Origin of the sequence: Paracoccus alcaliphilus, from assembly GCF_028553725.1 — a bacterium.
Lineage (GTDB): Bacteria > Pseudomonadota > Alphaproteobacteria > Rhodobacterales > Rhodobacteraceae > Paracoccus > Paracoccus alcaliphilus.
On record NZ_CP067124.1, the window covers coordinates 1,136,579 to 1,191,561 of the forward strand.

The following is a 54,983-nucleotide window of genomic DNA, read 5'->3' on the forward strand; positions in this document are numbered from 1 at the left end:
ACCTGTGCCGGATGCTGACCGATGCCAAGGTGCTGAAGCTGTTCCATTTCGGGCGCTTCGACGTGGCGGCGCTGGAAAATGCCTTCGGCGTCGTGACCTCGCCCGTTTGGTGCACCAAGATCGCCTCGAAGCTGGTCAGGACCTATACCGACCGGCATGGGCTTAAATATCTGCTGAGCGAGTTGGTCGGTGTCGATATCAGCAAGCAGCAGCAGACCAGCGACTGGGGCGCGGCGGATCTGTCGGATGCGCAACTGGAATATGCGGCATCCGACGTGCTGTATCTGCACAAGCTGAAGGATGTGCTGGAAGAGCGGCTGCGGCGCGAGAACCGCATGGGGCTGGCGCAGGCCTGTTTCGACTTTCTGCCGGCGCGGGCGCATCTGGACCTGCTGGGCTGGGGGGATGAAAAGGACATCTTCCACCACTAGATTGGGCGGCAGGGCCGGGGGCGCTTCGCCCCCCGGACCCCCCGAGGATATTTTCGCACCAAAGATGGGGCCGGGTGGTTTGACGCAGGACTATATCGAGACGGCGCGGCGGGTGATTCTGACCGAGGCGGATGCGCTGGGGTTGCTGGCGGATGGTCTGGGGCCGGAATTCACCGAGGCCGTGGACCGGATTCTGGCGGTCAAAGGTCGGGTGATCGTGTCGGGAATGGGCAAATCGGGCCATGTCGCTAGGAAGATCGCGGCGACGCTGGCCTCGACCGGGACACCGGCGCAGTTCGTGCATCCTGCCGAGGCGAGCCATGGCGATCTGGGGATGGTCACCGAGGCCGATCTGGCGCTGGTGCTGTCCAACAGCGGCGAGACGCCGGAACTGGCCGATCTGATCGCGCATACGCGGCGGTTCCGGATTCCGCTGATCGGGGTTGCGTCGCGCGCCGGATCGACGTTGCTGCGGCAGGCCGATGTGGCGCTGGTGCTGCCGGCGGCCGAGGAGGCCTGCGGCAATGGCATCGTGCCGACGACCTCGACCACGATGACGCTGGCTTTGGGGGACGCGATCGCCATCGCGCTGATGGAGCACCGCAAGTTCACCGCCGAGCATTTCCGCACCTTCCATCCCGGTGGCAAGCTGGGTGCGCTGCTGTCGAAGGTCGGCGATCTGATGCATCGCGACATGCCGCTGGTGCGGGACGATGCGCCGATGTCCGAGGCGCTGCTGGTGATCAGCCAGAAGGGCTATGGCGTGACCGGCGTGACCGATGCCGATGGCAGGCTGGCGGGTATCATCACCGACGGCGACCTGCGTCGTCACATGCAGGGTCTGCTGGACCGCAGCGCCGCCGAGGTGATGACCCGCAATCCGCGCATCATCGCGCCCGACGCGCTGGCCGAGGCGGCGCTGGCCGAGATGCAGTCGCGCAAGATCACCTGTCTGTTCGTATCCGAGGGCGGGCGCCCCTGCGGCATCCTGCATATCCATGACTGTCTGCGCGCAGGGCTGGTCTGAGATGTCGCGGCGCACCCGTATCGTTCGCGGGTTGCGGGTGTTGCTGCCGCTGCTGGCGCTGGTGATCCTGTCCACGATGTTCCTGTTCTCGCGTCAGTCGGGGACCGAGCCGCAGATCCCCTATGCCGATGTCGATGCCGAAGAGATGGCCCGCGAACCGCGGATGATCGCCCCCGAATATGTGGCCGTCACCGAGGACGGGGCCGAACTGACCCTGCATGCCGCTGAGGCGGCGCCTTCGGGGGCGGGCGGCTCTGCCAGCCGGCTGGCGCTGAACTGGCGGGCGCGTGACGGGCTGGTTGCCGATCTGACCGCGCCGCAATTCGGCATGGCCGAGGGGGTGATCTCGCTGAGCGGGGGGGTGCATATGGCGACCTCGTCGGGCTGGGTGGTCGATGCGCCGCGGATCGACGCGGCCACCGACCGTTCGCGGATCGTGGCAGATGAGGGGGTGACCGCCACCGCCCCCTTCGGAGAATTGAGCGCCGGGGCGATGGAGCTGGCGCCGATAGCCGACGGTCAGGACGGCGCGACCGGGGGGGAAGCCGCCGCCGGGTCGATCTTGAACTTCACTGGCGGCGTTCGTCTGATATACCGTCCCTGAAACGCCGATACCCCGAGACCACCACAACCCGAAACAACAACGCCAAGGCCCCAACACCAAGGAAGGATCCGGTCATGCTGCGCGCCGTGATGATTGCCCTGCTTCTGTCGGCCGGTCCCGCCGCCGCGCAGAGCGTCGCCTTCGGTGGCATGCAGCAGGACCGTTCTGCCCCGGTCGAGGTTTCGGCCGACAATCTGGCGGTCAATCAGGCCGATGGCAGCGCCGTCTTTACCGGCAATGTGGTGATCGGGCAGGGCGCCATGCGGCTGGCGGCCGAGCGTGTGACGGTCATCTATGGCGAGGGCGGGCAGGACCGGATCAAGGCGTTGCAGGCCGAAGGTTCGGTCACGCTGGTCAGCGGCGATGATGCCGCCGAGGCCGGGGCCGCCGATTACGATGTCGAAACCGGGGTGGTCGTGCTGACCGGCGATGTGGTGCTGACACAGGGCCGCAACGTGCTGACCGGCGACCGGGTCCGGGTCGATATCGGCGCGGGCACGGCGCAGGTCGATGGCCGCGTCCGTTCGGTCCTGCAACCCGAGGGGAACTGATGGACGAATCGTCTCGCATGGGGGAACGGGCGGGGCCGACCGGGCTGGCGGTGCGCGGGTTGCGCAAGTCCTATCGCAACCGGCCGGTGATTCGGGACGTCTCGGTCGATCTGATGCGGGGCGAGGTCGTCGCGCTGCTGGGGCCGAACGGTTCGGGCAAGACCACCTGTTTTTACTGCATCGCCGGGCTGGTGCCGCTTGATGCCGGGCAGGTGATGATCGACGGGCAGGATGCGACCCGGCTGCCGATGTTTCGCCGGGCGCGGATGGGAATCGGCTATCTGCCGCAGGAAATGTCGATCTTTCGTGGGTTGACGGTCGAGCAGAACATCATGGCCGTGCTGGAGGTGGCGCAGACCGATCCGCATCACCGCCGCGACCGGCTGGAGGAGTTGCTGGGCGATTTCTCGATCACCCATCTGCGCGGCGCCCCGGCGCTGGCGTTGTCGGGGGGCGAGCGTCGCCGGGTCGAGATCGCGCGCTGTCTGGCCTCGAATCCCGGCTATCTGCTGCTGGACGAACCCTTTGCGGGCGTCGATCCGATAGCCGTGGGCGAGATCCGCGAGCTGGTCCATGATCTGAAATCGCGCGGAATCGGGGTGCTGATCACCGATCACAATGTGCGCGAGACACTGGGAATCGTCGATCGGGCCTATATCCTGCATGATGGCCATGTGCTGATGTCGGGCACCACCGCGCAGATCGTCGAGGATCCGCGCGTCAGGCAGGTTTATCTGGGCGAAAGCTTCTCGATGGGCTGAAACCCGGACGTTAGCGGGCATTTTACATTTCTGACACAGCGGACCGTTGACAGAACCGATTTGCTGTCACCAAATTGGATGTATGCGGGTGGGGATCTGCCTTGCCCGCTCAACCCCGTTTTTCCGCCGCTGCCGGCCTGGGACTGAACGGGTCGGCGCATACGGGAAGAACGGGCAACCGGAAAGGAAAAACGATGCGCTATACCATCAGCGGAAAACACATCGATGTCGGCGACGCGCTTACCACGCATGTCGAGACCGAACTGGGCGAGACGATCATCAAGTACTCGCAGCGCCCGACCGACGCCACGGTCACCTTTTCCCGTGATGCGCATCAGTATCTGTGCGACGCCGTCGTACATCTGTCCACCGGGCTGACGGTTCAGGCCCGCGCCGCCGCGACCGAGGTCTATGCCGCGTTCGAGGCCTGCCGCGAGAAGATGGACAAGCAGCTGCGCCGTTACAAGCGCCGCCTGAAGGACCACCACAAGGATCGCTCGGGGCCTGTTGAATTCGGTGCGGCGGGCATGTATGTGCTGGCCGCTGATGAGGATGAATGGGAATCGCATGACGCAGGTCTGCAACCAATCATCATCGCGGAAATGGAAGCGCGTGTGCCGACCCTGTCGGTCGGTGACGCGGTCATGCAGATGGAGCTTGCCGGAACGCCGCTGCTGGTGTTCCGCAACGAGAAACATGGCGGCGTCAACGTCGTCCACCGCCGGGAGGACGGCAATGTCGGGTGGATCGATCCGCGTGGCAATGGATAGCCCCGCAAGACGCTGATTGAACCGACCGCCCTTGCATCGTGCAGGGGCGGCAGGCGCAGGAAAGTACGACTGGATGCAACTCAGCGATATCATCAGGCCAGGTGCCGTCCGTTCCTTTGGTCAGGTTACTTCGAAGAAACGGCTGTTTCAGGAACTGGCAGAACTGGCGCAAAGCGAATACGGGCTGAACGCGCCCGAGGTTCTGGACGCGCTTCAGGAACGCGAAAGCCTGGGCCCCACGGGCGTCGGGCATGGCGTGGCCCTGCCACATGCGCGGCTGCACGGGCTGGACAAGGTCGTCGGCCTGTTCATCCGGCTGGAAAAGCCGCTGGATTTCGATGCCGTTGACCGCCAGCCGGTCGACCTGGTTTTTGGCCTGCTGGCCCCGGAAACCGGCGGCGTCGATCATCTGAAGGCTTTGGCACTGGTTTCTCGTACCTTGCGGGACGCCGATCTGCGCAGCAAGCTGCGCGCGAACGAGGACCCCACCGCGCTTCATGCGGTTCTGGCGGCGGCACAGGGGATCAAGGCCGCCTGACGGTTTGAAAAGAATCGATTCGGCCCTATAGTGGCCCCGCATGATCATGGGGAGGGCCATTATGGACGAACAGATCAGCGATCAGGCACAACAAGGCGATGGTGGCACCCGGCTGCGTGAATATACGCGGCAGGAACGCGAAGCCGGCATGCATCCGGCCATTGCGACGCTGCGCAGCCGCCCGCAGACGCGGGGCGAGGAAAACCGCAAGACTGCCGAATTCCTTCGCATCGCGCGCGGGCGCACCACCTGACCTGAAAACCCGCTGCCACAACGGAAAAGGGCCGCCCTGTCGGGGCGGCCCATTCGGTCTGGTCCGATCCGGCGCTCAGGCCCGGACCAGTTTCTCATAGGCTTCGGCGATGTCGCGGGTGGTGCGGCCCACCTGGAAACGCCAGTCGCCGATCTCTCCGACCGGGGTCACTTCGGCGGCGGTGCCGGTCAGGAAACACTCCTGGAACCCTTCCAGCTCTTCGGGCTTGATGTGACGTTCGTGAACGGGCGTGCCCTTGTCCTTCAGCATCTGGATGATGGTCTGGCGGGTGATGCCGTTCAGGATCGCGTCGGCCAGCGGCGTATGCACCTCGCCATCCTTGACGAAAAAGATGTTGGCGCCCGTCGCCTCGGCCACATAGCCGCGCCAGTCCATGAACAGCGCGTCCGAACAGCCCTTGGCCTCGGCCGCGTGCTTGGACATGGTGCAGATCATGTAAAGACCGGCGGCCTTGGCAGCGGTGGGGATGGTTTCCGGGCTGGGACGCTTCCATTTCGCCACGTCCAGCTTCGCGCCCTGCCATTTCGCATCGCCGTAATAACTGCCCCATTCCCATGCCGAGATCGCCATGCGCACCGGGTTGCGCGCCGCCGAGACGCCCATATCCAGCCCCGATCCGCGCCACATCACCGCGCGCACATAGGCATTGGTAAAGCCGTTGGCCTCCAGCACCTCTTTCTTCGCCTGGTCGATCTGTTCGGCGGTATAGGGGGACTGCATGTCCAGCAGCCGGGCCGATTCGATCAGCCGCAGCGAATGTTCATGCCCCTTGAAGATCTTGCCGTCATAGCAGCGTTCGCCCTCGAATACCGAACTGGCATAGTGCAGCGCATGGGTCAGAATATGCACCTTCGCGTCGCGCCAGTCGATCAGTTCGCCATCCATCCAGATCTTGCCGTCGCGATCGTCATATGCCGCAGTCATTTTTTTCTCCATCAGTCCAATTTGTCGATTCTTGCGCGGACCGGTCCGGAATCAGACTTTTCTTGCGTAAGATGCTTGACGGCTAGCAATCGAATCTTGGAAAGTCAACAAGTCTGCCCTATCAGGTAGCAAATTGGTGACAGGAGTGACCGATGCAGGAGAATGTGCGAATTACGCCTCTGGGCAGCGAAGACCTGCTGTTTCTGACCGATGACCAGCTGCGACGGGGCATCGAGGCCATGTATTTTGCCTATCGTGCCTTCACCGCCGATCCCGACATGATCCTGACCGATCTGGATTATGGCCGGGCGCATCACCGGGCGCTGCATTTCATCAATCGCGATCAGGGGCTGACGGTGACGTCGCTGCTGATGGTTCTGGGCGTCACCAAGCAATCGCTGAACCGGGTGCTGCGGACGCTGATCGATGACGGGCTGGTCGAAAGCCGCGTCGGCAGGCGTGACCGGCGCGAACGGCTGCTGCATCTGACGCCCAAGGGCGTGGCGCTGGAACGCCGCCTGTCCGAGGCGCAGCGGGCGCGGATGCGTGCCGCCTATCGCAAGGCCGGGCCGCAGGCGGTCGCGGGCTTTCGCATGGTGCTGGAGGCGATGATGGACCCCGAGATGCGTTCACAGTATCAGTCGATGAAGGACCAGCCCGAATAGGCCGCCCCGAACCGGATTGCCCGACCAGACCTTGCCCGAACAGACGGAGCCTTAGGCATGACCAGCCCCGACGCCCATCTTCTGATCGTCGATGACGATGAACGGATCCGTTCACTGCTGGGGCGTTTCCTGCGGCGCAACGGCTATATGGTGACCACCGCCAGCGATGCGGCACAGGCGCGGCGATTGCTCAAGGGTCTGGAATTCGATCTGATCGTGCTGGACGTGATGATGCCGGGCGAGGATGGCATTTCGCTGACCCGCGACCTGCGCAAGGTGCTGGACACGCCGATCCTGCTGCTGACCGCGAAGGGAGAGATCGAGGACCGTATCGCCGGGCTGGAAGGCGGCGCCGATGATTACCTGTCCAAACCGTTCGAGCCGCGGGAGCTGTTGCTGCGAATCGCCGCGATCCTGCGCCGGATTCCCGCCGCCGATCATTCGCAGCCGAAATTCCTGACCCTTGGCGCGCTGCGCTATGACACGGAAAAGGGTGAGTTGTGGCAGAACGACACCCATATCCGGCTGACCGGCACCGAACAGGCGCTGTTGCGGCGTCTGGCCGCCAGCCGCGGCCAATCGGTCAGCCGCGCCGAACTGATCGAGGATATGGGCCGCGGCCCCTCGGCCGAGGAAGGCGAGAATTCCGAACGCGCCATTGACGTGCAGATCACCCGCCTGCGCCGCAAGCTGGAGCCCGACCCGAAAGAGCCGCGCTTTCTGCAAACCGTGCGCGGCACCGGCTATATGCTGGTCACCGACTGACTTGCCCATCGCGCTCGCCCGGCCTAGCTTGCGCCGGTAATGGATGCCAAGCCGACATATCAGGGAATCGATCTGGACGCCGAGACCGCGCTGGCCCTGCTGGCGTGGCAGGCCGAACTTGGCGTGGATGAACCCATATTGGACAGCCCGCTGGACCGGTTCGAACTGGCCCCCCGCGCGCGTGCCCTGACCCCGCCGCCTTCGCCCGCCGCGCCGCCGCCGCGCCGCCCGGCCCCGCAGGACGATCTGGCCGCCCGCGTGGCCGAAGCCGAAGCCCTTGCCGCCGCCGCCGATACGCTGGAGGCACTGGCCACGGCGCAGCAGGGTTTCGACGGAATCGAGCTTAAGAAGGGCGCGCGGAACTTCTGCTTCTCGGACGGCAATCCGAAGGCGCGGGTGATGATCCTGGGCGAGGCTCCGGGCGATGAAGAGGACCGTCAGGGCCGCCCCTTCGTCGGTCGCGCCGGGCAGTTTCTGGACCGGATGTTCGCCGCCATCGGTCTGGCCCGTGACGCGGTGGATGCGGAAAAGGCGCTCTATATCACCAATGTCCTGACATGGCGTCCGCCGGGCAACCGCGATCCTGAACAGGCCGAAATCGCCTTGGCGCTGCCCTTCGTCCGCCGCCATGTGGAACTGGCCGCGCCGGATCTGATCGTGCTGATGGGCAATATCTCCTGTCAGGCGGCGCTGGGGCGACGCGGTATCCTGCGGCTGCGCGGGACATGGGTGCAGGCCTTCGACCGCCCGGCGCTGCCGATGACCCATCCGGCCTATCTGCTGCGCACCCCCGCCGCCAAGCGCGAGGCATGGGCCGATCTGCTTTCCATCGCCGCCCGGCTGGAGGGCGACGCCACCTGACGCTTCAGTTCGCCCTGTTGCAACCGATCATCTCGACCGCGCCCTTCGGCCCGATCAGCGTCAGGCGCAGCTTGTCGGCGTCCACCTCGAAGGGCTTGCCATCGGGCGGGACCAGATCGGCGGTCAGCACCACCTCGTCGGTCATCTGCACGATCTGGACCGAGGACACCCAGATCCCCGGATCCTGCGCCAGCTCGATGGCGGCTGCGGTAATCGGGCTTGGCGTGACCGGGGCCGGGGGCGTGTGAAGGTTGACCTGCATGCCATCCTCGATTTCACGCAATTCGCAGGCGGGACGCAATGGCGAACGCACCGGTCCCCGCGCCAGCGCCTGGGTGATTTCCGGGTCGGGATGGGCGTCAGGACCATCGGCACGCAGCGACAGATGGGCAGGCACGCAGATGCGCTCGCACAGGCCCAGACTGATCTCGGCCACCAGCTCGACCGGCTGGCCGGCCTGCGCGGGACGGGCGGTAAAGGGCAGAACCAGCCGGTCGTGAAACCCAAGGCTGACATCATCGCCCGAGGCGATGGCCTCGGGCTGGGGCCAGTGAAACTCGACCCCCACCAGATTGACTGATCCGCTCCAGTCGAATTCGGGCGGCAGGCCGCTGTCGCCGGGACTGCGCCAATAGGTCTTCCAGCCCGGCTCCAGCACCAGTTCCAGCGCCGCCATGCGGCTGCCATCGGTGGCGATCCAGCCCGGCAACAGCCGCGCCGCCTGCAAGCCGGGGGGCAGGGGCTCGGCCAGAACGGGCAGGGGAAGGATGGAAAGAAACGCGATCAGGCAAATCCGGGTCATGTCACGGTCATAGCGGCACAATCTCAACGACAGAAGTCACAAATGCGCGCAACCCTTGCAGTTCCGGCGCCAAGCCACGATCTTGAAGGGAAAGGAGGCCAGATGAACGACAGCCCCCAGAACCTGACAGGCAAGATCCTGATCGCCATGCCTGGCATGGCCGACCCGCGTTTCGCGCGCGCGGTGGTGCTGATCTGCGCCCATTCCGACGATGGCGCGATGGGTCTGGTCCTGAACCGCCCCCTGCCCGAGATCGATTTCGGCGATCTGCTGGAACAGCTGGGGATCGAGGCCGACGACACCGCCCGCCCGATAGAGGTCCGTTTCGGCGGCCCGGTCGAACCCGGCCGCGGCTTCGTGCTGCACAGCGTGCCCGAACATGGCGACGATCCCGAAGGCAGGCTGCGGATCGGCCGCGCGCTGGCCATGACCACGACCCGCGACATTCTCGAAGACCTGGCGCATGGCGACGGGCCCGAATCGGCGGTGCTGGCGCTCGGCTATGCCGGATGGGGCCCCGGCCAGCTGGAACAGGAAATGCTGGACAATGGCTGGCTGACGGGCGAGGGCGCGGAAGACCTGATCTTCGGTGCCGCGCACGAGGAAAAATGGCCGCTCGCGCTTCGCGCCCAGGGCATCGACCCCTCACTCCTCTCCGCCGCCGCAGGCCGCGCCTGACGCCAGCCCATCTTTGGTGCTCAAATATCCATCTGGGGCTTGCCGGCGGTGCGCACCGGTTCGAGCACTGTCCGGGCGCCGGGGGCGAAGTGCCCCCGGCCATCGCGGGACGCAAGCCCCCTCGGCTCATCCGGGAAAGAACAGATCCGATGGCGTGAAGATCTCGCAGCCATCCGCCGTCACGCCGATGGAATGCTCGAACTGCGCTGACAGCGATTTGTCGCGGGTCACGGCGGTCCAGTCATCGGCCAGCACCTTGGTGTCGGGCCGCCCCAGATTGACCATCGGCTCGATGGTGAAGAACATGCCTTCCTCGATCACCGGACCTTTGCCGGAACGGCCGAAATGCAACACATTGGGCGGCGCGTGAAAGGTCCGGCCCAGCCCGTGACCGCAGAAATCGCGCACCACCGACATGCGCTTGCCCTCGACATAGGTCTGGATCGCGGCGCCGATATCGCCGAAAGTGGCGCCGGGGCGCACCGCCTCGATCCCCTTCATCAGTGCGTCATGGGTCACCTGAATCAGCCGCTGCGCCTTGATCGGGGCCTTGCCCGCGACATACATCCGGCTGGTATCGCCATACCAGCCATCGACGATCACCGTGACGTCGATATTCAGGATATCGCCATCCTGCAGCAGCTTCTCGCCGGGAATGCCGTGACAGACAACATGGTTCACGCTGATGCAGCTGGCATGCTGATAGCCGCGATAACCGATGGTGGCCGAGGTGGCCTGCAATTCCCCGACTCGCCTGCGGATGAAATCATCCAGCGCCCCGGTGCTGACGCCCGGCTCGACCAGAGGGCCGACCTCGTCAAGGATTTGCGCCGCGACCCGGCCGGCCTTGTGCATGCCGGCGAAATCCTCGCGCGCGTGAATGCGGATCCCTTCGCGGGTAATGCGGCTTTCGTCCATCGCTGATCCTTTCGCTTGGCCCCATAGATAGACCTCACTGTCCACTTGTTCCAGCCCCGCGATCGGGCATAGAACGGGGCAACAGACGCGAGGGGCCAGGGCCATGCAATCAGACAATCCGACAGCCGCCATCCTTGTGATCGGGGACGAGATCCTTTCGGGCCGCACCCGCGAAGGCAACGCCCATCATCTGGCGCAGGTGCTGAACGCCACCGGCTTCGACCTGCGCGAAATCCGCGTCGTTCCCGATGATCACGACCAGATCGTGGCCGCGATCCGCGCCTTCGACGGCAGTCTGGGCGGGGCTTATGACCTGTTGTTCACCTCGGGCGGGATCGGGCCGACCCATGATGATATCACCGCCGATGCCGTCGCCGCCGCCCACGGCACCACGGTCGAGATCCATGACGCTGCCCGCGCCCTGCTGCAGGCCCGCTGCGACCGGATGGGCACGGAACTGACGCCCAACCGGCTGCGCATGGCGCGGATCCCGGTGGGGGCGGCGCTGATCGACAATGCGGTGTCCGGCGCGCCCGGCTTCTCGATCGGCAACACCCATGTCATGGCCGGTGTCCCCGAGGTGTTTCGCGGCATGGTGGACTGGCTGGTCCCGCGTCTGGGCGGTGGCCGCCCGGTGCAGTCCCGCACCATCGAGGTCCGCCGCGGCGAAAGCGACGTGGCCGACGAACTGGGCGTGATCGCGGCGGAATTTCCTGACCTGTCGCTGGGGTCCTATCCTTATCACGACGAACGCGGCTGGGGCACAAATCTGGTCGTGCGCGGGCTGGATGCGGCGCGGGTCGAACAGGCGATGGATCAGCTGAAGCAAAGGCTGTCGCTGTGAACGACACCGGGCTGCGCGCCGCCTTTCAGGCGACATGGCCCGCGGCGGAATATGCCGATGCGGGCGGCTTCCGCGTGGGCTGCGGGCTGGGCGGCGGTGGCCGGGTCAGTTGCGCGATGGCCACCGGGCCGTGGACCGAAGCCGATCTGCACGAGGCCGTCGGGCTTCATCAGCGCTGGGGTCAGCGCCCGATGTTTCTGGTCTTCGACGACGACGCCCTGCTGATCGCGGCGCTGAAGGCGCGGGCCTTCGTGCGCGAATCGCCCACCGTGGTCATGGAGATCCCCGTCGCCGTCCTGACCGACAGCCCCGTCCCAATGCTGTCGGCCTTCACCATCTGGCCGCCTCTGGCGATCCAGCGCGAGATCTGGAGCGCGGGCGGCATCGGCCCCGCCCGTCAGGCGGTAATGGAACGTGTCAGCGATCCGCATATTTCGATCATGGGCCGGGTCGAGGACCGGGTGGCCGGCACCGCCTTTGCCGCCGTCCACGGCCCGGTGGCGATGGTCCACGCCATCGAGACCGATCCGACCCTGCGCCGCCGTGGCGTGGCGGGCCGGATGATGCGTCAGGCGGCTTTCTGGGCGGCCGACCGCGGTGCCGAACGCCTCGCCCTCGCCGTCACCCGCGCCAATGTGAATGCGCTGGCACTCTATGAGCGGATGGGGTTCCAGGAGGTCGCGGGCTATACCTACTACGCCCGCCCCGAGGGCTGGGCCTAGACCCCCATGATCGCTGTGTGATCTGACTGTGTCAGCAGCCTCATCCGCGACATTCCGCGTTCGAGGATTGCGCGAGATTGACTGGTGCCGCGCCTCAGGAATGGGAGCGGGGCCGAATTCGGCATAGCATGTTCATCGGGACGGATGTCTACGATGCGACGATATCCGTCGCGGTCGCACAGGGAGGAACATGGCAGCGAGGTGCGGCACTGGGGGACAATTCCACACCGCCCGGACCACCTTCGGAAGCTGGGAGCTGATGGGCGTCATTTGCATTTCTGCTATAAAGCCGGACCATGCGGCTCTGGCTTGCACCGCCAGTTTGTCGAAGCGGGTCGTGACAGCATCTGCAGGGCTTTCTGCGGCGCCACGACCGGCATCTTTCCCGGCAAGAAAGGTTGTTCCGTGGCCAGCCGCCGCTGGCTGACGACGGAGCGCTTCACGCATCCGGCGCAGCAGATCGTCCTCCAGGGCTACATTGATGCCGTCGCCGATGCCGAAGCGCGGATCGAGCGGCTGACCGGACAGATTGCGGGTCTGCTGCCGCAGTGGAGCCTCGCGCCGGTGGTCGCGGCGGTTCAGGCAATGCGCGGGGTCGGATTCAAAGTCGCGGTGACGGTAGTGGCCGAGGTCGGGGGCTTCCACCGCTTCGACAGTCCGCGCCAGCTGATGGCCTATCTTGTGCTGACACCGTCGGAGCATTCCAGCGGGGCCAGTGTGCGCCGGGGCGGGATCACAAAGGCGGGCAGTGGCCTGGCCAGGCGCGCGCTGATCGAGGGAGCCTGGAGTTATCGGATGCAGCCGCGGGTCAGCGTGAAGCTTCTGGCCCGGCTCGAGGCGCTGCCCCAGATGGTGCGCGATATCGCCTGGAAGGGGCAACTCAGGATGTGCCAGCGATACCGCCATCTGGTTGCAGCGGGAAAGGCGAAGGTCGTCGTCGCGACGGCGATTGCGCGCGAAATGCTGGGCTTTGTCTGGGCAATCGCCAGAGCGGTGACAACGCCCACCGCTGCACCCGTCGCTAAGGCCCTCTGAGAAAGAAGGTTCGCCCCGATCAGGCCGATGCGCAGGGTTGGGGGCGGAACGCGGTGGGGAACCCTCGTGCCCTGTTATTGGCCGACACTGTCGATGCCCGATCCCTGGACCGAGGCAGCCCCAAGACGAAACCACGGGCATGCGGTAGCCAACCCGCGCATGAGAGCTTGCTCAACCGTCGTCTCAGTTCTGCCTCCTGCCATGCGCATCTACACCATGCCACGTCCGGTCGAGCCGGATTAAGTGCCATGGAATAAAGGATTGACTGCGATCAGGAGAGCAAGCCGCTGAAATAGTCATTTTTCGACTTGATTTTGGGAACATGTTTCACCCTCGGGGTGGTGACGACGGGAGTGATGATGCGCGGGATGGACGAGGGGAGCGGGTCGCTGTTCAGCTATGTCGATCTGGAGGCGCGCATCCCCGCACGGCATCCGCTGCGCAAGTTCCGGCAGGTGCTGAACGAGGCGCTGGCCAGCCTCTATAGCGAGTTTGAAACGCTCTACTCCGACTTCGGCCGCCCGTCGATCGCACCGGAATGGCTGATCCTGGCCAGCCTGCTCCAGATCCTGTTCTCGGTCCGGTCGGAGCGGCAGTTGATGGAACAAATGCAGTATAACCTGCTGGTTCGTGGGGCTTGGGGTAGATGATCCGGTCGGATTGGCGTTGTTGCGCAACTATCGCTTGAGGCGTGACTGCCCCTTCCCCCACTCAACTCAGGCTAGGCGGACGATGTCGGCTTTGCCGAGGGCGTTGAAGCGGTTCATGAGTGCGACGCGGATGTGGACTTCGGCGGTCTGGCGATCCGGGTCTCTCGCCATGATGCGTTCGCCGAAGGATTTCAGGCAGCGCATCCTCGCCTCGATCCGGCTGCGGGCGTGGTATCCAGTCCAACGTTTCCAGAAAGCCCGACCGTAATGTCGGGTGGCGCGCAGGGTGTCGTTTCGGGCGCGTGCCGCCGGGCAATCTTCCTTCCACAGCCGCCCGTTCTTGCGGATCGGAATGATCGGGGTGGCCTCACGCGCGAGGATAGCGGTGTGGCAGCGGCGCGTGTCATAGGCGTCGTCGGCGGTGACCGTGCCGATCTTCTCGTCCGCCGGGATCTGGTCGAGTAGGTCGGGCAGAACGGGGCTGTCGCCGTCACGGCTAGGGGTGAATTCCACCGCGCGGATGTCGGACGTGGCCGGGTCCATCGCCAGATGCACCTTGCGCCATTGGCGCCGCCCCTGCACCCCGTGCTTGCGCGCCTGCCATTCGCCGTCGCCGAGGAACTTGATGCCCGTGCTGTCGACCAGCAGGTTGAGCGGCCCGTCGGCGCGGCGATAGGGGATCTGCACGGCCAGGGTCTTCTGTCGGCGGCACAGCGTGAAAAAGTCAGGCACCGGCCAGTCCAGCCCCGCCAGCTTCAGCAGGCTCGCCACCATCCCGCCTCGCCAAGGTTCCTCGAACCAGTGGCGGAACCTGGCTCGATCTGGCGAAGCGGCAGCTTGAACAGGACCTTGATCGACAGGCAGAACTGTATCGCCGCATCGGAAAACACCGCTGGCCTCCCAGGCCTCCCATCACGCGGCGCAAGCCAGGTCATGTCCGTGTCCACCCAGATCAGCAGCGACCCCCGCTTGCGCAGCGATGCGTTGTAGCTGGACCAGTTCGTCGTGCGATAGCGGGCGGGTGATGGCTTGCTCATGCAGCGCGTCTAACGGCATGGATTCGCAAAGTGAATCACTTGCCGTCAGGCTTGTGCAACAACGCCGTCTGACAACACATCCGTTCACGAAAACGCGCCCTATATGCGAATGATTTGCACTTGCAACTTGATTTGCAGATGCTATCTTCCTGCGAAGGAATTGCAACTGGGAAGGCGCATGATGAACAGGCGAACGCTTTTGGCCGGGGTGGGGACGGTACTTCTGGCGGCATTGGCGTTGAATCCCGCCCAGGCGGCAGGGGGCAGGCTGAACGTCGTTGCCACCACCGGCATGATCGCCGATGCCATCACCCAGGTCGGCGGAGAGCGGGTCGAGGTTCGCGCGCTGATGGGGCCCGGTGTCGATCCGCATGGCTATCGCCAGACGCGGTCGGACATCATGGCGATGACCTCGGCCGATGCGGTGTTCTGGCATGGTCTGTCCCTCGAGGCGCAGCTGGAGCAGTTCTTCCACGAACTGGGCGATATCAAGCCGGTCGTGGCACTGGCCGAGCTGTTGCCACGGGACAGCCTGCTGGGGTCCGAGGAATATGAGGGCCGCCATGATCCGCATGTCTGGATGGACCCCACTCTTTGGGCCGATGTGGTCGAGGCGGCGCGCGATTCGCTGACCGATCTTGATCCCGAAGGCGCCGAGACATTTGCCGCCAATGCCGAGACCCATTTGCAGGAACTGTCGGAATTGCAGGATTATGCCGCAGGCGTGCTGGCCACCGTGCCGCCAGAGGCGCGGGTGCTGGTCACGGCCCATGACGCCTTCAACTATTTCGGGCGGGCCTATGATTACGAGGTGATGGGGATTCAGGGGATCTCGACCGAATCCGAGGCCGGGCTGGCGCAGATCGAATCTCTGGTCAGGCTGCTGGTGGATCGGCGGATCGGCGGGATCTTTGTCGAAAGCTCGGTTTCCGACCGCAATGTCATGGCGCTGATCGAAGGTGCGCGCGCGCAGGGGCACGATCTGACCATCGGCGGAGAGCTGTTTTCCGACGCGATGGGCAGTCCCGGCAGCTATGAGGGCAGCTATATCGGCATGATCGACCATAACGTCACCACCATCACCCGCGCACTTGGCGGCGAGGCGCCGGAAAAGGGCATGAAGGGCCTGTTGGGGGACGTGAAATGAACGCCAGTCCGGAACTTGTGGCGCATGGCGGGCGCAGGCTGGCCCGCGACCATCCCGAAAGCCCGCTGGCGATCGGCGGGCTGACGGTGTCCTATGGCGACAAGCCGGTGCTGTTCTCGGTGGATTTCGTGACGCCGCCGGGGGCGATGCTGGCGGTGATCGGGCCGAATGGTGCGGGTAAATCGACGCTGATCAAGGCGGCGCTGGGGATCGTCCCGCGGGTCTCGGGCGAGGTGACGTCCTTCGGACGGCCGCTGAAGCAGGCCCGGCACCGCATCGCCTATGTGCCGCAGCGGGCCAGCGTGGATTGGGATTTTCCGGCCACCGTGCTGGATGTGGTGCTGATGGGGCTGTATCGCGATATCGGCTTTCTGCGTTTCGCGGGCGCGCGCCACCGAAGGCGGGCGATGGATTGTCTGGATCGCGTGGGCATGCAGGCCTTCGCGCATCGCCAGATCGGGCAATTGTCGGGCGGCCAGCAGCAGCGGGTGTTTCTGGCCCGCGCACTGGCGCAGGACGCCGAACTCTATGTCATGGACGAGCCCTTTGCCGGGGTCGATGCGGCGACCGAACGCGCCATCATCGCCGTGCTGAAGGACCTGAACCAGCGCGGCAAGACCATCATCTGCGTGCATCACGATCTGGCCACGGTGCGCGATTATTTCAGCCATGTGCTGATCCTGAATGTGCGCCGGGTCGCGGATGGGCCGGTGGCAGCGGCCTTTACCCCCGAGAATTTGCAGATCGCCTATGGCGGGCGGCTGGCCACGGCGCAAATCGACCGGATCGCCACCGGCATCGCGGGTCAGGCGGGATGAACGGCTTTTTCGCGGCACTGTTCCTGCAGGCGGGCTATAACACCGCGCTGGTGACGGTGGGGGCGGCGGTGCTGGGGGCCTGCGCGGGGGCCATCGGCAGCTTTGTGCTGCTGCGCAAACGTTCGCTGGTATCGGATGCGATCAGCCATGCGACCCTGCCGGGGCTGGCGCTGGCCTTCATCGCAATGGCGCTGCTGACCGGCGATGGCCGCTGGATGCCGGGGCTGATGATCGGGGCGGCGATATCCGCCGGGCTGGGGCTGCTGATCGTGGACTGGCTGCAACGCCGCACCCGGCTGGCCGAGGATGCCGCGATCGGCGCTGTCCTGTCGGTGTTCTTCGGCGCCGGGGTGGTGCTGATGACCGTGGTGCAGGTGATGCCGGTCGGGCGGCAGGCGGGGCTGTCCAGCTATCTTCTGGGTTCGACGGCGGGGATGCTGCGATCCGAGGCGCAGATCATCGCCATTGCCGCCGCGCTGACCGGCATCGCGATCTTTCTGCTGCGCCGCCCTTTTACGCTGGTCTGTTTCGACCCCGAATATGCGCAGGTCAGGGGGATCAATGTCCGGCTGACCGATCTGGCGATGATGGGGCTGCTGATGGCGGTGACGGTGATCGGGCTGAAGGTGGCCGGGCTGGTGCTGATCGTGGCGCTGACCATCACCCCCCCGGTCGCCGCACGGTTCTGGACGGACCGCCCCGGCCGCATGGTGGTGATCGCAGCCGTGCTGGGGGCGATGGCGGCATGGCTGGGGGCGGTGGTGTCCTCGCTGGATCGCGGTCTGCCCACCGGGTCGCTGATCGTGCTGTTCGCCTTTGCGCTGTTCGTGCTGTCGCTGGTCTTTTCGCCGCGCCGGGGGCTGCTGGCGGGGGTCATCCACCGGCTGCGGTTTCATGGCCTTGTGCACGAGCGTCAGGGCCTGCTGGCGCTGGCCCGCAACCAGCCGATCTATGACCGCGACAGCCTGCGCCGCCTGCGGTCGCGGGGCTTTGTCCGCGCCGACGGGGTCGCCACCCTGGAAGGCCGCGCCGCCGCCGCCGATGCCTGCCGGGACGAGGCGCGCTGGACCCTCTATCGCAGCCTTTACCCCGAAGAGGCCGCCGCCTCGATGTCGCAGGGCATCCGCCCGCTGGCCGAGGTGCTGTCGCCCGATATCATCGAGGATCTGGACCGCAGGCTGGGCACGGCCGCTGGTCCGCGAGAGGTCGCCCCATGATCAACGGTTTCGTGCAACTCAGCCTGACGCCGATCCTGATCGGCACGCTGGCCGCCTGCGCCTGCGCCTTGCCGGGCAATTTCCTTGTGCTGCGCCGCCAAAGCCTGATCGGCGACGCCATCAGCCATGTCGCGCTGCCCGGTATCGTTGTGGCCTTCCTGCTGACCGGCACACTGGCCGCCTGGCCGATGCTGCTGGGCGCCGCCGCCTCGGCGATCATCGCCGTCGGCCTGATCGAGCTGATCCGCAGGTTGGGTCGGATCGAACCGGGGGCGGCGATGGGTGTCGTCTTTACCACGCTGTTCGCGCTTGGCGTGTTGTTGATCGAGCAGAGCGATACCAGCAATGTCCATCTGGATGTCGAGCATGTCCTCTATGGCAATCTGGAAAGCCTGATCTGGCTGCGCGGCACGTCATGGGCCTCATTGGCCGATCCGGTGGCGCTGGCCAGCCTGCCGCCGCAGCTTGGGCGGCTGGCGCTGGTGCTGCTGGCGATGGTCGTCTTTACCGTGGTGCTGTGGAAGGAACTGGTGATCGGCACCTTTGATGCGGCCTTTGCCGCCAGCATCGGCGCACGTCCGGCGCTGAGCGGGTTCGGGCTGGTGGTGATGGTCGCGGTGGCGGCGGTGGCGGCTTTTGATGCGGTGGGCTCGATCATCGTGATCGCGATGTTCATCTGCCCGCCCGCCGCCGCGCGAATGATGACCGACCGCATCGGCCCGCAGGTCGGATGGAGCCTTGTCTTCGCCACCATCTCGGCCATCCTCGGTTATGTGCTGGCGGGATACGGACCGCTGTGGCTGGGCGGGCAGCATTCGGTTTCGGCCGCCGGGATGATCGCGCTGGTGTCCGGGGTGATCCTTGGGCTGGCGGCGCTGTTCGGGCCAAGGCGGCGCGGTACGCGGCAGCAGGCCTGAACCTGCCATTTGCCCCGGCCGGACACTGGCATTATCCTGCCTTTGGGATCAGAGGAGGATCGGCACCGGGATGAAATCGTTGGGGCGCTATGGCGTGATCGGTGCCGTGTTGATCGTCGCCGCGCTGGCGGTGGCGGTTCCCGCCGCGCGCTATATGACGCGGCTGCAATTCGATCAGCTGTCCGAACGCGGCCAGAACACGCTTGGCCTTGCCGCCACCGCCCTGCGCGGGGAACTGGCGCGCTATCGCAACCTGCCGCAACTGATCGCGCAGCATGACGATATCCAGGCGCTGGTGACGGACCCGCAGAACCAGGTGCTGATCGACCGGGTGAACCACTATCTGCGCGACGTGAATGCGCTGCTGGGATCGTCGGACATCTATGTCATGCTGACCGATGGCAACACCGTCGCGGCCTCGAATTTCGAGGGTCCGGTCAGTTTCGTGGGCGAGAATTTCGCCTATCGCCCCTATTTTTATGACGCGCTGACCAGCGACGAGGGGCGGTTCTTCGCGCTGGGGACGACCTCGTTGAAGCGGGGCTATTACTTCGGGGCGCCGGTGCGCACGCCGGACGGGCCGCAGGGCGTCGTGGTGTTCAAGATGGACATGGACATGATCGAGACCAGCTGGCACGGCACCGATTTCCGCATCATCGTGATCGACCCCGAAGGCATCATCTTCATGTCCGACCGGCCGGAATGGCGTTTCGCCGCCATCGACCAGCTGACCCCCGACCGGCTGGAGCGCACGGCGGCGACCCGCCGCTATGCCGAGACCGATCTGCGCGAATTGCCGGTGACGCGCAGCGTTGATCCGGCGGGGCATCTGCTGCTGACGGTGCAGGAAGGCGGCGACCGCACCGAGTATCTGGCCGTCACCGAATCCATGCCCGAGGCCGAATGGACCATCAAGGTGCTGATGCAGACCCGCCCCGCGCGCAATCAGGCGCTGGTATCGGTCGCCGCGCTGCTGCTGATGCTGGGGGTGGCGGCGCTTGGCTGGCTCAGCCTGCAACAGCGGCGCCGGCGGCTGGAGGAACGCTTTTCGGTTCAGCGCGAGGCGCAGGAGATGCTGGAACGGCGGGTCAGCGAACGCACCGCCGATCTGGCCGAGGTCAATCACCGGCTGGAGGAAGAGGTGATCGAGCGTCGCGCGACCGAACGCGAATTGCGCAAGACCCAGGCCGATCTGGTGCAGGCGGGCAAGATGGCCGCGCTGGGGCAGATGTCGGCGGCGCTGAGCCATGAATTCAACCAGCCGCTGGGGGCGGTCAAGGCCTATGCCGAAAATGCCGCCGTGCTGCTGAAACGCGGACGGATCGACGACGCGCGGCAGAACATCACCGATATTTCCTCGCTGACCGACCGGATGGCGGTTCTGGGCCGCCACCTGCGCAATTTCGCCCGCAAGCCCAATGAACGGCTGCAACCCGTCGCGCTGGATCAGGTATTGCGCGAGACGCTGCCGATCATCGAGCCGCGTCTGCGCGGGGTCGGGGTGACGCTGGATGTGGATCTGGGGCCGGTGCCGCTGATGGTGCAGGCGGGCAATGTCCGGCTGCAACAGGTGCTGGTCAACATCCTGTCCAACGCCGCCGACGCGGTCGAGGACCGCCCCTATCCCGAAATCCGCCTGACCGCGTGGCGCGAGGGCGGGCGGGTGTTCGTGCAGGTGCGCGACAATGGCCCCGGCGTGCCTGCGGGGATTCTGGCGCGCATCTTCGATCCGTTCTTCACCACCAAGGGCGTGGGCAAGGGGCTGGGACTGGGGCTGTCGATCTCTTACAACATCATCAAGGATTTCGGCGGCAATCTGACGGTGGCGAACCTGCCCGGCGAAGGGGCCGGTTTCATCATCGAGTTGCCCGCCGCCGAAGCCGCGCATCTGCCGGAGGCCGCCGAGTGACACTGACGCAGGTTCTGCTTGTCGATGACGAAGACCAAATGCGGCGCGCGACCTCTCAGGCGCTGGATCTGGCGGGGTTCGGCGTGAGCGAGTTCAACGCGGCGGAACGGGCGCTGGATTATGTCAGCTTTGGCTTTGCGGGCGTGGTCATCACCGATATCCGCATGCCGGGGATGGACGGCATGACGCTAATGACCCGCATCCACGAGATCGACCCCGAAATCCCGGTGATCCTGATTACCGGCCATGGAGAGGTGCAGCTGGCCGTGCGGGCAATGCGCGAAGGCGCTTATGATTTCGTCGAAAAGCCCTTCGCCACCGGCAGGCTGACCGAGATCGTCCGCCGCGCCGCCGAACGCCGCCAGCTGGTGCTGGAAAACCGGCTGCTGCGGGCGGCGGCGGGCCAGCGCGACGATCTGGAACAGCGGCTGGTCGGGCGATCCGCCGCGATGATCGAGCTGCGCTCTCGTCTGCGAACGGTGGGGCCGACCAATGCTGATGTGCTGCTGATGGGCGCAACCGGCGTCGGCAAGGAGGTCACGGCCCGGGCGCTGCATGATTTCAGCCCCCGCGCCTCGCGCCCCTTCATCGCCATCAACTGCGCCGCCCTGCCGCTGACCCTGATCGAGAGCGAGCTTTTCGGTCACGAACTGGGCGCCTTTCCCGGCGCGATGCGGGCGCGTTTCGGCAGGTTCGAGCTGGCGCAGGGCGGCACGATCCTGCTGGACGAGATCGGGGCGATGCCGCTGGACGTGCAGGCCAAGCTGTTGCGGGTGATTGAGGAACGCAAGGTTTCCCGGCTGGGATCGAACGAGGAATACCAGCTGGACGTGCGGTTCATCGCCACAAGCAAGACCGATCTGGCCGAACGGGTGGCCGAGGGCGCCTTCCGCGAGGATCTGTTCTATCGCCTGAATGTCGTGACGCTGCATGTGCCGCCGCTGTCGGAACGACGCGAGGATGTGCCGCTGCTGTTTCTGAAACTGGTGCAGGAGGCCGCCGTCCGCCATCAGCGCGACCCCCGGCCCGTGCCCGAACAGGTGATTGCGGCCGTGGCGGCGCGCGACTGGCCGGGCAATGTCCGCGAATTGCGCAATGCGGCGGATCGCTATGGTCTGGGCCTGGGCCTGCAATTCGAGGATGGCGCGGCCGATGCCGCCCCGCCGCAGCGGCTGTCGGCCCGCGTCGCGGCCTATGAAAAGCAGGTGATTGCGGACGCCTTGGCGGCTCATGGCGGCAGCCTGAAGCCGGTTTACGAAAGCCTCGGCCTGTCGCGCAAATCCCTGTATGAAAAGATGCAGAAACACGGGCTGGATCGTCGCGGCTTTCTGTCCGATGCCGGGGGTCCGGGCTGATCCGGGGCGGGGCTTGGGTAAGAATCCACCCATGCCGCAAGCACGATGTTACCGAATCCACACATCCGCATGTGAAATCTGTCGATTTACCGCCTGACAGGGCGATGCCCGGTTGCGCGACGAGGATTTGATCCCCCTGATGGCAGGAGCAACGCGCCTGGGGAGGAGGCGCGGCGGTCGCTGCTGGCCAGAAGGTCCGGCGCCGCCGCCCGTTCCCCTGACATCAACGGCGCCCGATAATGCAGGAGGAGAGTTTCATGAAGAAGATCACGCTGTTTACCGCCGCTGCGGCGTTGGCTGCCGGTGCCGCTTGGGCGCAGGATTATCCGACGCAGCCGATCAATGTCGTCGTGCCCTTTGCGGCGGGTGGCCCGACCGACACCGTTACCCGTCTGGTCGCGCAGGCCATGAGCCGGGAACTGGGCCAGCAGATCGTGGTCGAGAATGTCGGCGGCGCCGGTGGCACGCTGGGGGCGGCGCGTGTCGCACAGGCGAATGCGGATGGCTATACGCTGCTGCTGCATCACATCGGCATGTCCACCGCGCCGTCGCTCTATCGCGAACTGCCCTTCGATCCGCTGACCGATTTCGAATATATCGGGTTGGTGACCGAGGTGCCGATGGTCTTTGTCGGCCGCAACGATCTGGAGGTCGATACGCTGGAGGACGCCATCGCCTGGATCCGCGAGGAAGGCGAGAACGTGATGTATGCCAATGCCGGAATCGGTGCGGCGTCGCATCTGTGCGGTCTGCTGTTCATGAACTCGATCGACACGCAGATGACGACGATCCCCTATCAGGGCACGGCACCCGCGGTGACCGATCTGATGGGCGGTCAGGTGGATTTCCTGTGCGACCAGACCACCAACACCACCCAGCAGATCCGCGACGGCTCGATCAAGCCCTTCGCCGTGACGGTGCCGGAACGTCTGGACAGCCTGCCCGACTTGCCGACCACTGCCGAGGCCGGGCTGGGTGATTTCGAGATCACCATCTGGCACGGGCTTTACGCCCCCGCAGGCACCCCCGACGAGGTCGTCAGCAGCCTGACCGCCGCGTTGCAGACCGCGCTTCAGGATGAAACCGTGATCGAGCGCTTTGCCGATCTGGGCACCGCGCCCTCGCCGCAGGAAGATGCGACCCCCGAGGCACTGAAGGCCAAGGTCGAATCCGAAATCGAGCTGTGGCGTCCGCTGATCGACGCGGCTGGCGTTTACGCCAACTGATGACAGCGCGGCCAGCCGGACCCGTTTGCGGCTGACCGCCCAAGACCGACGGCCCGAGGGTCGCGTTCCATCTGGTCCTGCGGCACGCGGCAGGGCCCCGGATCAGGAAAAAAATCATGCTTTCTCGTGATTACAGAGACATCGCAGGCGGGGTGCTGCTGATTGTCTTCGGTGGTTGGGTGGTCTGGTATTCCACCTCCCATTACGAACTTGGCACCTTTCGCCGCATGGCGCCGGGTATGTTCCCGATGATGCTGGGCATCATTCTGGCGCTGTTCGGCGCGGCCATCGCCATTCCGGCCTTCTTTCGCGCCGGACCCAAGCCCGAGATCCGCATCTGGACGCCGCTGTTCGTGCTGGCCGGGGTCGGTGCCTTCGCCATTCTGGTGCGCCCCTTCGGGCTGATCCCGGCGATCCTTGGGGTCACCATCATCTCGTCGCTGGCCGAACTGAAGGTGCGCCCCATCAGCCTGTTCCTGCTGTGCCTGTCGCTGTGCCTGATCGCCTGGCTGACCTTCCGCGTCGGACTGGGTCTGCCCATGCCGATGTATCGCTGGCCGTATTGAGGAACCGGGGATGGACATCTTCAACAATATCGCGCTGGGTCTCAACACCGCCTTGTCGGTGTCGAACCTGTTCTATTGCTTTCTTGGCGTGTTTCTGGGCACGCTGGTCGGCGTCATTCCGGGGATCGGGGTGCTGTCGGCGATCTCGATGCTGTTTCCCCTGACCTTCTATCTGGAGCCCACGACCGCGCTGATCATGCTGGCGGGGATCTGGTACGGGACCAGCTATGGCGGCAACACGGCCTCGATCCTGCTGAACATTCCCGGCACGCCCGCCAATGCGGTGACCTGTCTGGACGGCTACCCGATGGCGCGGCAGGGGCGCGGGGGCGTCGCGCTGCTGATGACGACGGTGGCGTCCTTCGTCGGCGGTTCCATCGGCATCGTGCTGCTGATGCTGTTCGGGCCGGTGATCGCGCGCTATGCGCTCAGCTTCGGTTCGGCAGAATATTTCGCGCTGATGGTGATGGGGCTGGTCGCGGCCTCGACCATTTCCGAGGGCTCGGCGATCAAGGCGCTGGCGATGGTGGTGCTGGGCATCATGTTCGGCTGCGTCGGCGCCGACATCTATACCGGCACGCCGCGCTTCAACTTCGGCACGCTGGAACTGACCGACCAGATCAGCCTGATCGCGCTGGCCATGGGCATCTTCGGCGTGTCCGAGGTGATCGCCTCGGTCCGCAACGTCCATGTCGGCGATATCGACCCGGAATCGGTCAAGTTCAAGGCGATGAAGCCGACGAAGGACGACGTGCGACGGTCGATCTTTCCGATGCTGCGCGGATCGTCCATCGGGTCTTTCTTCGGCACGCTGCCCGGCACCGGCCCATCGGTCGCGGCCTTCATGGCCTATGCGATGGAAAAGCGCGTGGCCAAGGACCCCAAGCGCTTCGGCAAGGGCGCGATCGAGGGCATCATGGCCCCCGAATCCGCCAACAATTCGGCCGACCAGACCAGCTTCATCCCGACGCTTTCGTTGGGCATCCCGGGCAGTCCGACGATGGCGCTGATGCTGGGTGCGCTGATGATCCACGGCATCGCGCCCGGCCCCAGCCTTGTGAACGACCAGCCGGCGCTGTTCTGGGGCCTGATCATGTCCTTCTGGATCGGCAACCTGCTGCTGGTGCTGCTGAACGTGCCGCTGATCGGGGTCTGGGTGCGGCTGCTGATGATCCCCTATCACCTGCTGTTCCCGGCGGTGCTGATGTTCATCTGCATCGGGACCTATTCGGTCAACATGTCCAGTTTCGAGGTCTGGCTGGTCGTTTTCTTCGGCTTTCTGGGCTATCTGATGCGGATCCTCGACTGGCCTGCGGCCCCCTTGCTGCTTGGCTTCGTGCTTGGCCCGCTGATGGAGGAACATTTCCGCCGCGCATTGCTGCTGTCGCGGGGCGATTTCATGACCTTCATCGACAGACCCATCAGCGCCACCGTCATGGGCATCACGGCGCTGCTGCTGATCTGGGGCATCTGGTCCGCCCTGAAAGAGCGTAAACGCTCGCGCCTGATGGAGATGCTGGAATCCGATCAGCCCTGATCCCACACCCGCCCCGCCGGTAAAGGCGGGGTGGGCTGTATCCGCCGGATTTCTGTGCCATGAACGCCCCAGACGACGGAAATGGGGCGGAAATGACAAAGGCAACGCTGGAGCGGTATCAGGTCTGGCTCTATCTGCCCGCCATTCTGACCGGTCTGGCGCTGGGTGCGGTCCGGCCCGAGATCGCGCCCGTGCTGGAAAGCCTGCTGTGGCCCGCGCTGGCGCTGCTGCTCTATGCCACTTTCGCGCAGATCCGGCTGGCGCATCTGCCCGCCGCCTTCCGGGATCTGCGTTTCGTACTGGCGGCGCTGGTGGGCAATTTCGCGCTGCTGCCGCTGCTGGTCTGGCTGATCGTCAGCCTTGTTCCTGCCGATCCGGCAGTGCGGCTGGGTCTGCTTCTGGTGCTGCTGGTGCCCTGCACCGACTGGTTTCTGACCTTCACCCATCAGGGCGGCGGCGATCTGCGCAGGGCCATCGCGATCACGCCCGCGCTGCTGGTGGCGCAGATGCTGCTGCTGCCACTCTATCTGCGGCTGTTCATGGGGCCCGAATTCGTCACCCTGATCTCGGCGCAGCGGATGCTGGTGGTGTTTGGCATCGTCATCATTCTGCCCCTGATCGCCGCCTTCGCAACCGAGAGATGGGCAGGCGGAAACCCCACCCGCATCGCCGCGGTCGAGAGGCTTGGCTGGACACCCGTGCCCCTGCTGGCGGCGGTGTTGTTCATGATCGCGGCGTCGCAGGCAGAGGCCGTACGGGGCGCGATGCCGCTTCTGTCGCCGGTTCTGCTGGCCTGCATCGCCTTTCTGATCGGTGCGGTTTTGTGCGGGCTGGCGATCAGCCGGGTGCTGAACCTGCCGGCAGGACAGGCCCGGGTACTGGTCTTTACCCTGACCACCCGCAATTCCTTCGTCGTGCTGCCTTTCGCGTTGGCACTGCCCGCAGGATGGGAGATGACCCCGATCGTCATCGTGTTCCAGTCGCTGGTCGAGTTATTCGCGATGCTGGTCCTGCTGTGGCTGGTGCCCCGCCACCTGCTGCCCGCGCGGTAACCCGTTCACGCGCCCCGAGTTCCTCCCTCCCGACCCCGACCGCTTCTGCGGCGGAGGTCGCGCATGCGAACAACGGCGGCGCGATAAAGTGCGGCATTGGCCTGTCGGTTCCTGCCGCGCTTCAGCCGCACGCGGATTGTCTTGCCACCCGAGACCGGGTGCGAGCAGACGCCGCACAATTTGGCAAGCACCGCTTCGTATCGGATCCGCTCGGAATTGCCGCAGACGAGGATCGGCATCTCCGCCACGGTCAAGGTAGAGATACCGTGCGAATGCATCCGTCCGGATCCTGGCCTCTGACCAGCGTTCCAATTCCTGCCCTTGGGTTTCCCTTGCAGGGCGGGCCAACGGCACGCAACCTGGCCTTCTGCGAGTTTCTCTGACACCCAGATAGGATAGTCACCAAAGACCTTCAGATTGCAGATGACGAGGCGGAAGTTAAACCGCGAGTTCACAATCCAAGCTGTCAGGCGGACGACCAAGCGGAGCGTCGCGGTGGCACAAGTTGCCCGGGACCCGGATGATGCCGAGAGCGTATTGCGCCGCTGGATGCGCGTATTGACGGCAGCCCCAGCGGCGATTCCCGGCATTGGGCAGATGCGGGTCGGCTTGGCCGAAATTGCATTCCTGAAGAAAGACCGGGCGCAGTGAGGCGATATGTGGTTCGCCTTAACGCTACGCTGGACTTTGATACGCTGATGATGGCCGTCGGGCGTCGCAAGGCTGATGCCCTGCTGTATCATTTGGAGCAGGGTGTGCCGTACAACACTGAGCAGTCTCAGCGCCTTCTGATCGGCAACGGCATCGCCTGCTCCATGAGCCGGGCCGACAATGACTGTGACAATTCCACAATGGAGAGCTTTTTACTGACGCTGAAGACCGAACGGACCGTCTGGACGAACGGACAGGTGGAGCGGATGAACCGGACCATCAAAGAGACCACCGTCAAACGCTTCCACTACGACGATCGCGACCAGTTGCGTCGGCACCTTCAGGACTTCATAGAAACGTACAACCTTGGACGAAGACTGAAGACCCTCAAGGGCCTGACACCATGCGAGTTCATCTGTAAACAGCGGACTTCAGAGCCGGATCGATTCATCATCGATCCAATCCATCAAAGGCCGGGACGGAACATCTGGATGATGCCCGCCTCAAGATCGCGCTCTGGCGCCACGACTGCAACCCCGTTTGACCTCACTCCACGCTTGCCAACCTCGCGCCGTTCGAACCGCGTTGGCCCGTTGCGCTGTCTGAAGGTGCCACTTCCGGCGTGTTCGACCAAAACCGGACCGCAGATTACCAATCTCATGCCCGCAGACTCTTGTTATGACCGATGGACACACGGGAAAGGGCCAGTCATGGAGGCATGGCCTTAGAAAAGTCTTAGCTGCGTTTCGTTTTCGTCCGGGCTGTGATCGAAGCCGGAAAGAGTGATCCCCAGCAGGCGCGCGCCTCGCGGGTCGGGCAGAACGCTGGCCGCGAGGTCCTGGGCAAGCGCCAGCATTTCGGTCTCGTTTTCGACGGCGTGAGGTAACGTGCGCGCGCGGGTGATCTGCTTGAAATCCGAAAATTTTACCTTGACGGTCACCGTCCGGCCCTGAAGCTTGTGCCGGCTGACATGCCGCCAGACCTTATCAGCCAGCGGAACAAGGGCGTCACAGGCCTCTGCCAGCGTTTTCAGGTCGGTGGAATAGGTGTTCTCGGCCCCGACCGATTTGCGGATCCGGTCCGGCCGCACCTGCCGGTGGTCGATCCCGCGCGAGATGTTCCAGTAATACTGCCCCGATTTGCCGAAACGGCGGATCAGGAAATCCAGAGCCTGCGCGCGCAGATCGGCGCCGGTCATGATGCCCATCGCGTTCATCTTGCGCGCCGTGGCCGGGCCGATGCCGTGGAATTTGCCCACCGGCAGGTCCAGCACGAAATCGGGGCCGCGTTCGGGGGTGATGACGCACAGCCCGTCCGGCTTGTTCTGGTCCGAGGCCAGCTTGGCCAGAAACTTGTTGTAACTGACGCCGGCGCTGGCCGTCAGGCGGGTGGTCTGATGGATACGGGCGCGGATCTCGCGGGCGACCTGTGTCGCGGTCTGGCCGGGCCAAAGGTGGTCGGTCACGTCCAGATAGGCCTCATCCAGCGACAGCGGCTCGACCAGCGGGGTGTAATCGGTGAAGATGTCGCGGATCTGGGTGCTGACGGCGCGATAAACGTCAAAGCGGTGATGCACGAAGATCAGGTCAGGACACAGCCGCGACGCCGTGACCGAGGGCATGGCCGAGCGGACCCCGAAGGCCCGCGCCTCATAGCTGGCCGCCGCCACTACGCCACGCAGCGACGACCCGCCCACCGCCACCGGCTTGCCGCGCAGTTCGGGATTGTCGCGCTGCTCGACCGAGGCATAGAACGCGTCCATATCGACATGGATTATCTTGCGGATCTGGGGGTCGGACGGCGTTGCCCCTGCGTCATGGACGCTGTCGCCTTCGGTTGCCGGATCGCCGCCTTGATAGTTGTGTCCCATGTCTCGATTCGCCCCCGGTGGAACAAATGGTAAACGAGCATCCTCCGCGACGCCAACCCTAAGGCAGTTCCATTTCGCATTGAAGCCGGGCGGCAGATGGAGAGGTCAGCGAGTGATGCGCCGTCGCTTTCGGGATATTTGTACACCAGAGATGGGATCAGGCGCGGGAGATCATTCGCGCGGCGCGGCGGCGCGGCGCAGGCGGTCGTTGATGGCGGCGCCCAAGCCGTGGTCGGGGATCGGGGCGACGGCGATCGGGCGGTTTTCAGAATCGGCGCGGTGCAGGATGTCGAAGAGGCGGGCGGCGGCTTCGGTCAGGTCGCCTGTCGGGGACAGGCTGAAGGGGCCGTCATTGCCGAAGGTGATATGGGTTTCATCCGGTCCGGGGTCGGTGGCGTTCATCCGCAGGCGGGCCCGGGGGGCGTAATGGCTGAGAAGCTGGCCGGGCGCGCTGGGTTGATCGGGCCGGTGATCCGGGGTTGCAAGGGCGCGCGACAGGGCCGTCTGGATATCCTCGGCCGGGATGCCGCCGGGGCGCAGCAGGCAGGGGGTGCTGTCCTGCCAGCCGATGATGGTCGATTCGACGCCGACCGGGCAGGGGCCGGCATCCAGCACCGCAGCGATCCGGCCATCCAGACCGCCATCGGGGTTCAGGACATGGTCGGCGCTGGTCGGGCTGATCCGGCCCGAGCGGTTGGCCGAGGGTGCCGCCAGCGGTCCGCCGAAGATGCGCAAAAGCGCGCGGGCCACCGGATGGGCGGGCACCCGGACCGCGATGCTGTCCAGCCCCGCCGTGACCAGCGAGGCGATGCCCGCGCCTTCGCGCAGCGGCAGCACCATGGTCAGCGCGCCGGGCCAGAACCGTTCGGCCAGGATCCGCGCCTGTGGGGACAGGGTGGCGATGGCTTGGGCGGCGTCGGCGTCGGGCAGGTGCACGATCAGCGGATTGAAGGCAGGGCGGCCCTTGGCGGCATAGATCCCGGCGACCGCCCGGGGGTTGCGCGCATCACCGGCAAGGCCATAGACGGTTTCGGTCGGGATGGCGATCAGTTCGCCCGCGGACAGCAGGTCGGCGGCGCGGGTTAGGCCACGGCGGTCGGGTGTCAGTCGTTCGGTCTGCATTCGTGACGCCGGGTCCTGGGTTGTGGGAATGCCGCATCCTCCTACACTGGAGGCCGGATCAGTTTGATAGTGTCGCGCGCGTCGATTGCCAAGCGTGCGTCCGGGAGAGAGACAGATGAGCTTCAAGGCGCCGGTCGGGCAGATCGAATTCATTCTTGGCCATATCGTGCCCTTCGCAGAGGTTGCCGCGACCGATCTTTATGGCGAGGCCACGCCCGAGACCGCCAGCGCCATCCTGACCGAGGCGGGCAAGCTGGCCTCGAACGTGCTGGCACCGCTGAACGCGAATGGCGATCACACGCCCGCGCGGCTGGAAAACGGACGGGTGCGGTCGTCTCCGGGCTATGCCGAGGGGTTCCGGGCGATTGCCGAGGGTGGCTGGATCGGGCTGGCGGCGAATCCCGAACATGGCGGCATGGGTCTGCCGCAGGCGCTGAACATGGCCGTGTCCGAGATGATGGCGGGCGCCTGTCTGGCGCTGCAACTGAATCCGCTGCTGACGCAGGGTCAGATCGAGGCGCTGGAGCATCATGCCAGCGACGAGCTGAAGGCGCTGTATCTGCCCAGGCTGATCGCGGGTGAATGGTCGGGCACGATGAACCTGACCGAGCCGGGCGCGGGCAGCGATGTCGGCGCACTGGTCAGCAAGGCCGAGCCCAATGGCGACGGGACCTATGCCGTCAGCGGGCAGAAGATCTTCATCACCTGGGGCGACAGCGACGTGACCGAAAACGTCTGCCATCTGGTGCTGGCGCGCTTGCCGGACGGGGCGAAGGGCACCCGTGGCATCAGCCTGTTCATGGTGCCGAAACTCATCCCCGATGCGGATGGTCGGCCCGGTGTTGCCAACAGTCTGAAGGTCGTCAGCCTTGAGGAAAAGCTGGGCATTCATGGCAGCCCGACCTGCGTTCTCAGCTTTGAGGGCGCGACCGGCTGGCTGGTGGGCGAGGAGCACAAGGGCATGGCCGCCATGTTCACCATGATGAACTGCGCCCGGCTGGGGGTCGGCATGCAGGGCGTCGGCGTGGCCGAGGCGGCGTTGCAGAAGGCGGTGGACTATGCGACCGAGCGTCAGCAGATGGGGCCGATCATCCGCCATCCTGATGTGCGCCGGATGCTGGCCTGCGCGCGGGCCGAGATCTTTGCCGCCCGCGCCATCGGTCTGGCTTGCGCCACCGCCATCGACCTGTCGCGGGCGACGGGTGACGCCCATCACGCCGCCCGCGCCGCCTTTCTGACGCCGATCGCCAAGGCTTACGGCACCGATACGGGCTGCCGCGTGGCCGATATGGCGGTGCAGGTTCATGGCGGCATGGGCTATGTCGAGGAAACCGGCGCCGCGCAATATCTGCGTGATGTCCGCATCACCCCGATCTATGAGGGCACGAACGGCATTCAGGCGATGGATCTGGTCGGGCGCAAGCTGGCCGATGGCGGCGAGGCCGCGATGCGCCTGCTGGACGAGGTTCTGGACGGGGCCAAGACCGCTCAGGCCGATCATGGAGAACTGGCCAATCATGTCTGGCAGGCCGCCGAGACCCTGCGCGAGGCCACACAGACCCTGCTGGAGCGTGACCAGCAGCAGCGTTTCGCCGGGGCGGTGCCCTATCTGACTGCCTTTGCCCGTGTGCTGGGGGCGCATTTCCACCTGCGCGCGGCGCGGGTCGGGGGGACGGATCATGTCGCGCTGGCGCGGATCCACATCACCCGCGTCCTGCCGCATTACGCAGGCGATCTGGCCGAGGCGCTGGCCGAGGCCGGCGATCTGGAGGCGCTGTCCGATTCGGTCATGGCCGGGGAATTCGGCGCGTGATCGTCACCCCGTTCGAGACCCCGCCATCCGAGGGTGAGGCGGTCGAGGTCGCCGAGGGCGTGCTGTGGCTGCGCCTGCCGCTGCCGATGGCGCTGGATCACGTCAATGTCTATGCGCTGGACGAGGGCGACGGCTGGACCGTGGTCGATACCGGCTTTGACAGTCCGCGCGGGCGGGAAATCTGGACGGCCCTGCGTGCCGGGCCGCTGGCCGGGCGGCCGATCCGGCGGGTCATCGGCACCCATCACCACCCCGACCATATCGGCCTTGCCGGATGGCTGATGGCGGGTGACGGTGCGTCGCTGATGATGAGCCGCACCGCCTGGCTGATGGCGCGGATGCTGACCCTCGACGTGCAGGACAGGCCCTCGGATCAGGCGTTGGATTTCTGGCGCCGCGCGGGGATGCCCGCCGATCTGCTGGCACGGCGCGCGGGGGAGCGGCCGTTCAACTTTGCCGATGTCGTCCATCCGCTGCCGCCCGGATTCCAGCGCCTGACCGAGGGTGGCGAAGTCCGGTTCGGCCAGCGCCGCTGGCGCGTGGCGATGGGGCATGGCCATGCGCCATGTCATGCGACCTTCTGGTCGCTGGATGACGATCTGGTGATCGGAGGCGACCAGCTGCTGCCCTCGATCTCGCCCAATCTGGGGGTTTACCCGACCGAACCCGATGCCGATCCGGTGGCGGAATGGCTGGAAAGCTGCGGCAGGCTGGCCGGGTTGGCCACGCCCGCGCAACTGGTCCTGCCGGGGCACAAGCTGCCGTTCCGGGGCCTGCCCACGCGGCTGAGGCAGCTGATCGACAACCACCACGCCGCGCTGGACCGGCTGGAGCAGGAGCTGCATCAGGCACCGCGCACGGCGGTCGGCTGTTTCGACATCCTGTTCCGGCGCAGGATCGGCGATGGCGAATTCGGTCTGGCGCTGGTCGAGGCCGTCGCCCATATCAACCACCTGCGCCTGCGCGACCGGATCCGCCCTGTCGGCGAAAGGGATGGCGCAGTGCTGTGGGGGGCGTGACAGCGCGCGCGGATTAGGCTATCGCAGGGCAAACGCTGACAGGAGGCAGACATGGCCACGCATCACGAGATCACCGAACACAAATACGGCGAAATGGACATCACCGAACACAAGAAGACCTTTGCGGGCTTCATCAAGCTGGCGACCTGGGTCACGGTGCTGTCGATCGTGGTGCTGATCTTCATGGCTTTGACCAACGCCTGATCCGGGCCGGAACCTTTCGATGAAAAGACGTGTCTTTCTTGCGGCGGCTGCTCCGGCGCTGCTGTCGGCCTGCGGCGCCGACAATATCTGGGCCAGCGACGAGGCCGTGCGCTCGGCCCGTTATGTCTCGTCCGAACCGCCTTCGATCACGCTGTTCACGGTGATCGGCATTCCGCGCGGCGAGGGTGGGCATTCCGCGCTGATGATCAATGGCAGCCAGCGGGTGATCTTTGACCCTGCGGGCAGCTGGAACCATCCGCGCATTCCCGAACGCCATGACGTGCTTTATGGCATCACCGACAATTTCAAGAATTTCTATATCGATTACCACGCCCGCAGCACCTATTGGGTGGCCGAGGATCGCGTTCTGGTCAGCCGCGAGGTGGCCGATCTGGCGATTCGGCGGGCCGAGGCGCAGGGTTCCGCGAACAAAAGCTTCTGCGCCGTGGCGACCGGGCAGGTTCTGCGCGGCGTTCCGGGGTTCGAGGGCGCGCCGACCGGCTTTTCGCCGCTCAAGCTGCGCGACTGGTTCATGTCCCTGCCGAATGTGCAGTCAAAGCGTCATATGGACGGCGACCCGGCGAACAATCACGATGTGTTGCTGCGCCAGAAGGATGGCGTCGTCACCGGCTATAACAGGTAAAGCATCGCGAACAGCACCGCCGCGCCCGTCATGATCGCCAGAATGATATTGCGGGTCAGCATGCCGATGGCGATGGTCACGGCCGCAGCCGTCAGCCGGGCGGGATCGGTCTGGCCGCCGGTCGCCTCGGGCCACATCACCAGCGGCGTGACCAGCGCTGGCAGCACCGCCACCGGCGTATAGCGCAGCATCCGCAGCACCCAGCCGGGAAAATCGCGGTCCCCAAGCGCGCCCAGAAAGGACCAGCGCAGCAGGAAGGTGCCGATGCCCAGCACCAGAATGACGATCCAGACGGTCAGATCGGATGCGGGGTTCATCATGCGTCCTCTTGCCTGCGGGTTTCCGTCATCTTCTCGACGAGCGCGCCTGCGGCCATGCCCAGTGGCGCCGCGATCAGCAGCCCGGTGCCCGAGGGCAGGCCCGCAAACAGCAGCGATCCGACGATGGCGACGAAACAGGCGGTCAGATGCGCGGGCGTGCGCAGCATGGGCGCGATCATCGCCAGAAAGGTGATCGGCATGGCGAAATCCAGCGCGATATCGTCGGGGATCGCATTGCCCAGCATCGCCCCCGCCCAGCTGGAGACCATCCACGGAACGCACAGCGCCGTGGCCGTGCCGAAGAAATAGGACAGCCTTTGCCGCAGGCTCAGCCGCGGGTGGCGCTCGTAATGCTGGATCGACAGCGCATAACTCTGGTCGATCAGCATATAGGCGATCCAGCCCTTCTGCCCCGGGCTGGCCTCTCGCAGCCACGGCACCAGCGATGCCGAATACATCGCCATCCGCAGGTTCACCGCAAGCCCCGACAGGATGATGACAAAGGTGGGCGCATTGTCGGACAACAGCTGAACGGCGGTGAATTGCGATGCCCCCGCCAGCACCAGCACCGAAAATCCCATGACCTGCGCGATATCCAGCCCGGCCTCCATCGCGACGACGCCGAACAGCATGCCGAAGGGAACGATCACCAGCTGGAACGGCAGCGACTGCACCATGCCGTGTCGAAAACACTGCGACGGGCTGCGCGCGCGCGCCCGCGCATCGGCAGGATCGTCAGAGACCTGAGCATGCTCGGGTCGGGAAAGAGGGCTGGGCGACATGCCGGGTTCCGTCTGGAGGGGATTTTGGGCACCTTGGTTGCATGATGCGCAAAAGGACGCAAGGCCAGCCGATGCAGATCCTCAGCCCGATCCCCGATCCGCTGTTGCCCGCCGCCGGGCGGCTGTGGTGGCGTCATTTCGGCAACCCGCTGATCCGGGCGCGTGGCTTTTCGGCGGCGAATGGCGCGGTGGCGCTGCGCGGGGGGCAGGTGGCGGGCGTGATCGGCTGGCGCGACCATCAGGGCGGGTTCCTGCGGGGTGGGCCGGGGCTGGTCGCCCTGCTGTATCGCCCGGCGCCCCCGACCGCGGATCTGGTGATCGACGGCATCGCCGTGGCTTGCCCGCGCGAGGGTCTGGGCCGGGCGCTGATTGCCCGCGCCGAGGCCGAGGCCCGGACCCGTCACCGCGCCGGATTGCGGGCCGAGGTGGCGGCGCGCAATGCTGCCGCGCTGGCCTTTTATGGCGATCTTGGCTTTCAGGAACAGGGGCGGGGCCGTTTCGGCTGGCCGTGGACCGGGCAGGTGCTGCTGCTGGGCAAGCGGGTCTGAGGCTCAGCCGAAAATTCCCGCAGCGCGGCCCAGCAGCATGAAGGCGCGGGCCGAACGGCTGTCAGACAGTTGCCGGATCTGGTCGTCGTCCAGCCGGGGCAGGTTGCGGGTCAGCATCACGTCGAAGTTACGCAGGAAATGATGGGCGCTGTCGCGAAAGATCTCATCCTCCCTCAGCAGAGTGGCGGCGATTTCCAGCGCGGTCGGATCGTGGATGCCGCCCAGCCCGGCGATGGCCTGCCCGCGCGCGCCTTCGGCAAAGCGGTGCCACAGGCTGATTGGGGCCGGTTGCGGCGGCAGGTCGTCCATATAGAGGTCGTGCCCCGCCAGCAGCGTGATGACATCCTGCGCGGCGCGCAGCACGCGGGAATGATCCTGATCCTTCAGCGCGGTGCGCAGCGCCACGATGGTTTCGGTATCGTCCGGCCCATCGGGAAAGTTCAGCGCCTGCACCAGCATCTGCACGGGCACCTGAACCGGCTGCACGTCGTCAAGCGCCATCGAGGTCTGGCGCGAATCGGCGGGACGCGCGCGGGCGGCGGGTGGGGCCGACTGCCGGGCGCGGCCCGGATCGGCGGGCAGGCTGCTGGTCGGCGGGGCGGGGGCGATGCCGCCGCCCATGACCGGACCCGCGCCGCGCCCGTTATCGGTTCGCGGCCCGCCATCGCGCAGTTGCGACAGCCGCAGGCGCAGGTCCTCGGCCTCGGCCCGCAGGGCGGCGATGGCATCGGCCAGCGTCACCGCCAGCCAGATCAGCACCAGCGGCATCACCACGCCGACAAAGGCCAGCAGCCTGCCGATGCCGCTGCCGCCCTGATCCGCGCCGGGCACCAGCAGCCAGAACAGCAGCACCAGCACCAGCCAGACCACGCTGAGCGCCAGTCCCAGCCCGGCAGCGCGGCCCTGCGCCAGTATCGCGATCCGGTCGGTCAGCGGCATCGGATCACTCGTAGCGGATGGCGATGATTTCGTAACTGCGCTGACCGCCGGGCGTGGTCACTTCGACGCTGTCGCCCTCGTCCTTGCCGATCAGCGCCCGCGCCAGCGGCGAGCGGATGTTCAGCAGCCCGCGTTCGATATCGGCCTCGGCCTCGCCCACGATCTGATAGGTCCGCTCTTCCTCGGTATCCTCGTCGATCAGCTCGACCGTGGCGCCGAACTTGACCGATCCCGACAGTTTCGAGGTGTCGATCACCTCGGACCGCGACAGGATCGATTCCAGCTCTTTGATGCGGCCTTCGATGAAGCCCTGCTTTTCACGCGCGGCATGGTATTCGGCATTTTCGGACAGGTCGCCATGTTCGCGCGCCTCGGCAATGGCGCGGATGATGGCGGGCCGCTCCTTGCTTTTCAGTTCGTTCAATTCCTGTTCCAGCAGCTGATGGCCGCTGCGGGTCACTGGTATCTTCTCCATCACAGCCCTGTCCTTCCGGGTCCTTGGCAATCCGTGCCATTGATGCAGTTGCAACGCTAATCGAACGCCCCCGCCATTCGGAATGGCAGGGGCGTGAAAGAACGTCGGATGCATCGTGAACCGATTTGACGCGGCAATGCAAGACCGCTGCCGTCCACTTGCGCAGCTTTTGGCCGTATGACATGCAAATTGCCGTCGTGTGACAATTGCTCTGCTGCGACCTAAGGGTTACTAGCATGTGCAGCCACATGCCCGACGGAGGACGCGCAGCGATGACTGAAGAAGCCACCATCACCCGCGAGTCGATGGAATACGACGTTGTGATCGTCGGCGCGGGGCCTGCGGGCCTGTCTGCGGCGATCCGTCTGAAACAGATCGACCCCGAATTGCAGGTGGTGGTGCTGGAGAAGGGTTCCGAGGTGGGCGCGCATATCCTGTCGGGCGCGGTGCTGGATCCGTCGGGGCTGGACCGGCTGATCCCGGACTGGCGCAAGCGTGGCGCGCCGCTGAACACCGAGGTCGTGGACGACAATTTCTACGTTCTGGGTGAGGCGGGCCAGATCCGGGTGCCGAACTGGCCGATGCCTCCGCTGATGAACAATCACGGCAATTTTATCGTCAGCATGGGCAATGTCTGCCGCTGGCTGGCCGAACAGGCCGAGGAACTGGGCGTCGAGATCTTTCCCGGCATGGCCGCGTCGCAGATCGTCTGGGACGGCAAGCGGGTCAAGGGCGTCGTCGCTGGCGAGATGGGACTGGAAGCCGATGGCACGCCCGGCCCGCAATACGAGCCGGGCATGGAGTTGCACGGCAAATATGTCTTCATCGCCGAGGGCGTGCGCGGCAGCCTCGCCAAGGAGATCATGGCGAAGCTGAACCTGTCGGCGGGCCACGAGCCGCAGAAATTCGGCCTTGGCATGAAGGAGATCTGGGAGGTCTCGCCCGAGAAGTTCCAGAAGGGCCGGGTCGTGCATACGATGGGCTGGCCGCTTGGCAAGAACGCGGGTGGCGGGTCTTTCATCTATCACTTTGAAGACAATCAGGTTCTGGTGGGTTTCGTGGTCCATCTGAACTATGCCAACCCGCATCTTTACCCCTATATGGAGTTCCAGCGCTTCAAGCATCACCCGATGGTCGCGGAACTGCTGGAGGGGGCCAAGCGCGTGGCCTACGGCGCCCGGGCGATCAGTGAGGGCGGCTGGCAGTCGATCCCGGAACTCAGCTTCGACGGCGGCGTGCTGCTGGGTTGCTCGGCCGGTCTGGTGAACGTGCCGCGCATCAAGGGTAACCACAATGCGATGATTTCCGGCATCGAGGCGGCCGAGGCGGCGGCATCGGCCATCGCCGCGGGCCGCGAGGGCGACCGGCTGGAGGAATATGACGCGGCGGTGCGCGGCGGCGAGATCGCGAAGGACCTGAAGCGGGTCCGCAACGTCAAGCCGATCTGGTCGAAGCTTGGCCTGTGGCCCAGCCTTGCGCTGGGTGGGTTTGATATGTGGGTGGCGAACCTGACCGGCTGGAACCCGCTGGGGACGTGGAAACACGGCAAGACGGATGCGCAGGCGACCGGCAAGGCGGCGGATTTCAAGCCGATCGACTATCCGCGCCCGGACGGGAAACTGTCCTTCGACCGGCTGACCAATGTGGCGTTTTCCTTTACCAATCACGAAGAAAGCCAGCCCTGCCATCTGCGGCTGAAAGATCCCTCGATCCCGATTGCGGTGAACCTGCCGGAATATGCCGAACCGGCGCAGCGTTACTGCCCGGCGGGGGTCTATGAGGTGATCGAGGACCCTGACGGTCCGCGCTTTCAGATCAACTTTCAGAACTGCGTCCACTGCAAGACCTGCGACATCAAGGACCCCAGCCAGAACATCGACTGGGCAACCCCGCAGGGCGCGGACGGGCCGAATTACCCGAATATGTGATCGGGGGAAGGGGCACTGACATTGCCGCGCGCCCGCCATCGGGTTAGGGTCCCGGCAATGCCTTTGCTGTCAATGCGATGAACCACGTGAGCCCCATTCGCCCCAAACTTGCCCTGCTTGCCTTGCTGATCTCGGGGATTGCCCTGCCTCTGTGGGCGCAGGACCCGTTGCAGCGTCCCGAACCCCGGCCCGCCGATCTGGCGGCCGAGGAGGCTGAGGGCGATGCGCCATCCCAACCCGGCCCGCCGATGTTCGGGCTGGCCGGACCCTATCTGGCGGCGCGCATGGCCACGGTGCAAAGCGATTTTCGCGCGGCGGCCCGCTATTTCGCGCGGGCGGTGGCGCATGATCCGGGCGATCAATACCTTCAGGACAACGCCCTGATCGCGATGATTTCCGCCGGAGAGGTAAGCCGCGCGGTCAAGCTGGCCTCGGAAATGGCCAAGGACGACCGAGAGACCGAGCTGGCCCATCTGGTGAACCGCGCGCAGCTGGTGCAGCAGGGCGAATGGGCCGCGCTGCTGGATGAGGAAGGCGCGGCGGCTGTGGGCGAGGGCGATCTGCTGGTCGGCATGATCCATGGCTGGTCGCTGCTGGGCGCGGGCCGGGCCTCAGATTCGCTGGCCGAGTTCGAGAAGCTGTCGGAACTGCCCGGTGTCGGCTCGATCGTGAAATACCATCTGGGGCTGGTTCGGGCGATGGTCGGCGACTATGAGGGCGCCGAGGCGCTGCTGTCGCAGAATGGCGTCGCCTCGCATCTGCTGGGCATCATCGCCCGCGCGCAGGTTCTGGCGCAGCTTGACCGGCGCGAGGATGCGGTGGCGCTGCTGGACGGCGTGCCGGGCATCGAGGCTGAACCGCAATTGCTGATGCTGCGCGAAAGGCTGCATGCAGGCGCGCCGGTGGCCTTTGATGTGGTCAAGACGCCTGCGGACGGGATTTCCCAGGTTTTCCTGACCTTCGCCGGTGCCCTGTCGGGCAGCCCCGAACCCGAACCGCTGGCGCTGATCCATGCCCGACTGGCCGCCTGGCTGTCGCCTGAAACCGGCGAAGCGCGGCTGCTGGTGGCGCAGCTGTTGCAGGAACGCCACCAATTCGACCTTGCCGAAACCGAATTCGACGCCCTGCGCCGTCAGGGAGAGGTGCGCCCCGTTGCCGAACTCAGCCGCATCGACGCCCTGTCCCGCGCCGACCGCCCGAACGAGGCCGAACGCGCCGCCCTGTCGCTGACCGCCGCCTATCCCGATCTGCCGCAGGCGTGGATCGCGCTTGGCGATCTGCTGCGCCAGCAAGAGAAATTCGCGCAGGCCGTGCCCGCCTATGACAAGGCGCTGTCTTTGCTGAAGGACATGCCGGCACAGGCCCGCTGGTTCCCGCTTTATGCCCGCGGCATCGCGCTGGAGCGTTCGGGCAATTTCGACCGTGCCGAGGCCGACCTGCTGGCCGCCATCGAGATCAATCCCGATCAGGCCAGCCTGCTGAACTATCTGGGTTACAGCTGGATCGACCGGAACGAGAATCTGGAACGCGGGCTGGAGATGATCAAGAAGGCGGCGGAACTGTCGCCGGGCGATGGCTATATCCTCGATTCGCTGGCATGGGCCTATTTCCGGCTGGGCCGCTATGACGAGGCCGTGGCCCCGATGGAGCAGGCGATCGGCACGATGGCCTCGGACCCGCTGGTCAATGATCATCTGGGCGACATCTATTGGAAGGTGGGCCGCCATCGCGAGGCGGAAATTCAGTGGCGCCGCGCCCTGTCGCTGGAACCCACCGACAGCGGCGATGTCGATCCCGACCGGATCCGGGCCAAGCTGGATCGCGGGCTGGATGCGATTCTGGCCGATGAAGAGCGTGAGACGAAGCACGCCGACCCGGCCAGACCCCGGGTGGACAGCGCCCGGAACGAGTGATCCGATGCCGTCCGCGCTGGTGCCCGTCCCTGTGGTTGTCGAGCCTGCACCGGCCAAGCTGAATCTTGCGCTGCATGTCACCGGCCGCCGCGATGACGGGTATCATCTGCTGGATTCGCTGGTGGTCTTTGCCTGGGCGGGCGATGAGATCCAGCTGCGCCCCGGCCCGCTGAGCCTGCATTTGGACGGTCCTTTCGCGCCCGCCCTGACCGATGAGGACAACCTGTGCCTGCGAGCCGCGCGTCTGGCGGGGGGGCAGGCCGATATCACGCTGATCAAGAACCTGCCGGTGGCCAGCGGTATCGGCGGCGGCTCGGCCGATGCGGCGGCGGTTCTGCGGGGTCTGGCGCGGATGGGCCATGCGCTGCCCGCCGATCCGCAGCGGCTGGGGGCGGATGTGCCGGTCTGCCTTGCATCGCGTCCCGCAAGGATGCGCGGGATCGGGGAATGGGTCGAGCCGCTGGCGGATTTCCCGCCGCTGCATCTGGTGCTGGTCAATCCCGGTATCGCGATCCCGACGCCGCAGGTCTTTGCGGCGCTGGCGTGGCGCGACAACGCGCCGCTGCCGCCGCTGCCCGATTTCACCCGCGCCGATGCGCTGCCGGACTGGCTGGCGGCCACGCGCAACGATTTGCAGGCCCCGGCGCTGACCATTGCCCCGGTGATTGCCGATGTGCTGGCGGCGCTGACCGCGCAGGGCGCATGGCTGGCGCGGATGTCGGGTTCGGGGGCGACCTGCTTTGGCATTTTCGCCGATGCGCGGGCCGCCGATATCGCCGCCGCCGCCCTGTTGCGGCATGGCTGGTGGGCGGTGACCACGGAACTGGCGCCGCCCCCCGCGCCGCTATAGACTGCCCCCGCAACGCTTACCAACCGGAGCCATGACATGCTGCGCCTTGGCGTCAATATCGACCACGTCGCCACCATCCGCAACGCGCGCGGCACGCCGTGGCCCGACCCTCTGCGCGCCGCCCGCATCGCCGAAGAGGCCGGGGCCGACGGTATCACCGCCCATCTGCGAGAGGATCGCCGCCATATCTCGGACGCCGATATCGACGCGCTGATGCAGGGGCTGCGGCTGCCGCTGAACCTTGAGATGGCCGCCACCGCCGAGATGCAGGCCATCGCCCTGCGCCACCGCCCCCATGCCGTCTGCCTTGTCCCCGAAAAGCGCGAAGAGCGCACGACCGAGGGCGGGCTGGACGTGGCGGGCAATGAAACCTGGCTGGCGGAATTCATCGCCCCCCTGCGCGATGCCGGTTGCCGCGTGTCGATGTTCATCGGCCACGAACCCGCGCAGATCGAGGCCTCGGCCCGGATCGGTGCGGCGGTGGTGGAACTGCATACCGGCGCCTATTGCGATCTGGACACCGAGGGCCGTATGGGCGAACGCGATGCGGAACTGGCCGGGCTGGCCGAAGGCGCGCGGCTGGCCGCTGAACTGGGGCTGGAGGTTCACGCGGGCCACGGGCTGACCTTCGACACGGTCGGCCCCATCGCCGCGCTGCCCCAGATCAAAGAGTTGAACATCGGCCATTTCCTGATCGCCGAATCAGTGTTTGTCGGGCTGGGCGACGCGATTCGCGAAATGCGCCGCAAGATGGATGAGGCCCGGCAATGATGTTCCGCCTGACGGCCGCCCTTGCCCTGCTGGCCGCGCCCGCCTTTGCGCAGGGTCCGGTGGTCGAACCCTGCGGCGATGCCACCCGCGCCGACACCATCGCCGAGCCGTGGGAGGAAAACACCGCCAGCTTTGGCGAGGGCCGGATCCGGGTCGCGCTGCTGGACATGATCGAACCGGCGGGCGGGGCCTTCAGGCTGCTGATCGTCAGCCCGCCGCATGACGAGGTCGGCTTTCGCCAATGCCGCGTCGTTCAGGCCGATAACGGGCTGGGCTTCTACAACCTCGACTTCGCGGGGCACGAGGCCAGCTATGACCCCGAACAGGGATTGGTGCTCAGCCTGCCTGCGCAGCGATATACCGATGGTGATCCCGATGACGGCTGGTATCGGCTGAGCGTTACGATCGACCAGCAGACGGGCGAGATCACCACCGGGACCGCCGAAGAATGACGGGGCGGGTTTCCGTATGATTCTGGGCATCGGCACAGATCTGGCCAATATCGAGCGGATTCAGGGTGTTCTGGACCGCTTTGGCGACCGTTTCCGCAATCGCGTCTTTACCCCCACCGAACTGGCCCGTGCCGCGCGGCGCAGGGACGAGGCCGGGACGCTGGCCAAGAGATGGGCAGCGAAAGAGGCATGCAGCAAGGCGCTTGGCACCGGGCTGGCGATGGGCATCGCATGGCGCGACATGGCGGTGGGCAATCTGCCGGGCGGGCAGCCGGTGATGGAACTGAGCGGCTGGGCAGCCGACCGTCTGGCGGCGATGACGCCGCCGGGCCATCGCGCCGTGGTTCATGTGACGCTGACCGACGATCACCCCTGGGCGCAGGCCATGGTGGTGATCGAGGCCCTGCCGGCAGAGGTGGCCGCGCTGAGGCCCACGGTTGCCGCCCGGGTCGCGCCCGAATCCGATCCGCATGCTTGACTTTGCCCCCATCGGGGGACCATGAACGCGCGATCCGCAAATGAAGGACAGATTGATGGCTGACAAAGCAGTCCGCAAGAAAGAAGGCATCTGGGAGACGATCAAGACGATCTTCTGGGCGCTGGTGATCGCGGGCATTTTCCGCACCCTGTTCTTTCAGCCGTTCTGGATCCCGTCCGGCAGCATGAAGGACACGCTGCTGATCGGCGATTTCCTGTTCGTCAACAAGATGGCCTATGGCTATTCGCGCTATTCATGCCCCTTCGCGATCTGTCCGGTTTCGGGGCGCATCTTCGCGTCGGACCCTCAGCGCGGCGATGTCGTCGTGTTCCGTCATCCGACCCGCGATGTCGATTTCATCAAGCGCCTGATCGGCCTGCCGGGCGATACCGTGCAGATGCGCGGCGGGCGGCTGTGGCTGAACGACGAAGAGGTGCCGCTGACCCCCGCCGGCGATTTCGTCGAGACCAAGGAACGGCAGGGCCCGCAGGGTCTGGTGCCGCGCTGCGGCAACGACCCGGTGCCCGAGGGTGGCGATTGCGTCAAGGAACGCTTTACCGAGATGCTGCCGGGTGCGGCAGGCCATGACGTGCTGAACATCACCGATGGCTGGGTGGCCGACGATACGGCCACATTCACCGTCCCCGAAGGTCAGTATTTCTTCATGGGCGACAACCGCGACGATTCCGAGGATTCGCGCTTTCCGGCCCAGATCGGCGGGCTTGGCTTCGTTCCGGCAGAGTATCTGATCGGCCGCGCCGACCGGATCATGTTCTCGTCCGCGGGCAGTTCGCTGCTGTATTTCTGGACCTGGCGGGCCGACCGCTTCTTCAAGGCGGTGCTTTGAAGCCTTCGGCCGATACCCGCGCCTTCATGGTCCGTCTGGGCCACGAATTCGCGCGGCCCGAACTGCTGATCCGGGCGCTGACACATGGCTCGATCGCCTCGGCCACCCGGCCCGACAATCAGCGGCTGGAATTTCTGGGCGACCGGGTTCTGGGGCTGGTCATGGCCGAGGCGTTGCTGAAAGCCGACCATACCGCGTCCGAGGGCCAGCTTGCGCCGCGCTATAACGCGCTGGTACGGGGCGAGACCTGCGCCGCCGTCGCGCGCGAGATCGCCTTGGGCGATGTCCTGAAGCTGGGCCGGTCCGAGATGATGTCGGGCGGGCGGCGCAAAGAGGCGCTGCTGGCCGACGCGATGGAGGCGGTTCTGGCCGCCGTCTATCTGGATGCGGGCTTCGGCGCCGCGCAAAAGGTGGTGCTGAAGCTGTGGGAAACCCGGCTGGCCAGCATCGAGGATGATCCGCGCGACGCCAAGACCGCGTTGCAGGAATGGGCGCAGGCCAATGGCATGCCGCCCCCCGCTTACGAACAGACCGAACGCACCGGCCCCGACCACGCGCCGACCTTTCTGATCACCGTGCGCCTTGCCGATGGGCGCGAGGCGCAGGCACGCGGGGCGGGCACGAAACGCAGCATCGAACAGGCCGCAGCCCAGGCTTTGCTGGCCCGGCTGGAGGGACACGAATGACCGATACCCAGACCCGCGCGGGCTTCGTCGCCCTGATCGGGGAACCCAATGCGGGCAAATCCACGCTGCTGAACCGCATGGTCGGCGCCAAGGTCTCGATCGTGACCCACAAGGTCCAGACCACCCGCGCCCGCATCCGCGGCATCGCCATCGCAGGTGTCAGCCAGATCGTCTTTGTCGATACGCCCGGCATCTTCCGTCCACGCCGCAGGCTGGACCGTTCCATGGTCGCCGCCGCTTGGGGCGGTGCGTCCGATGCCGACGTGATCCTGTTGCTGATCGAGGCGCATCGCGGGCTGACCGATGGCACCGCCGCGATCATCGAACAGTTGAAGGGGCTGGACAGCCGCACCCCCGTCGCGCTGGTCATCAACAAGATCGACCGGGTCAAGGCCGAGACGCTGCTGGCGCTGTCGGCCGAACTGAACGCGGCCTATCCCTTCGTCAACACCTTCATGGTCAGCGCCGAAAAGGGCTATGGCTGCGACGACCTGCGCGACTGGCTGGCGGCGGCGCTGCCCGAAGGCCCGTGGCTTTACCCCGAGGATCAGATCGCCGATCTGCCGATGCGCATGATCGCCGCCGAAATCACCCGCGAGAAACTGACCCTGCGCCTGCATGAGGAAATCCCCTATCAGCTGACGGTGGAAACCGAGGCGTGGGAGGAACGCAAGGATGGATCGGCCCGCGTGGACCAGATCGTCTATGTCGCCCGCCCCGGCCACAAGGGCATCGTTCTGGGCAAGGGCGGAGAGACGATTAAGGCCGTGGGCCAGCTTGCCCGCGCCGAACTGGAAGAATTCATGGGCCGCCGCATCCATCTGTTCCTGCAGGTCAAGGTCCGCGAGAACTGGCTGGACGAGGCCGAACGCTTTACCGAGATGGGGCTGGATTTCAAGGACGGCGATGGCTGATGCGCGTCTGGCGGCTGGCGTCTGGGTCAGCGCCTATCTGACCAGGCTGGGGCTGGCGAATATCCCGGCCTATGTCGTGGCGCGTGGCGATGACGTGGCGGGCGCGGTGATGGTGAAATGCGCGCTGCTGGACGGCACCGCCCGGCTTTACCTGCGCGAATGGGATTTCGAGACCGACACCCGTCCGTGGCGCATGACCGCCGAGGGCCCGGAACGCGAAATCGACGAGGCCATCCGTCGCCAGCGCGGCTATGACAACGATCTGTGGGTGATCGAGGTCGAAAGCCGCGAAGGCCGCACCCTGCTGGATGAGGACGGGCTGGCCTGACCCGTCAGGCGGGTGATCTGGCCTCTGGCGTGGGCACAGATTGCAGCATATGCAATCTGTATGAGCGCCCCCGTCGATCCCAACAGCGATTCGCCCCGTGGTCTGGTCCTTGTGATCCTGACCTATGCCTTCTGGGGTTTTCTGCCGCTGTACATGAAGGGGCTGGCCCATATGCCGCCGGTCGAGGTGATCGCGCATCGGGTGATCTGGTCGCTGCCCATCGCCGCCGCCGTGCTGATCTGGCAGCGCCGTTCCGATGACGTGATCGCGGCCCTGCGCGCGCCGCGCCTGCTGGCGATGGCGGCGCTGACGGCGGTGCTGATCTCGGTCAACTGGCTGATCTATGTCTGGGCCATTGCCAACGATCAAGCGATGGAGGCGGCGCTGGGTTACTATATCAACCCGCTGTTCAGCGTCTTTCTGGGGGCGGTGCTGCTGAAGGAACGGCTGAGCCGCGCCCAGATCGCCGCGATCACGCTGGCGGCGGTGGCGGTCATCATCCTGACGGTGCAGGCAGGGCGGCTGCCGGTGGTGGCGCTGGGGCTGACGCTCAGCTGGGGGTTTTACGCCTATTGCAAGAAAAGCCTGCCGCTTGGCCCCAATCAGGGCTTCACGCTGGAGGTGCTGCTGCTGTGCCCCTTTGCCGTGGCCATCCTGCTGTGGCTGTCGCTGACCGGGCAGTCGCATTTCGCAGGCGGTTCGCTGACCGACACGTTGCTGCTGATCGGCTGCGGTCCGGTCACCGCGATTCCGCTGATGATGTATGCCAACGGCGCCAAGCTGGTGCGCCTGTCCACCGTCGGCATCCTGCAATATATCGCGCCGACGCTGATTTTCCTTTGCGCCGTGCTGGCCTTTGGCGAGCCGTTCGACCAGTCGCGCCGGATCGCCTTCCCGCTGATCTGGGCTGCGCTGGTGCTGTACTCCATCGCCTTGTGGAGCCAGTCCAGCGCCAAACGGCGCAAGGCCATGAAGGCCACCGCGACGGGCCGGATGCAATAGGCTTGCCCGACCGGGGCGCGCATGTCAGCCTGCCCGCCTGTCTGCAACGCGATCCCAAGGGGGGTTCCCATGACCATTTCCCGACAGCGCGTCACGCTGATCACGCTTGGCGTGGCCGATCTGGAACGCGCGCGTGATTTCTATGCCCGATGGGGCTGGCAGCCGCATGGTGCGTCGCAGCCCGGCGTGGCCTTCTATCAGATGCAGGGCGCGGTGCTGGCGCTGTTCGGGCTGGCGGATCTGGCGACGGATCAGGGCCGCCCCGATGCGGCGCTGGGTGCCGGGGCGGTGACGCTGGCCCAGAACCTTCCCGACGAGGCGCAGGTGGACGCCACCTTCGACGCCGCGCTGGCCGCCGGGGCAGAGCTGCTGAAACGGCCCGAAAAGGTGTTCTGGGGCGGCTATTCGGGTTATTTCGCCGATCCTGACGGGCATGTCTGGGAAATCGCGATGAACCCGTTCTGGCCGCTGGCCGAGGATGGCGCGCTGACCCTGCCCGACGAGGGCTAGGATGGAGTGGCAGGGCGACGGCACGGTGATCGCCCGGCGCCCTCTGGGCGAAAACGCCGTCATCATCGAGGTCCTGACCGCCGCGCAGGGGCGCCATGCCGGTGTGGTGCCGGGGGGAGCGTCACGCAAACGCGCGGCGATGCTGCAACCGGGATCGCGGCTGCAACTGCGCTGGCGGGCGCGGCGCGACGATCAACTGGGCACCTTTGCCGCCGAACCCCTGCGGGCGCGGGCGGGGTTGCTGGGCGATCCGCTGGGGCTGGCCGGGCTGAACGCGGTCTGCGCCCTGCTGACATTCGTGCTGCCCGAGCGTGATCCCCATCCCCGGCTGGCCAATGAGACCGAGGCCCTGCTGGACGCGATGGAGGCGGGCGAGGACTGGGCCGAACGCTATCTGCACTGGGAAATGCGGCTGCTGGCCGAGATGGGCTTCGGCCTCGATCTGGCATCCTGCGCGGTGACGGGGGTGTGTGACGGTCTGGCCTATGTCAGCCCGCGTTCGGGTCGCGCGGTCAGCCGCGCGGGTGCGGGCGAATGGGCCGACCGGCTGCTGCCGTTGCCCGCATTGCTGGGCGGTGCGGGCGACAATCGCGGACGCGGGCTGGCCGAGGCGCTGGCGATCACCGGGCATTTTCTGGACAGCCGGATCGCGGCGGAACTGGTCGGGCGCAAGCTGCCTGCAGCGCGCGAGCGGCTGATGCGCCGCCTGCTGGCCGAAGGGCGCGGGGCGGAACCGCCCGCGCCCTGACCGGGATCACTGGTTGCCGCGGGCCTGATCGACGACATTGCCGCCGGCCATCGACGCCGGAAGGCCGCGTTCAAAGATCAGCCAGGTGGGACCCTTCACCCGCAGCACGCCGCCATAGAAATCCATCTCGGTCGCCTGTTGCAGCGCCTGGAACACACGGTTCTCCAGTTCCAGATCCTTGCAGGCCACTTCGGTGCTGGTGAAGTTGGTCAGCTGCATCGCGGGCAGTTCGGCGGCGTTCTTCGCGCCATAGCCGTTGCAGGGGCCGACGCCGGAAATGCTGGTCTCATTCACCCGCATGGTGATGTTGCGCAGCGGCACCGTGCCATTGCCCATCCCGACCATCACATAATCACCCATCGGGATACCGGCGACGGCGGTTTTCGGGGTATCGTCGGCGCAGGCGGCAAGGGTGAAGGTGGCCGCAAGGGCTGCGGCGGTGACAACGGATCGGCGTTTGAACATCCGGATGCTCCTGAAAAATATTGGTTCATTTGCGGAGGAACCGCAAATTCGCCAACACCTTATCCGATCCTTTCTCAGCCCAGAAGGCGGCGGGCGATCACTTGCGCCTGAATTTCGGCCGCGCCCTCAAAAATATTCAGGATGCGTGCATCGCACAACACCCGGCTGATCTGATATTCCAGCGCAAAGCCGTTGCCGCCGTGGATTTGCAGCGCGTTATCGGCGCTGGACCATGCCACGCGCGCGCCCAGCAGCTTGGCCATCCCGGCCTCGAGGTCGCAGCGATGGCCGTGATCCTTTTCCCATGCGCTGAAATAGGTCAACTGCCGCGCGATCATGATTTCCACCGCCATCATCGCCAGCTTGTCGGCGACGCGTGGGAAATGGATCAGGGCCTTGCCGAACTGCTTGCGGTCCAGCGCATATTGCAGCCCCAGCTCCAGCGCGTTCTGGGCCACGCCGATGGCGCGGGCGGCGGTCTGGATCCGGGCCGATTCAAAGGTCTGCATCAGCTGCTTGAAGCCCTGCCCGGTCTCGCCGCCCAGCAGGTTCTCGCCCCTGACCTCGAATCCGTCAAAGCCAAGCTCGTATTCCTTCATGCCGCGATAGCCCAGCACCTCGATCTCTCCGCCGGTCATGCCGGGGGTGGGGAAGGGGTCGGCATCGGTGCCCGGCGTCTTTTCGGCGATGAACATCGACAGCCCGCGATAATCGGTCGTGTCGGGATCGGTGCGCGCCAGCAGAGTCATCACATGGGTGCGCGCGGCATGGGTGATCCAGGTCTTGTTGCCGGTGATCTTCCAGTTGTCGCCATCCTTCACCGCCCGCGTGCGCAGGCTGCCCAGATCGCTGCCGGTATTGGGTTCGGTAAAGACGGCGGTGGGCAGGATTTCCCCGCTGGCCAGTTTCGGCAGCCAATGCGCCTTTTGTTCATCCGTGCCGCCGCCAAGGATCAGTTCCGCCGCGATCTCGCTGCGGGTGCCAAGGCTGCCCACGCCGATATAGCCACGCGACAGTTCCTCGGACACCACCACCATGGCCGCCTTGGACATGCCCAGCCCGCCCAGGTCTTCGGGGATGGTCAGGCCAAAGACGCCCAGCTCGGCCAGTTCGTCGATGATTTCGGCCGGGATCAGCTCGTCCTTCAGGTGCCATTCATGGGCATGGGGCACCACCTTGTCATCGGCCCAACGGCGGAACTGGTCGCGGATCATCTCCAGATCCTCGTCCAGCCCGGTCTTGCCAAAGGTCGCGCTGCCCTGACTGTCGGCGATCAGCGCGGCCAGTTCCGCGCGTGCCTCGGGCGTGTTGCCCGCCATCAGCGTCCGCGCGGCTTCGGACGGTTGCCAGTCCACGCCCAGATCGGACAGCCGGGCGAATTCGGTCTGGCTCATCGGGATGCCGCCGGCGATCTGAGACAGGTATTCGCCAAAACCGATTTGCAGGATCAGCGTCTCGATCCGCCCCGAGACCCGGCCCGACCACGCGGTCAGCTGCTTCAGCGCCTCGGCATAGGTCGCCAGCCATGACAATGCATGTGCGGCATGCTGGTGCTGTTCCAGAAGCGCGGGGTCAACCTTGCCCGAGGGCGCCAGAACCTGACGCAGGGCATCGGTCGCGCGGCGCTGAAGATCCTCGATCTCGGACAGGACGGTTTCGGTCTGGTGCTGCATGTCTTTCATCGATTCGTCCTTTTGCGGCATTGCAGCAATGGATAAAGCCTTCGCAAGCGCAGCGCAACTATAATGCGTCAACGGCGCGTGTGGCGCACAAAAATGACCAACGCGTTTACCCATTTGCCGCAAGATCAGACAATGACGGCATTTTCATTCCCGACGCCCCAAGCTAGCTTGCCGCCATGTTTGGATTGGAGCCTTGGCAGTTCTGGGCGGCGATGGCGATTACCGCCTTTTCGGGCTTCGTGAAGGGCGCGATAGGCTTTGCCATGCCGATGGTGATGATGTCGGCCTTCGGCTCGATCATGCCTGCCACAACGGCGCTGGCCGCACTGATCCTGCCGGTGCTGTTCACCAATATCCAGCAGGGCTTGCGGCAGGGACCGCAGGCGGCGCGTGAATCGGTGGTGCGGTTCCGCTGGCATATCGGCATGGTCATCGTGTTCATGCTGATCTCGGCCGGGTTCGCGACGCGGATTCCGCAATGGCTGATGTATCTGCTGCTGGGGGTGCCGATCATCGCCTTTGCGGGGTGGCAACTGGCGGGGTGGCCGTTGCAACTGCCGGTCCATCGCCAGCGCCGGGCCGAGATCGTCTCGGGCGCGGTCGGCGGGCTTTATGGTGGCGTTTCCGGGATCTGGGGGCCGCCGCTGATCGTCTATCTGCTGTCGATCGGCATCGGCAAGGCCGAACAGGTGCGGGTGCAGGGCGTCGTTTTCCTGATCGGGGCCGTGGTGCTGACCGTCGCGCATCTGTATTCCGGCGTGCTGAACGCGCAGACGCTGCCGCTGTCGGCGCTGCTGTGCCTGCCCGCCTTTGCCGGGATGCAGGCGGGCTTTCGCTTGCAGGACCGGCTGGATCTGGGGCAGTTTCGGCGCTGGACGCTTGTGCTGCTGGTGCTGACCGGGGGCAATCTGGTCCGCCGTGCCCTGGAAATTGGATTCTGACAGATGACCGACGCCGCCCGACTGACCGCCGACCTGATCCGCTGCCCCTCGGTGACGCCGACCGAAGGCGGCGCGCTGGTGCTGCTGGCCGATCTGCTGACGGAAGCGGGGTTCGAGGTGCATCGCGTCGATCGCAACGACACGCCGAACCTGTTTGCGCGCTGGGGGGCCAGGGGCGCGCGCAGCTTTGGCTTCAACGGGCATACCGATGTGGTGCCGCCGGGCGATCCGGCCTCGTGGAGCCATCCGCCCTTTGGCGGGCATCTGCATGACGGGCTGATCTGGGGCCGGGGTGCCACCGACATGAAATCGGGCGTCGCGGCCTTTGTCGCCGCCGCCATCGACTTCGTGACTGAGACCCCGCCCGATGGTGCGGTGATCCTGACCATCACCGGCGACGAGGAAGGCCCGGCGGGCGATGGCACCGTGGCGCTTCTGGACTGGATGGTCGGGCAGGGCGAGCGGATGGATGTCTGCATCGTCGGAGAGCCGTCGAACCCCGACCGGATGGGCGAGATGATCAAGATCGGGCGTCGCGGCTCGATCACCTTCCGGGTCGCGGCGCGCGGGGTGCAGGGCCATGCGGCCTATCCCCACCTGGCCAGGAACCCGCTGCATGCGCTGACCCAGTTTCTGCATGACCTGATCGCCACCCCGCTGGATCAGGGGTCCGAGCATTTCGACGCCAGCGGTTTGCAGATCACCTCAGTCGATTGCGGCAATGCGTCCTCGAACGTCATTCCCGAAACGGCGACGGCGGTCATCAATATCCGCTTCAACGACCTGCACAGCGGCGACAGCCTGATCCGCGATCTGGACGCGCGCGCGCAGGCGATCAGCGAACGCACCGGGGTCGAGCTGACCCTGTCGGCCAGCATCTCGGGCGAAAGCTTCCTGACCCGGCCCGGCCCCTTCGTCGATCTGGTCCGCGAGGTGGTCACGGCTGAAACCGGGCTTCAGCCGATCCTGTCCACCAGCGGCGGGACATCGGATGCGCGTTTCATCAAGGATCACTGTCCGGTGCTGGAATTCGGGCTGGTCGGCCATTTCATGCATCAGGTCGATGAGCGTGTCCCGGTCGAGCAGGTACATCAGCTGAAGGCGATCTATCAGCGCATCCTTGAAAGATATTTCGCATGAGGATCGAACTGGCCGCCGATGTCGATCTGTGCCGCGCGCTGCGCCGCACCGTCTTTGTCGAGGAACAGGGCGTCCCCGAGGCCGAGGAATGGGACGATCTGGACGGGCAGGCGATCCATGTTCTGGCATGGCTGGACGGTCAGCCGACCGGCACCGCCCGGATCCTGATTGACGGCCCCGTTGGCAAGATCGGCCGCGTCTGCGTTCTGCCCGCCGCCCGTGGCACCGGGCTGGGGGCGGCGCTGATCCGTGCCTCACTGGACGTTTTGCGGTTTCGCCCGGGCATCACCCATGCAAAGTTGGGCGCGCAGGTGCAGGCGATCGGCTTTTACGAAAAGCTGGGCTTTGTCGCCTGCGGAGAGCTTTATGACGATGCCGGCATTCCCCATCGCGACATGATCCGCGAACTCTAGGCCGCGCTGCCGCGTTCGGTCATATTCTTCTGTCAGGTAAGCCCCATGACCCAGATTCCCAGCAAGCAACAGATCATGGATTGGGTCGCCGAACATCCCGATGCCAATTCGAAACGTGACATCGCCAAGGCCTTCGGCATCAAGGGCGCGGCCCGGATCGAGTTGAAGCGCCTGCTGAAAGAGCTGGAGGCCGACGGACAGCTGGAACGTCGCCGCCGCCATTATCAGGATGCCGAAAAGCTGCCGCCGGTCACCATTCTGGAACTGCTGGCGCCGGACGGCTCGGGCGATCTGTTCGCCCATCCGCTGGAATGGCGGGGCGACGCACCGATGCCGCGCGTCCATTATGTCCCGCGCGAATCCGACCCGGCGCTGGGGCGCGGCGACCGCTTTCTGGCCCGTCTGATCGAGGTTCACGGCGAAGATCACCAGTATCAGGCGCGTCTGATCCGCCGCATCACCGCCTCGCCCAACCGCATCACCGGGATCTTCCGCAAGGATACCGAAGGTGGCCGCATCATGCCCATCGACAAGGGGCAGGACCGCGAATGGCGGGTGCGCGCCGATGCGACGCTGGGGGCGCAGAATGGTGAACTGGTGCAAGCCGAACAGGCCGGACCAATGGGCCGGATGGGCCTGCCGCTGGCCCGGATCATCGACCGGCTGGGCGATCCCTCGGCGCCCCGCGCCGTCAGCCTGATCGCGATCCATCAGCACGGCATCCCCGACGAATTTCCCGCAGCCGCGCTGACCGAGGCCGAAGCCGCCCGCCCCGCAAGCATGAAGGGCCGCGAGGATCTGCGCGATCTGCCACTGGTCACCATCGACCCGTCGGATGCCCGCGACCATGACGACGCGGTCGCGGCCGTCATCGAAGAGGACGGCGGCGCGACGATCTGGGTCGCCATCGCCGATGTTGCCTATTACGTCCGGCCCGGCTCGGCGCTGGACCGCGAGGCCTGGACGCGCGGCAACTCGACCTATTTCCCCGATCGCGTGGTGCCGATGCTGCCCGAGGCCCTGTCCGCCGATCTGTGCTCGTTGCATGAAGGGCAGGACCGCCCGGTCATTGCCGTCAGGATGCGGCTGGACGCCGAAGGCAACAAGATCAGCCACAATTTCCATCGCGGGATGATGAACAGCCGCGCCTCGCTGGCCTATGGTCAGGCGCAGGCAGCGGCGGACGGGCAGGCGGATGACGCCACCGCGCCGCTGATGGACAGCGTGATCCGGCCGCTGTGGCATGCCTATGGGCTGTTGGTCGAGGCCCGGCGCAGGCGGCAGCCGTTGGATCTGGAACTGCCCGAACGCCGTATCGAGCTGACCGCGGATGGCCGGGTGAAATCGGTGAATTTCCGCGAACGTCTGGATGCGCACAAGCTGATCGAGGAATTCATGGTGCTGGCCAATGTTGCCGCCGCCGAGGAACTGAACAGCCGCCGCCGCCCGCTACTGTATCGGGTGCATGAGGAGCCCTCGCTGGCCAAGATCGACGCGCTGCGCGAGGTGGCGCAGGCATCGGGATTCACGCTGGCCAAGGGGCAGGTGCTGCAAACCAGCCATCTGAACCGGCTGCTGGCACAGGCCGAGGGCAGCGATTTCGACGAGTTGATCAATATCTCGACCCTGCGGTCGATGACGCAGGCCTATTACCACCCCGAGAATTTCGGGCATTTCGGGCTGGCGTTGAAAAGCTATGCGCATTTCACCTCGCCGATCCGGCGCTATTCCGATCTGATCGTGCATCGGGCGCTGATCTCGGGTCATGGCTGGGGCGGCGGGCAGGGTGGCAAGCCCGACGGGCTGTCGGGCGGCGATGACAAGCGCCTCTCCGAGACTGCGACCCATATCAGCGAGACCGAGCGCCGCAGCATGGCCGCCGAACGCGACACGGTGGACCGTTATCTGGCGGCCTATCTGGCGGATCG

Annotated in this window: 59 protein-coding genes and 4 pseudogenes (2 of these 63 running past the window's edge); 50 read left to right on the forward strand and 13 right to left on the reverse strand. The window is 65.7% G+C overall.

All coding sequences use genetic code 11. From position 1 onward, the window contains the following. The 8 genes from JHW40_RS05815 to JHW40_RS05850 all read left to right on the forward strand — a co-directional run. Positions 1-431 carry the 3' portion of a ribonuclease D gene (locus tag JHW40_RS05815; RefSeq protein WP_090611910.1) on the forward strand. It extends 184 nt beyond the left edge of the window, so 431 of the gene's 615 nt are visible here — the last part of the coding sequence; its start codon lies beyond the left edge, outside the window; it ends in the stop codon at positions 429-431. A 79-nt stretch (positions 432-510) separates the two neighbouring features. Then, entirely contained in the window at positions 511-1,458 is a 948-nt protein-coding gene (locus tag JHW40_RS05820) for a KpsF/GutQ family sugar-phosphate isomerase (RefSeq protein ID WP_244519178.1), read from the forward strand. 1 nt (position 1,459) lies between these two features. Next, positions 1,460-2,062: a hypothetical protein gene (locus JHW40_RS05825; RefSeq protein WP_090611905.1), complete on the forward strand. Its 603-nt coding sequence runs from the start codon at positions 1,460-1,462 to the stop codon at positions 2,060-2,062. A 74-nt stretch (positions 2,063-2,136) separates the two neighbouring features. Further along, positions 2,137-2,613 (forward strand): lipopolysaccharide transport periplasmic protein LptA, encoded by a 477-nt coding sequence (gene lptA, locus JHW40_RS05830; RefSeq protein ID WP_090611902.1) that lies wholly within the window; start codon positions 2,137-2,139, stop codon positions 2,611-2,613. Further along, entirely contained in the window at positions 2,613-3,374 is a 762-nt protein-coding gene (lptB, locus tag JHW40_RS05835) for an LPS export ABC transporter ATP-binding protein (protein WP_090611900.1), read from the forward strand. The genes lptA and lptB overlap by 1 nt, the downstream gene beginning before the upstream one ends. Positions 3,375-3,568: 194 nt before the next feature. Then, positions 3,569-4,144, forward strand: coding sequence for a ribosome hibernation-promoting factor, HPF/YfiA family (gene hpf, locus JHW40_RS05840; protein WP_090611898.1), 576 nt, complete (start codon positions 3,569-3,571; stop codon positions 4,142-4,144). Positions 4,145-4,217: 73 nt separating this feature from the next. Continuing rightward, positions 4,218-4,682 carry a PTS sugar transporter subunit IIA gene (locus JHW40_RS05845; protein WP_090611896.1) on the forward strand — a complete coding sequence of 155 codons (465 nt, stop codon included), beginning with the start codon at positions 4,218-4,220 and terminating at the stop codon, positions 4,680-4,682. A gap of 61 nt (positions 4,683-4,743) precedes the next feature. Next, positions 4,744-4,935, forward strand: a complete 192-nt coding sequence (locus JHW40_RS05850; RefSeq protein WP_090611894.1) for a hypothetical protein — start codon at positions 4,744-4,746, stop codon at positions 4,933-4,935. A gap of 75 nt (positions 4,936-5,010) precedes the next feature. On the opposite strand, the gene JHW40_RS05855 is transcribed toward JHW40_RS05850, so the two are convergent. Beyond that, the gene (locus tag JHW40_RS05855; RefSeq protein ID WP_090612096.1) at positions 5,011-5,880 is read right to left on the reverse strand and encodes a branched-chain amino acid aminotransferase; all 870 of its coding nucleotides are present in this window, start codon (positions 5,878-5,880) and stop codon (positions 5,011-5,013) included. A gap of 152 nt (positions 5,881-6,032) precedes the next feature. Between JHW40_RS05855 and JHW40_RS05860 the strand changes: the two genes are divergently transcribed. The 3 genes from JHW40_RS05860 to JHW40_RS05870 are packed head-to-tail and all read left to right on the forward strand — an operon-like array spanning position 6,033 to position 8,171. Next, the gene (locus JHW40_RS05860; RefSeq protein WP_090611892.1) at positions 6,033-6,545 is read left to right on the forward strand and encodes a MarR family transcriptional regulator; all 513 of its coding nucleotides are present in this window, start codon (positions 6,033-6,035) and stop codon (positions 6,543-6,545) included. A 57-nt stretch (positions 6,546-6,602) separates the two neighbouring features. After that, a complete protein-coding gene (locus tag JHW40_RS05865; protein WP_090611889.1) occupies positions 6,603-7,310 on the forward strand; it encodes a response regulator in 708 nt (235 codons plus the stop codon). 39 nt (positions 7,311-7,349) lie between these two features. Beyond that, positions 7,350-8,171, forward strand: a complete 822-nt coding sequence (locus tag JHW40_RS05870) for a uracil-DNA glycosylase (RefSeq protein ID WP_090611887.1) — start codon at positions 7,350-7,352, stop codon at positions 8,169-8,171. 4 nt (positions 8,172-8,175) lie between these two features. On the opposite strand, the gene JHW40_RS05875 is transcribed toward JHW40_RS05870, so the two are convergent. Next, on the reverse strand, positions 8,176-8,973 hold the full coding sequence (locus JHW40_RS05875) for a protein-disulfide reductase DsbD domain-containing protein (protein ID WP_139208150.1): 798 nt from the start codon (positions 8,971-8,973) through the stop codon (positions 8,176-8,178). A gap of 102 nt (positions 8,974-9,075) precedes the next feature. Here JHW40_RS05875 and JHW40_RS05880 point away from each other — a divergent pair, with 102 nt between their 5' ends. Beyond that, positions 9,076-9,651 (forward strand): YqgE/AlgH family protein, encoded by a 576-nt coding sequence (locus JHW40_RS05880; protein ID WP_090611881.1) that lies wholly within the window; start codon positions 9,076-9,078, stop codon positions 9,649-9,651. A 126-nt stretch (positions 9,652-9,777) separates the two neighbouring features. Here the strand turns inward: JHW40_RS05880 and map are convergent, their stop codons facing one another. Beyond that, positions 9,778-10,569: a type I methionyl aminopeptidase gene (gene map / locus JHW40_RS05885; protein WP_090611879.1), complete on the reverse strand. Its 792-nt coding sequence runs from the start codon at positions 10,567-10,569 to the stop codon at positions 9,778-9,780. A gap of 103 nt (positions 10,570-10,672) precedes the next feature. Between map and JHW40_RS05890 the strand changes: the two genes are divergently transcribed. The 4 genes and pseudogenes from JHW40_RS05890 to JHW40_RS05905 form a co-directional block, all read left to right on the forward strand. After that, positions 10,673-11,413: a competence/damage-inducible protein A gene (locus tag JHW40_RS05890; protein ID WP_090611877.1), complete on the forward strand. Its 741-nt coding sequence runs from the start codon at positions 10,673-10,675 to the stop codon at positions 11,411-11,413. Continuing rightward, on the forward strand, positions 11,410-12,135 hold the full coding sequence (locus JHW40_RS05895; RefSeq protein ID WP_090611874.1) for a GNAT family N-acetyltransferase: 726 nt from the start codon (positions 11,410-11,412) through the stop codon (positions 12,133-12,135). The genes JHW40_RS05890 and JHW40_RS05895 overlap by 4 nt, the downstream gene beginning before the upstream one ends. A gap of 128 nt (positions 12,136-12,263) precedes the next feature. After that, positions 12,264-13,170: pseudogene (locus JHW40_RS05900) on the forward strand (transposase). 359 nt (positions 13,171-13,529) lie between these two features. Next, a pseudogene (locus JHW40_RS05905) lies at positions 13,530-13,827 on the forward strand (transposase); the annotation flags it as partial. Positions 13,828-13,886: 59 nt separating this feature from the next. Here the strand turns inward: JHW40_RS05905 and JHW40_RS05910 are convergent. Next, positions 13,887-14,857: pseudogene (locus tag JHW40_RS05910) on the reverse strand (IS5 family transposase). Positions 14,858-15,035: 178 nt separating this feature from the next. Here JHW40_RS05910 and JHW40_RS05915 point away from each other — a divergent pair. The 10 genes from JHW40_RS05915 to JHW40_RS05960 all read left to right on the forward strand — a co-directional run bounded on the left by JHW40_RS05915 (position 15,036) and on the right by JHW40_RS05960 (position 26,601). Continuing rightward, on the forward strand, positions 15,036-16,004 hold the full coding sequence (locus tag JHW40_RS05915) for a metal ABC transporter solute-binding protein, Zn/Mn family (RefSeq protein WP_090614789.1): 969 nt from the start codon (positions 15,036-15,038) through the stop codon (positions 16,002-16,004). Then, positions 16,001-16,822 (forward strand): metal ABC transporter ATP-binding protein, encoded by an 822-nt coding sequence (locus tag JHW40_RS05920; RefSeq protein WP_090614792.1) that lies wholly within the window; start codon positions 16,001-16,003, stop codon positions 16,820-16,822. The genes JHW40_RS05915 and JHW40_RS05920 overlap by 4 nt, the downstream gene beginning before the upstream one ends. Continuing rightward, positions 16,819-18,039, forward strand: coding sequence for a metal ABC transporter permease (locus tag JHW40_RS05925; RefSeq protein ID WP_090614794.1), 1,221 nt, complete (start codon positions 16,819-16,821; stop codon positions 18,037-18,039). The genes JHW40_RS05920 and JHW40_RS05925 overlap by 4 nt, the downstream gene beginning before the upstream one ends. After that, positions 18,036-18,956, forward strand: coding sequence for a metal ABC transporter permease (locus tag JHW40_RS05930; RefSeq protein WP_170851893.1), 921 nt, complete (start codon positions 18,036-18,038; stop codon positions 18,954-18,956). Before JHW40_RS05925 ends, JHW40_RS05930 begins: the two co-directional genes overlap by 4 nt. A 70-nt stretch (positions 18,957-19,026) precedes the next feature. Beyond that, positions 19,027-20,865, forward strand: a complete 1,839-nt coding sequence (locus JHW40_RS05935) for a sensor histidine kinase (RefSeq protein ID WP_090614799.1) — start codon at positions 19,027-19,029, stop codon at positions 20,863-20,865. Beyond that, positions 20,862-22,220, forward strand: a complete 1,359-nt coding sequence (locus tag JHW40_RS05940; RefSeq protein WP_090614803.1) for a sigma-54-dependent transcriptional regulator — start codon at positions 20,862-20,864, stop codon at positions 22,218-22,220. The genes JHW40_RS05935 and JHW40_RS05940 overlap by 4 nt, the downstream gene beginning before the upstream one ends. Before the next feature lie 257 nt (positions 22,221-22,477). Then, entirely contained in the window at positions 22,478-23,446 is a 969-nt protein-coding gene (locus JHW40_RS05945; RefSeq protein WP_090614805.1) for a tripartite tricarboxylate transporter substrate-binding protein, read from the forward strand. Positions 23,447-23,562: 116 nt separating this feature from the next. Continuing rightward, positions 23,563-24,012 (forward strand): tripartite tricarboxylate transporter TctB family protein, encoded by a 450-nt coding sequence (locus tag JHW40_RS05950; RefSeq protein ID WP_090614808.1) that lies wholly within the window; start codon positions 23,563-23,565, stop codon positions 24,010-24,012. A gap of 10 nt (positions 24,013-24,022) precedes the next feature. Next, positions 24,023-25,549, forward strand: a complete 1,527-nt coding sequence (locus JHW40_RS05955) for a tripartite tricarboxylate transporter permease (protein ID WP_090614811.1) — start codon at positions 24,023-24,025, stop codon at positions 25,547-25,549. 92 nt (positions 25,550-25,641) lie between these two features. After that, a complete protein-coding gene (locus tag JHW40_RS05960) occupies positions 25,642-26,601 on the forward strand; it encodes an arsenic resistance protein (RefSeq protein WP_090614814.1) in 960 nt (319 codons plus the stop codon). Positions 26,602-26,606: 5 nt separating this feature from the next. Here JHW40_RS05960 and JHW40_RS05965 read toward each other — a convergent pair whose 3' ends face one another. Continuing rightward, entirely contained in the window at positions 26,607-26,879 is a 273-nt protein-coding gene (locus JHW40_RS05965) for a transposase (protein ID WP_090614817.1), read from the reverse strand. Between the two features lie 145 nt (positions 26,880-27,024). On the opposite strand from JHW40_RS05965, the gene JHW40_RS05970 reads away from it, so the two are divergent. Both JHW40_RS05970 and JHW40_RS05975 read left to right on the forward strand, forming a co-directional pair. Then, a complete protein-coding gene (locus tag JHW40_RS05970) occupies positions 27,025-27,252 on the forward strand; it encodes a transposase (RefSeq protein ID WP_244519291.1) in 228 nt (75 codons plus the stop codon). A 242-nt stretch (positions 27,253-27,494) separates the two neighbouring features. Continuing rightward, positions 27,495-27,736: pseudogene (locus JHW40_RS05975) on the forward strand (integrase core domain-containing protein); the annotation flags it as partial. Between the two features lie 240 nt (positions 27,737-27,976). On the opposite strand, the gene dinB reads toward JHW40_RS05975, so the two are convergent. Both dinB and JHW40_RS05985 read right to left on the reverse strand, forming a co-directional pair. Then, on the reverse strand, positions 27,977-29,122 hold the full coding sequence (gene dinB / locus JHW40_RS05980; RefSeq protein WP_090614821.1) for a DNA polymerase IV: 1,146 nt from the start codon (positions 29,120-29,122) through the stop codon (positions 27,977-27,979). A 171-nt stretch (positions 29,123-29,293) separates the two neighbouring features. Beyond that, positions 29,294-30,244: an L-threonylcarbamoyladenylate synthase gene (locus tag JHW40_RS05985; RefSeq protein WP_090614823.1), complete on the reverse strand. Its 951-nt coding sequence runs from the start codon at positions 30,242-30,244 to the stop codon at positions 29,294-29,296. A 115-nt stretch (positions 30,245-30,359) separates the two neighbouring features. On the opposite strand from JHW40_RS05985, the gene JHW40_RS05990 reads away from it, so the two are divergent. From JHW40_RS05990 to JHW40_RS06005, 4 genes are read left to right on the forward strand one after another with little or no spacing between them, the layout of a single operon-like run. Beyond that, on the forward strand, positions 30,360-32,057 hold the full coding sequence (locus JHW40_RS05990) for an acyl-CoA dehydrogenase family protein (RefSeq protein ID WP_090614828.1): 1,698 nt from the start codon (positions 30,360-30,362) through the stop codon (positions 32,055-32,057). Beyond that, positions 32,045-33,076: an MBL fold metallo-hydrolase gene (locus JHW40_RS05995; RefSeq protein ID WP_170851894.1), complete on the forward strand. Its 1,032-nt coding sequence runs from the start codon at positions 32,045-32,047 to the stop codon at positions 33,074-33,076. The genes JHW40_RS05990 and JHW40_RS05995 overlap by 13 nt, the downstream gene beginning before the upstream one ends. 51 nt (positions 33,077-33,127) lie before the next feature. Continuing rightward, the gene (locus JHW40_RS06000; RefSeq protein WP_090614833.1) at positions 33,128-33,280 is read left to right on the forward strand and encodes an aa3-type cytochrome c oxidase subunit IV; all 153 of its coding nucleotides are present in this window, start codon (positions 33,128-33,130) and stop codon (positions 33,278-33,280) included. 19 nt (positions 33,281-33,299) lie between these two features. Further along, positions 33,300-33,923, forward strand: a complete 624-nt coding sequence (locus JHW40_RS06005; protein WP_090614836.1) for a hypothetical protein — start codon at positions 33,300-33,302, stop codon at positions 33,921-33,923. Here the strand turns inward: JHW40_RS06005 and JHW40_RS06010 are convergent. Further along, positions 33,911-34,240: an AzlD domain-containing protein gene (locus tag JHW40_RS06010; protein ID WP_090614936.1), complete on the reverse strand. Its 330-nt coding sequence runs from the start codon at positions 34,238-34,240 to the stop codon at positions 33,911-33,913. The two genes, JHW40_RS06005 and JHW40_RS06010, sit on opposite strands and share 13 nt — an antisense overlap. Continuing rightward, positions 34,240-35,025: an AzlC family ABC transporter permease gene (locus JHW40_RS06015; protein ID WP_090614839.1), complete on the reverse strand. Its 786-nt coding sequence runs from the start codon at positions 35,023-35,025 to the stop codon at positions 34,240-34,242. The genes JHW40_RS06010 and JHW40_RS06015 overlap by 1 nt, the downstream gene beginning before the upstream one ends. 71 nt (positions 35,026-35,096) lie before the next feature. Between JHW40_RS06015 and JHW40_RS06020 the strand changes: the two genes are divergently transcribed. After that, the gene (locus JHW40_RS06020; RefSeq protein ID WP_090614844.1) at positions 35,097-35,573 is read left to right on the forward strand and encodes a GNAT family N-acetyltransferase; all 477 of its coding nucleotides are present in this window, start codon (positions 35,097-35,099) and stop codon (positions 35,571-35,573) included. Between the two features lie 3 nt (positions 35,574-35,576). Here the strand turns inward: JHW40_RS06020 and JHW40_RS06025 are convergent, their stop codons facing one another. Both JHW40_RS06025 and greA read right to left on the reverse strand, forming a co-directional pair. Further along, positions 35,577-36,512 carry a hypothetical protein gene (locus JHW40_RS06025; protein WP_090614847.1) on the reverse strand — a complete coding sequence of 312 codons (936 nt, stop codon included), beginning with the start codon at positions 36,510-36,512 and terminating at the stop codon, positions 35,577-35,579. Between the two features lie 4 nt (positions 36,513-36,516). Then, positions 36,517-36,987 (reverse strand): transcription elongation factor GreA, encoded by a 471-nt coding sequence (greA, locus tag JHW40_RS06030; protein ID WP_090614850.1) that lies wholly within the window; start codon positions 36,985-36,987, stop codon positions 36,517-36,519. Between the two features lie 272 nt (positions 36,988-37,259). Between greA and JHW40_RS06035 the strand changes: the two genes are divergently transcribed. The 13 genes from JHW40_RS06035 to recO all read left to right on the forward strand — a co-directional run bounded on the left by JHW40_RS06035 (position 37,260) and on the right by recO (position 48,414). Beyond that, positions 37,260-38,915, forward strand: coding sequence for an electron transfer flavoprotein-ubiquinone oxidoreductase (locus JHW40_RS06035; protein WP_090614853.1), 1,656 nt, complete (start codon positions 37,260-37,262; stop codon positions 38,913-38,915). Positions 38,916-39,001: 86 nt separating this feature from the next. Further along, positions 39,002-40,828 (forward strand): tetratricopeptide repeat protein, encoded by a 1,827-nt coding sequence (locus JHW40_RS06040; RefSeq protein ID WP_244519287.1) that lies wholly within the window; start codon positions 39,002-39,004, stop codon positions 40,826-40,828. A gap of 4 nt (positions 40,829-40,832) precedes the next feature. Beyond that, the gene (locus JHW40_RS06045; protein WP_090614859.1) at positions 40,833-41,678 is read left to right on the forward strand and encodes a 4-(cytidine 5'-diphospho)-2-C-methyl-D-erythritol kinase; all 846 of its coding nucleotides are present in this window, start codon (positions 40,833-40,835) and stop codon (positions 41,676-41,678) included. Positions 41,679-41,714: 36 nt separating this feature from the next. Next, positions 41,715-42,449, forward strand: coding sequence for a pyridoxine 5'-phosphate synthase (locus JHW40_RS06050; RefSeq protein ID WP_090614862.1), 735 nt, complete (start codon positions 41,715-41,717; stop codon positions 42,447-42,449). Continuing rightward, on the forward strand, positions 42,449-42,901 hold the full coding sequence (locus JHW40_RS06055; protein WP_139208210.1) for a hypothetical protein: 453 nt from the start codon (positions 42,449-42,451) through the stop codon (positions 42,899-42,901). The genes JHW40_RS06050 and JHW40_RS06055 overlap by 1 nt, the downstream gene beginning before the upstream one ends. A 16-nt stretch (positions 42,902-42,917) precedes the next feature. Then, on the forward strand, positions 42,918-43,379 hold the full coding sequence (gene acpS / locus JHW40_RS06060; protein ID WP_090614868.1) for a holo-ACP synthase: 462 nt from the start codon (positions 42,918-42,920) through the stop codon (positions 43,377-43,379). A 55-nt stretch (positions 43,380-43,434) separates the two neighbouring features. Continuing rightward, the gene (lepB, locus tag JHW40_RS06065; RefSeq protein ID WP_090614870.1) at positions 43,435-44,226 is read left to right on the forward strand and encodes a signal peptidase I; all 792 of its coding nucleotides are present in this window, start codon (positions 43,435-43,437) and stop codon (positions 44,224-44,226) included. Continuing rightward, complete coding sequence (gene rnc, locus JHW40_RS06070; protein ID WP_090614874.1) at positions 44,223-44,912, forward strand: ribonuclease III; 690 nt, start codon at positions 44,223-44,225, stop codon at positions 44,910-44,912. Before lepB ends, rnc begins: the two co-directional genes overlap by 4 nt. Beyond that, complete coding sequence (gene era / locus JHW40_RS06075; RefSeq protein ID WP_090614877.1) at positions 44,909-45,826, forward strand: GTPase Era; 918 nt, start codon at positions 44,909-44,911, stop codon at positions 45,824-45,826. The genes rnc and era overlap by 4 nt, the downstream gene beginning before the upstream one ends. Beyond that, on the forward strand, positions 45,819-46,154 hold the full coding sequence (locus JHW40_RS06080) for a DUF1491 family protein (RefSeq protein WP_090614880.1): 336 nt from the start codon (positions 45,819-45,821) through the stop codon (positions 46,152-46,154). The genes era and JHW40_RS06080 overlap by 8 nt, the downstream gene beginning before the upstream one ends. Positions 46,155-46,214: 60 nt before the next feature. Then, complete coding sequence (gene rarD / locus JHW40_RS06085; RefSeq protein ID WP_090614883.1) at positions 46,215-47,156, forward strand: EamA family transporter RarD; 942 nt, start codon at positions 46,215-46,217, stop codon at positions 47,154-47,156. Positions 47,157-47,231: 75 nt separating this feature from the next. Beyond that, positions 47,232-47,666 carry a VOC family protein gene (locus JHW40_RS06090; protein ID WP_090614937.1) on the forward strand — a complete coding sequence of 145 codons (435 nt, stop codon included), beginning with the start codon at positions 47,232-47,234 and terminating at the stop codon, positions 47,664-47,666. A 1-nt stretch (position 47,667) separates the two neighbouring features. Then, on the forward strand, positions 47,668-48,414 hold the full coding sequence (gene recO, locus JHW40_RS06095) for a DNA repair protein RecO (protein ID WP_090614885.1): 747 nt from the start codon (positions 47,668-47,670) through the stop codon (positions 48,412-48,414). 6 nt (positions 48,415-48,420) lie between these two features. Here the strand turns inward: recO and JHW40_RS06100 are convergent, their stop codons facing one another. Together JHW40_RS06100 and JHW40_RS06105 are read right to left on the reverse strand one after the other, a co-directional pair. Further along, positions 48,421-48,879, reverse strand: coding sequence for an META domain-containing protein (locus tag JHW40_RS06100; RefSeq protein WP_090614887.1), 459 nt, complete (start codon positions 48,877-48,879; stop codon positions 48,421-48,423). A 74-nt stretch (positions 48,880-48,953) separates the two neighbouring features. After that, the gene (locus tag JHW40_RS06105; protein WP_419182461.1) at positions 48,954-50,561 is read right to left on the reverse strand and encodes an acyl-CoA dehydrogenase family protein; all 1,608 of its coding nucleotides are present in this window, start codon (positions 50,559-50,561) and stop codon (positions 48,954-48,956) included. Between the two features lie 176 nt (positions 50,562-50,737). On the opposite strand from JHW40_RS06105, the gene JHW40_RS06110 reads away from it, so the two are divergent. The 4 genes in view from JHW40_RS06110 to rnr are tightly spaced (at most 45 nt apart) and all read left to right on the forward strand, a layout consistent with a single transcriptional unit that may run on beyond the window. Beyond that, positions 50,738-51,502 (forward strand): sulfite exporter TauE/SafE family protein, encoded by a 765-nt coding sequence (locus JHW40_RS06110; RefSeq protein ID WP_090614893.1) that lies wholly within the window; start codon positions 50,738-50,740, stop codon positions 51,500-51,502. Positions 51,503-51,505: 3 nt separating this feature from the next. After that, positions 51,506-52,642 carry a succinyl-diaminopimelate desuccinylase gene (dapE, locus tag JHW40_RS06115; protein ID WP_090614896.1) on the forward strand — a complete coding sequence of 379 codons (1,137 nt, stop codon included), beginning with the start codon at positions 51,506-51,508 and terminating at the stop codon, positions 52,640-52,642. Then, on the forward strand, positions 52,639-53,055 hold the full coding sequence (locus tag JHW40_RS06120; RefSeq protein ID WP_090614899.1) for a GNAT family N-acetyltransferase: 417 nt from the start codon (positions 52,639-52,641) through the stop codon (positions 53,053-53,055). The genes dapE and JHW40_RS06120 overlap by 4 nt, the downstream gene beginning before the upstream one ends. Positions 53,056-53,100: 45 nt before the next feature. Beyond that, positions 53,101-54,983, forward strand: the 5' portion of a protein-coding gene (gene rnr, locus JHW40_RS06125) for a ribonuclease R (RefSeq protein WP_090614902.1). It continues 379 nt past the right edge of the window; only the first 1,883 of its 2,262 coding nucleotides appear in the window; its start codon is at positions 53,101-53,103; the stop codon falls past the right edge of the window.

Bases quoted from the DNA above. Each gene is read 5' to 3' on its own strand.
- JHW40_RS05825 (WP_090611905.1), top strand. From the start codon at position 1,460: ATGTCGCGGCGCACCCGTATCGTTCGCGGGTTGCGGGTGTTGCTGCCG.
- lptA (WP_090611902.1), top strand. From the start codon at position 2,137: ATGCTGCGCGCCGTGATGATTGCCCTGCTTCTGTCGGCCGGTCCCGCC.
- lptB (WP_090611900.1), top strand. From the start codon at position 2,613: ATGGACGAATCGTCTCGCATGGGGGAACGGGCGGGGCCGACCGGGCTG.
- hpf (WP_090611898.1), top strand. From the start codon at position 3,569: ATGCGCTATACCATCAGCGGAAAACACATCGATGTCGGCGACGCGCTT.
- JHW40_RS05845 (WP_090611896.1), top strand. From the start codon at position 4,218: ATGCAACTCAGCGATATCATCAGGCCAGGTGCCGTCCGTTCCTTTGGT.
- JHW40_RS05850 (WP_090611894.1), top strand. From the start codon at position 4,744: ATGGACGAACAGATCAGCGATCAGGCACAACAAGGCGATGGTGGCACC.
- JHW40_RS05855 (WP_090612096.1), bottom strand. From the start codon at position 5,880: ATGACTGCGGCATATGACGATCGCGACGGCAAGATCTGGATGGATGGC.
- JHW40_RS05860 (WP_090611892.1), top strand. From the start codon at position 6,033: ATGCAGGAGAATGTGCGAATTACGCCTCTGGGCAGCGAAGACCTGCTG.
- JHW40_RS05865 (WP_090611889.1), top strand. From the start codon at position 6,603: ATGACCAGCCCCGACGCCCATCTTCTGATCGTCGATGACGATGAACGG.
- JHW40_RS05870 (WP_090611887.1), top strand. From the start codon at position 7,350: ATGGATGCCAAGCCGACATATCAGGGAATCGATCTGGACGCCGAGACC.
- JHW40_RS05875 (WP_139208150.1), bottom strand. From the start codon at position 8,973: ATGACCCGGATTTGCCTGATCGCGTTTCTTTCCATCCTTCCCCTGCCC.
- JHW40_RS05880 (WP_090611881.1), top strand. From the start codon at position 9,076: ATGAACGACAGCCCCCAGAACCTGACAGGCAAGATCCTGATCGCCATG.
- map (WP_090611879.1), bottom strand. From the start codon at position 10,569: ATGGACGAAAGCCGCATTACCCGCGAAGGGATCCGCATTCACGCGCGC.
- JHW40_RS05890 (WP_090611877.1), top strand. From the start codon at position 10,673: ATGCAATCAGACAATCCGACAGCCGCCATCCTTGTGATCGGGGACGAG.
- JHW40_RS05915 (WP_090614789.1), top strand. From the start codon at position 15,036: ATGATGAACAGGCGAACGCTTTTGGCCGGGGTGGGGACGGTACTTCTG.
- JHW40_RS05920 (WP_090614792.1), top strand. From the start codon at position 16,001: ATGAACGCCAGTCCGGAACTTGTGGCGCATGGCGGGCGCAGGCTGGCC.
- JHW40_RS05925 (WP_090614794.1), top strand. From the start codon at position 16,819: ATGAACGGCTTTTTCGCGGCACTGTTCCTGCAGGCGGGCTATAACACC.
- JHW40_RS05930 (WP_170851893.1), top strand. From the start codon at position 18,036: ATGATCAACGGTTTCGTGCAACTCAGCCTGACGCCGATCCTGATCGGC.
- JHW40_RS05935 (WP_090614799.1), top strand. From the start codon at position 19,027: ATGAAATCGTTGGGGCGCTATGGCGTGATCGGTGCCGTGTTGATCGTC.
- JHW40_RS05945 (WP_090614805.1), top strand. From the start codon at position 22,478: ATGAAGAAGATCACGCTGTTTACCGCCGCTGCGGCGTTGGCTGCCGGT.
- JHW40_RS05950 (WP_090614808.1), top strand. From the start codon at position 23,563: ATGCTTTCTCGTGATTACAGAGACATCGCAGGCGGGGTGCTGCTGATT.
- JHW40_RS05955 (WP_090614811.1), top strand. From the start codon at position 24,023: ATGGACATCTTCAACAATATCGCGCTGGGTCTCAACACCGCCTTGTCG.
- JHW40_RS05960 (WP_090614814.1), top strand. From the start codon at position 25,642: ATGACAAAGGCAACGCTGGAGCGGTATCAGGTCTGGCTCTATCTGCCC.
- JHW40_RS05965 (WP_090614817.1), bottom strand. From the start codon at position 26,879: ATGCATTCGCACGGTATCTCTACCTTGACCGTGGCGGAGATGCCGATC.
- JHW40_RS05970 (WP_244519291.1), top strand. From the start codon at position 27,025: ATGACGAGGCGGAAGTTAAACCGCGAGTTCACAATCCAAGCTGTCAGG.
- dinB (WP_090614821.1), bottom strand. From the start codon at position 29,122: ATGGGACACAACTATCAAGGCGGCGATCCGGCAACCGAAGGCGACAGC.
- JHW40_RS05985 (WP_090614823.1), bottom strand. From the start codon at position 30,244: ATGCAGACCGAACGACTGACACCCGACCGCCGTGGCCTAACCCGCGCC.
- JHW40_RS05990 (WP_090614828.1), top strand. From the start codon at position 30,360: ATGAGCTTCAAGGCGCCGGTCGGGCAGATCGAATTCATTCTTGGCCAT.
- JHW40_RS06000 (WP_090614833.1), top strand. From the start codon at position 33,128: ATGGCCACGCATCACGAGATCACCGAACACAAATACGGCGAAATGGAC.
- JHW40_RS06005 (WP_090614836.1), top strand. From the start codon at position 33,300: ATGAAAAGACGTGTCTTTCTTGCGGCGGCTGCTCCGGCGCTGCTGTCG.
- JHW40_RS06010 (WP_090614936.1), bottom strand. From the start codon at position 34,240: ATGAACCCCGCATCCGATCTGACCGTCTGGATCGTCATTCTGGTGCTG.
- JHW40_RS06015 (WP_090614839.1), bottom strand. From the start codon at position 35,025: ATGTCGCCCAGCCCTCTTTCCCGACCCGAGCATGCTCAGGTCTCTGAC.
- JHW40_RS06020 (WP_090614844.1), top strand. From the start codon at position 35,097: ATGCAGATCCTCAGCCCGATCCCCGATCCGCTGTTGCCCGCCGCCGGG.
- JHW40_RS06025 (WP_090614847.1), bottom strand. From the start codon at position 36,512: ATGCCGCTGACCGACCGGATCGCGATACTGGCGCAGGGCCGCGCTGCC.
- greA (WP_090614850.1), bottom strand. From the start codon at position 36,987: ATGGAGAAGATACCAGTGACCCGCAGCGGCCATCAGCTGCTGGAACAG.
- JHW40_RS06035 (WP_090614853.1), top strand. From the start codon at position 37,260: ATGACTGAAGAAGCCACCATCACCCGCGAGTCGATGGAATACGACGTT.
- JHW40_RS06045 (WP_090614859.1), top strand. From the start codon at position 40,833: ATGCCGTCCGCGCTGGTGCCCGTCCCTGTGGTTGTCGAGCCTGCACCG.
- JHW40_RS06050 (WP_090614862.1), top strand. From the start codon at position 41,715: ATGCTGCGCCTTGGCGTCAATATCGACCACGTCGCCACCATCCGCAAC.
- JHW40_RS06055 (WP_139208210.1), top strand. From the start codon at position 42,449: ATGTTCCGCCTGACGGCCGCCCTTGCCCTGCTGGCCGCGCCCGCCTTT.
- acpS (WP_090614868.1), top strand. From the start codon at position 42,918: ATGATTCTGGGCATCGGCACAGATCTGGCCAATATCGAGCGGATTCAG.
- lepB (WP_090614870.1), top strand. From the start codon at position 43,435: ATGGCTGACAAAGCAGTCCGCAAGAAAGAAGGCATCTGGGAGACGATC.
- era (WP_090614877.1), top strand. From the start codon at position 44,909: ATGACCGATACCCAGACCCGCGCGGGCTTCGTCGCCCTGATCGGGGAA.
- JHW40_RS06080 (WP_090614880.1), top strand. From the start codon at position 45,819: ATGGCTGATGCGCGTCTGGCGGCTGGCGTCTGGGTCAGCGCCTATCTG.
- rarD (WP_090614883.1), top strand. From the start codon at position 46,215: ATGAGCGCCCCCGTCGATCCCAACAGCGATTCGCCCCGTGGTCTGGTC.
- recO (WP_090614885.1), top strand. From the start codon at position 47,668: ATGGAGTGGCAGGGCGACGGCACGGTGATCGCCCGGCGCCCTCTGGGC.
- JHW40_RS06100 (WP_090614887.1), bottom strand. From the start codon at position 48,879: ATGTTCAAACGCCGATCCGTTGTCACCGCCGCAGCCCTTGCGGCCACC.
- JHW40_RS06105 (WP_419182461.1), bottom strand. From the start codon at position 50,561: ATGAAAGACATGCAGCACCAGACCGAAACCGTCCTGTCCGAGATCGAG.
- JHW40_RS06110 (WP_090614893.1), top strand. From the start codon at position 50,738: ATGTTTGGATTGGAGCCTTGGCAGTTCTGGGCGGCGATGGCGATTACC.
- dapE (WP_090614896.1), top strand. From the start codon at position 51,506: ATGACCGACGCCGCCCGACTGACCGCCGACCTGATCCGCTGCCCCTCG.
- JHW40_RS06120 (WP_090614899.1), top strand. From the start codon at position 52,639: ATGAGGATCGAACTGGCCGCCGATGTCGATCTGTGCCGCGCGCTGCGC.